Annotated in this window: 46 protein-coding genes, 1 tRNA gene and 2 pseudogenes (1 of these 49 running past the window's edge); 20 read left to right on the top strand and 29 right to left on the bottom strand. The window is 39.7% G+C overall.

Annotated elements, in window-relative coordinates; genetic code table 11:
• Positions 1-910: the 5' portion of a dehypoxanthine futalosine cyclase gene (locus CVS86_RS07250; protein ID WP_107791446.1), read on the bottom strand. The gene continues 137 nt to the left of window position 1, outside the view; only the first 910 of its 1,047 coding nucleotides appear in the window; it begins with the start codon at positions 908-910; its stop codon lies off the left edge, out of view.
• 132 nt (positions 911-1,042) lie between these two features.
• Here CVS86_RS07250 and CVS86_RS07255 point away from each other — a divergent pair, with 132 nt between their 5' ends.
• Entirely contained in the window at positions 1,043-1,255 is a 213-nt protein-coding gene (locus CVS86_RS07255) for a hypothetical protein (RefSeq protein ID WP_103585611.1), read from the top strand.
• A gap of 20 nt (positions 1,256-1,275) precedes the next feature.
• Here CVS86_RS07255 and CVS86_RS07260 read toward each other — a convergent pair whose 3' ends face one another.
• Positions 1,276-1,668: an NfeD family protein gene (locus CVS86_RS07260; protein ID WP_107791447.1), complete on the bottom strand. Its 393-nt coding sequence runs from the start codon at positions 1,666-1,668 to the stop codon at positions 1,276-1,278.
• Positions 1,665-2,579 (bottom strand): SPFH domain-containing protein, encoded by a 915-nt coding sequence (locus CVS86_RS07265; protein ID WP_021089647.1) that lies wholly within the window; start codon positions 2,577-2,579, stop codon positions 1,665-1,667. The genes CVS86_RS07260 and CVS86_RS07265 overlap by 4 nt, the downstream gene beginning before the upstream one ends.
• An 80-nt stretch (positions 2,580-2,659) precedes the next feature.
• On the opposite strand from CVS86_RS07265, the gene CVS86_RS07270 reads away from it, so the two are divergent.
• From CVS86_RS07270 to CVS86_RS07280, 3 genes are read left to right on the top strand one after another with little or no spacing between them, the layout of a single operon-like run.
• Positions 2,660-3,088, top strand: coding sequence for a copper resistance protein NlpE (locus CVS86_RS07270; RefSeq protein WP_087582655.1), 429 nt, complete (start codon positions 2,660-2,662; stop codon positions 3,086-3,088).
• Between the two features lie 48 nt (positions 3,089-3,136).
• Positions 3,137-4,342, top strand: a complete 1,206-nt coding sequence (locus CVS86_RS07275; protein WP_107791448.1) for a copper resistance protein NlpE — start codon at positions 3,137-3,139, stop codon at positions 4,340-4,342.
• A gap of 1 nt (position 4,343) precedes the next feature.
• Positions 4,344-5,540: an MFS transporter gene (locus CVS86_RS07280; protein WP_107791449.1), complete on the top strand. Its 1,197-nt coding sequence runs from the start codon at positions 4,344-4,346 to the stop codon at positions 5,538-5,540.
• A gap of 40 nt (positions 5,541-5,580) precedes the next feature.
• Here the strand turns inward: CVS86_RS07280 and CVS86_RS10270 are convergent, their stop codons facing one another.
• The 3 genes and pseudogenes from CVS86_RS10270 to argH form a co-directional block, all read right to left on the bottom strand.
• Positions 5,581-5,889, bottom strand: coding sequence for a CZB domain-containing protein (locus CVS86_RS10270; RefSeq protein WP_411160897.1), 309 nt, complete (start codon positions 5,887-5,889; stop codon positions 5,581-5,583).
• A 57-nt stretch (positions 5,890-5,946) separates the two neighbouring features.
• Positions 5,947-6,252: pseudogene (locus tag CVS86_RS10275) on the bottom strand (methyl-accepting chemotaxis protein); the annotation flags it as partial.
• A gap of 457 nt (positions 6,253-6,709) precedes the next feature.
• Positions 6,710-8,110 (bottom strand): argininosuccinate lyase, encoded by a 1,401-nt coding sequence (argH, locus tag CVS86_RS07290; RefSeq protein WP_107791451.1) that lies wholly within the window; start codon positions 8,108-8,110, stop codon positions 6,710-6,712.
• Positions 8,111-8,379: 269 nt separating this feature from the next.
• Between argH and CVS86_RS07295 the strand changes: the two genes are divergently transcribed.
• Positions 8,380-8,769, top strand: coding sequence for a hypothetical protein (locus CVS86_RS07295; protein WP_107791452.1), 390 nt, complete (start codon positions 8,380-8,382; stop codon positions 8,767-8,769).
• 2 nt (positions 8,770-8,771) lie between these two features.
• Here CVS86_RS07295 and CVS86_RS07300 read toward each other — a convergent pair whose 3' ends face one another.
• Genes CVS86_RS07300 through CVS86_RS07315 form a run of 4 tightly spaced genes read right to left on the bottom strand, consistent with a single transcriptional unit; the run spans position 8,772 to position 12,247 of the window.
• Positions 8,772-9,311, bottom strand: coding sequence for an oxidoreductase (locus CVS86_RS07300; protein WP_107791453.1), 540 nt, complete (start codon positions 9,309-9,311; stop codon positions 8,772-8,774).
• 2 nt (positions 9,312-9,313) lie between these two features.
• A complete protein-coding gene (locus tag CVS86_RS07305) occupies positions 9,314-11,491 on the bottom strand; it encodes a heavy metal translocating P-type ATPase (protein ID WP_107791454.1) in 2,178 nt (725 codons plus the stop codon).
• Between the two features lies 1 nt (position 11,492).
• Positions 11,493-11,696: a heavy-metal-associated domain-containing protein gene (locus CVS86_RS07310; protein WP_009294304.1), complete on the bottom strand. Its 204-nt coding sequence runs from the start codon at positions 11,694-11,696 to the stop codon at positions 11,493-11,495.
• A complete protein-coding gene (locus tag CVS86_RS07315) occupies positions 11,693-12,247 on the bottom strand; it encodes a GNAT family N-acetyltransferase (RefSeq protein ID WP_107791455.1) in 555 nt (184 codons plus the stop codon). Before CVS86_RS07315 ends, CVS86_RS07310 begins: the two co-directional genes overlap by 4 nt.
• Positions 12,248-12,397: 150 nt before the next feature.
• On the opposite strand from CVS86_RS07315, the gene CVS86_RS07320 reads away from it, so the two are divergent.
• The 4 genes from CVS86_RS07320 to CVS86_RS07335 all read left to right on the top strand — a co-directional run bounded on the left by CVS86_RS07320 (position 12,398) and on the right by CVS86_RS07335 (position 15,836).
• The gene (locus tag CVS86_RS07320; RefSeq protein ID WP_021093135.1) at positions 12,398-13,105 is read left to right on the top strand and encodes a YebC/PmpR family DNA-binding transcriptional regulator; all 708 of its coding nucleotides are present in this window, start codon (positions 12,398-12,400) and stop codon (positions 13,103-13,105) included.
• Between the two features lie 11 nt (positions 13,106-13,116).
• Positions 13,117-13,611, top strand: a complete 495-nt coding sequence (locus tag CVS86_RS07325; protein ID WP_103558829.1) for a peptidylprolyl isomerase — start codon at positions 13,117-13,119, stop codon at positions 13,609-13,611.
• An 11-nt stretch (positions 13,612-13,622) separates the two neighbouring features.
• Positions 13,623-14,978 (top strand): cation:dicarboxylate symporter family transporter, encoded by a 1,356-nt coding sequence (locus CVS86_RS07330; RefSeq protein ID WP_021084182.1) that lies wholly within the window; start codon positions 13,623-13,625, stop codon positions 14,976-14,978.
• 165 nt (positions 14,979-15,143) lie between these two features.
• On the top strand, positions 15,144-15,836 hold the full coding sequence (locus CVS86_RS07335) for an aspartate/glutamate racemase family protein (RefSeq protein ID WP_107791456.1): 693 nt from the start codon (positions 15,144-15,146) through the stop codon (positions 15,834-15,836).
• Positions 15,837-16,372: 536 nt separating this feature from the next.
• Here the strand turns inward: CVS86_RS07335 and pckA are convergent.
• From pckA to CVS86_RS07370, 7 genes are all read right to left on the bottom strand, one after another.
• Positions 16,373-17,947, bottom strand: coding sequence for a phosphoenolpyruvate carboxykinase (ATP) (gene pckA / locus CVS86_RS07340; protein ID WP_199906531.1), 1,575 nt, complete (start codon positions 17,945-17,947; stop codon positions 16,373-16,375).
• Positions 17,948-18,053: 106 nt separating this feature from the next.
• Positions 18,054-19,856, bottom strand: coding sequence for a biotin/lipoyl-containing protein (locus CVS86_RS07345; RefSeq protein WP_107791458.1), 1,803 nt, complete (start codon positions 19,854-19,856; stop codon positions 18,054-18,056).
• A gap of 122 nt (positions 19,857-19,978) precedes the next feature.
• A complete protein-coding gene (locus CVS86_RS07350) occupies positions 19,979-21,367 on the bottom strand; it encodes a TRAP transporter large permease (RefSeq protein ID WP_107791459.1) in 1,389 nt (462 codons plus the stop codon).
• Positions 21,355-21,876 (bottom strand): TRAP transporter small permease subunit, encoded by a 522-nt coding sequence (locus tag CVS86_RS07355; RefSeq protein ID WP_107791460.1) that lies wholly within the window; start codon positions 21,874-21,876, stop codon positions 21,355-21,357. The genes CVS86_RS07350 and CVS86_RS07355 overlap by 13 nt, the downstream gene beginning before the upstream one ends.
• Complete coding sequence (locus CVS86_RS07360) at positions 21,869-23,221, bottom strand: sodium-dependent transporter (RefSeq protein WP_107791461.1); 1,353 nt, start codon at positions 23,219-23,221, stop codon at positions 21,869-21,871. Before CVS86_RS07360 ends, CVS86_RS07355 begins: the two co-directional genes overlap by 8 nt.
• Position 23,222: 1 nt before the next feature.
• Positions 23,223-24,554 carry a sodium-dependent transporter gene (locus CVS86_RS07365; protein WP_107791462.1) on the bottom strand — a complete coding sequence of 444 codons (1,332 nt, stop codon included), beginning with the start codon at positions 24,552-24,554 and terminating at the stop codon, positions 23,223-23,225.
• A complete protein-coding gene (locus CVS86_RS07370) occupies positions 24,554-25,900 on the bottom strand; it encodes a sodium-dependent transporter (protein ID WP_107791463.1) in 1,347 nt (448 codons plus the stop codon). The genes CVS86_RS07365 and CVS86_RS07370 overlap by 1 nt, the downstream gene beginning before the upstream one ends.
• Before the next feature lie 206 nt (positions 25,901-26,106).
• Here CVS86_RS07370 and CVS86_RS07375 point away from each other — a divergent pair, with 206 nt between their 5' ends.
• The 3 genes from CVS86_RS07375 (at position 26,107) to CVS86_RS07385 (ending at position 27,466) form a co-directional block, all read left to right on the top strand.
• Positions 26,107-26,409, top strand: a complete 303-nt coding sequence (locus tag CVS86_RS07375) for a F0F1 ATP synthase subunit C (protein ID WP_004317263.1) — start codon at positions 26,107-26,109, stop codon at positions 26,407-26,409.
• A gap of 48 nt (positions 26,410-26,457) precedes the next feature.
• Positions 26,458-26,542: transfer RNA gene (locus CVS86_RS07380), tRNA-Leu, on the top strand.
• Positions 26,543-26,602: 60 nt separating this feature from the next.
• Positions 26,603-27,466 (top strand): VIT1/CCC1 transporter family protein, encoded by an 864-nt coding sequence (locus tag CVS86_RS07385; RefSeq protein ID WP_107791464.1) that lies wholly within the window; start codon positions 26,603-26,605, stop codon positions 27,464-27,466.
• 1 nt (position 27,467) lies between these two features.
• Here the strand turns inward: CVS86_RS07385 and ribD are convergent, their stop codons facing one another.
• From ribD to CVS86_RS07440, 10 genes are all read right to left on the bottom strand, one after another.
• Positions 27,468-28,523, bottom strand: coding sequence for a bifunctional diaminohydroxyphosphoribosylaminopyrimidine deaminase/5-amino-6-(5-phosphoribosylamino)uracil reductase RibD (gene ribD / locus CVS86_RS07390; RefSeq protein ID WP_107791465.1), 1,056 nt, complete (start codon positions 28,521-28,523; stop codon positions 27,468-27,470).
• Between the two features lie 51 nt (positions 28,524-28,574).
• Complete coding sequence (locus tag CVS86_RS07395; RefSeq protein WP_107791466.1) at positions 28,575-30,224, bottom strand: formate--tetrahydrofolate ligase; 1,650 nt, start codon at positions 30,222-30,224, stop codon at positions 28,575-28,577.
• A 1-nt stretch (position 30,225) separates the two neighbouring features.
• Positions 30,226-30,642 carry a ribosome maturation factor RimP gene (gene rimP / locus CVS86_RS07400; RefSeq protein WP_103636474.1) on the bottom strand — a complete coding sequence of 139 codons (417 nt, stop codon included), beginning with the start codon at positions 30,640-30,642 and terminating at the stop codon, positions 30,226-30,228.
• The gene (gene rbfA, locus CVS86_RS07405) at positions 30,635-31,000 is read right to left on the bottom strand and encodes a 30S ribosome-binding factor RbfA (protein ID WP_004317240.1); all 366 of its coding nucleotides are present in this window, start codon (positions 30,998-31,000) and stop codon (positions 30,635-30,637) included. The genes rimP and rbfA overlap by 8 nt, the downstream gene beginning before the upstream one ends.
• Positions 30,997-33,654 (bottom strand): translation initiation factor IF-2, encoded by a 2,658-nt coding sequence (infB, locus tag CVS86_RS07410; RefSeq protein WP_107791467.1) that lies wholly within the window; start codon positions 33,652-33,654, stop codon positions 30,997-30,999. Before infB ends, rbfA begins: the two co-directional genes overlap by 4 nt.
• Positions 33,655-33,916: 262 nt before the next feature.
• Positions 33,917-34,801, bottom strand: a complete 885-nt coding sequence (thrB, locus tag CVS86_RS07420) for a homoserine kinase (protein ID WP_103598956.1) — start codon at positions 34,799-34,801, stop codon at positions 33,917-33,919.
• An 8-nt stretch (positions 34,802-34,809) separates the two neighbouring features.
• Positions 34,810-35,172 carry a glycoprotease gene (locus tag CVS86_RS07425; RefSeq protein ID WP_107791468.1) on the bottom strand — a complete coding sequence of 121 codons (363 nt, stop codon included), beginning with the start codon at positions 35,170-35,172 and terminating at the stop codon, positions 34,810-34,812.
• Between the two features lie 80 nt (positions 35,173-35,252).
• On the bottom strand, positions 35,253-36,137 hold the full coding sequence (lpxC, locus tag CVS86_RS07430; protein WP_004317248.1) for a UDP-3-O-acyl-N-acetylglucosamine deacetylase: 885 nt from the start codon (positions 36,135-36,137) through the stop codon (positions 35,253-35,255).
• A 60-nt stretch (positions 36,138-36,197) separates the two neighbouring features.
• Positions 36,198-37,568: a M23 family metallopeptidase gene (locus CVS86_RS07435; protein WP_107791469.1), complete on the bottom strand. Its 1,371-nt coding sequence runs from the start codon at positions 37,566-37,568 to the stop codon at positions 36,198-36,200.
• A 61-nt stretch (positions 37,569-37,629) separates the two neighbouring features.
• On the bottom strand, positions 37,630-38,460 hold the full coding sequence (locus tag CVS86_RS07440; protein WP_107714276.1) for a prephenate dehydrogenase: 831 nt from the start codon (positions 38,458-38,460) through the stop codon (positions 37,630-37,632).
• An 89-nt stretch (positions 38,461-38,549) separates the two neighbouring features.
• Here CVS86_RS07440 and bamA point away from each other — a divergent pair, with 89 nt between their 5' ends.
• The 7 genes from bamA (at position 38,550) to recO (ending at position 45,221) form a co-directional block, all read left to right on the top strand.
• The gene (bamA, locus tag CVS86_RS07445) at positions 38,550-40,805 is read left to right on the top strand and encodes an outer membrane protein assembly factor BamA (RefSeq protein ID WP_103636470.1); all 2,256 of its coding nucleotides are present in this window, start codon (positions 38,550-38,552) and stop codon (positions 40,803-40,805) included.
• Between the two features lie 129 nt (positions 40,806-40,934).
• Positions 40,935-41,852, top strand: coding sequence for an acetyl-CoA carboxylase, carboxyltransferase subunit beta (gene accD / locus CVS86_RS07450; protein WP_107791470.1), 918 nt, complete (start codon positions 40,935-40,937; stop codon positions 41,850-41,852).
• Between the two features lie 2 nt (positions 41,853-41,854).
• Positions 41,855-42,310, top strand: coding sequence for a 23S rRNA (pseudouridine(1915)-N(3))-methyltransferase RlmH (locus tag CVS86_RS07455; protein ID WP_009294328.1), 456 nt, complete (start codon positions 41,855-41,857; stop codon positions 42,308-42,310).
• An 11-nt stretch (positions 42,311-42,321) separates the two neighbouring features.
• A complete protein-coding gene (dksA, locus tag CVS86_RS07460; protein ID WP_009294329.1) occupies positions 42,322-42,678 on the top strand; it encodes an RNA polymerase-binding protein DksA in 357 nt (118 codons plus the stop codon).
• 9 nt (positions 42,679-42,687) lie between these two features.
• On the top strand, positions 42,688-43,686 hold the full coding sequence (locus tag CVS86_RS07465; protein ID WP_107791471.1) for a uroporphyrinogen III synthase HEM4: 999 nt from the start codon (positions 42,688-42,690) through the stop codon (positions 43,684-43,686).
• A complete protein-coding gene (locus tag CVS86_RS07470; protein ID WP_107791472.1) occupies positions 43,683-44,606 on the top strand; it encodes a tRNA dihydrouridine synthase in 924 nt (307 codons plus the stop codon). Before CVS86_RS07465 ends, CVS86_RS07470 begins: the two co-directional genes overlap by 4 nt.
• Positions 44,607-45,221 (top strand): recombination protein RecO, encoded by a 615-nt coding sequence (gene recO, locus CVS86_RS07475; protein ID WP_107791473.1) that lies wholly within the window; start codon positions 44,607-44,609, stop codon positions 45,219-45,221.
• On the opposite strand, the gene CVS86_RS07480 is transcribed toward recO, so the two are convergent.
• Positions 45,218-46,366, bottom strand: coding sequence for a Cj0814 family flagellar-dependent secreted protein (locus CVS86_RS07480; RefSeq protein WP_107791474.1), 1,149 nt, complete (start codon positions 46,364-46,366; stop codon positions 45,218-45,220). The genes recO and CVS86_RS07480 overlap by 4 nt on opposite strands.
• Before the next feature lie 199 nt (positions 46,367-46,565).
• On the opposite strand from CVS86_RS07480, the gene CVS86_RS07485 reads away from it, so the two are divergent.
• Positions 46,566-47,399 (top strand): polyribonucleotide nucleotidyltransferase, encoded by an 834-nt coding sequence (locus tag CVS86_RS07485; protein WP_107791475.1) that lies wholly within the window; start codon positions 46,566-46,568, stop codon positions 47,397-47,399.
• Between the two features lie 80 nt (positions 47,400-47,479).
• On the opposite strand, the pseudogene CVS86_RS07490 reads toward CVS86_RS07485, so the two are convergent.
• Positions 47,480-47,608, bottom strand: a pseudogene (locus CVS86_RS07490) (cell surface protein); the annotation flags it as partial.

A 47,608-nucleotide genomic window follows, 5' to 3' on the forward strand; every position in this document is an offset into this window, starting at 1 on the left:
TCGTGCTACCAAGATCGTTTGCACCAAAAAGAAGCGCTAGCTGGCCTACGTAGCTGCCCTGCGTGACCCAGCTGCTTTGGATATTTTTAAAGTTATCCAAAAAGAGCCTTGAGACTGCAAGAAGCCTTAGATAGACGTTTGAGCTTTGCTTTTTGATCTCTGGAAATTCTTGCATGAGCTTTGTATTTAGCCCTTGAAAGCTCCAAAGTATAAATGCCCTAAATCCAGCCGTTTCATCTTGTAAATTTCTGATATGCTCCCAGTGCTCCACGATCTCGCGAGTGCTCTCAACCGTGCCAAACATCATCGTAGCAGTCGTTTTTATACCAAGCTCGTGCGCCTCTTTGTGTATGCGAAGCCAGTCTGCGGTGTCACACTTTTTAGGGGCGATGATGTCACGCACTCTGTCGCTTAAAATCTCCGCTCCAGCTCCCGGCATCGAGTATAAGCCCTTTTGGTTTAGACGCCTTAAGACCTCTTTTGTAGAAATTTTTGAAACTCTTGCTATGTAGTCGATCTCAACGGCTGAGAAGCCATGTATCGTGATGCTTGGATAGTGCTTGCTGATGTAGCCCACAAGCTCCTCGTACCACTCGATCTTTAGCTTTGGATGAACACCACCTTGAAATAAAATTTGAGTGCCGCCGATGGCGATTAGCTCCTCGATCTTCTTGCCGATCTCCTCAAAACTTAGCACATAAGCGTCTTCTTCTTTTGCGTGGCGGTAAAATGCACAGAATTTACAATCCACCCAGCAGACATTTGTATAGTTGATGTTGCGATCTACGATGAAGGTTGTTATACCCTCTGGATGAAGCTCTTTTTTTCTAGCTAACGCCATCTTGCCAAGCTCGTAAAGCGGTGCATTTTCTATAAGATCGATGGCTTCATTTACACTAAGTCTTTTCAAATTTAACCTTTTATTTTGCTTATTTTTGGGCGAGAGTTTAGCCAAAAATGCTTTTAAATATGATAAATCAGGCGTTATGAAAAATTAATTTTTAAAGGCTAAAATGTGAGAAATTCTTTAAAGGAGAGAGTTATGAAAAAGGTTATATTTGCCGTTATCTGCGGATTATTTTTAGTTGGTTGTGCTAAAAACGAGCCAAAGCCAGCCAAGCCACAAGGTGCAAGCTGCGGATGTGCTCATCATCAAAAAATGATGCAAGAAAATATGCCAAGCTGCCCTCATCACGGCATGCAAGGGGCGATGCATGGGCAAATGCCAGCAGGCTGCCCAGCCCACGCAAAATAGATAAAGTGCCAATTGGCACTTTATTTTAATATAACTTTGTCGCCTTTAGTGCCTAAAACCTGCACTTTTTCGCCATTTTTTAGCGCTCCGTCATACTTCCAAAGAGTGCCTTTAAAATAGACCATATTTTCTCTGATCTCGCCAACGCCAGCTTCGTCTAAAAATTCCTCATTAAAGCTCTCTTTTTTAGCCATAAATTTACTCTTTAACGGCGCCTTTAAGAGCGCAAGCAAAATAATGGCAAGTGCTGCAACACCTAAAATTTGATATGGCCACTCAAAATTAAAGCCAAAATTTACCGCCCCAACGATGATAAAAGCGACGCCAAAAAATAGCAGATAAAATGAAAATAGCATAAGCTCAGCCACGCACAAGAGCGCGCCTATGGCTAACATTATATAAGGGCTGATCACGCCTTATCCTTAGCTAAGAAATTCTTTAAAACGCTAAGCGAGCCGATGAGCTCAGCCGCCTCATAAGGGACTAAAATTTTATCTTTTGAGCTATTTTTAGCTAGCTCGCTAAATGCCCCGACCCTGTCACGAGCGAGCAGAAATTCAGCCGCATTTGCGTTTTTGCTCATGCTATCGTTTATCATATCCATAGCCTCTTTTTGAGCCGTTGCGATGGCGATTTGCTCATATTTTTTCGCATCAGCCATACGCTCTATCGCCTCTGCTTGAAGCACTTTTTCTTGTTTTAGCGCCTCTGCGTTTCGGATGAGTGCCTCTTTTTCAGCCAAGGCTTTTAGCTCGATCGCACGTTTTTCACGCTCAGCCTTCATCTGCATATTCATCGCCTCTTCGATGCCAAGCGGGACAGAAATTTCAGAAATTTCCACACGCATGATCTTTACGCCCCAGTTGCCAGCAGCGTCGCCAAGAGCCACTTGAAGTGCGGCATTTAGGCGGTCACGTGAGCTTAGTGTATCATCAAGGTTCATCGCTCCTATCTCGCCACGAAGCGTAGTCATGGCTAAATTTGCAATGGCACGTTTGTAGTTATCTACGTTATAAACCGCCATTTTTGCGTCAAATACCTTTAAAAAGACGATGCCATCGACGCTAATATTAACGTTATCTTTTGTGATGACTTGCTGTTTTGTGATATCAACAAGCTGCTCTTTTATAGTTATGATCGCCCTTATCTGATCGACAAATGGGATGATGATGTGAAATCCCCCGTCAAGCACCTTGTGAAATTTACCAAGTCGCTCGATCAGCAAGTTATCTGCTTGCGATACGATCTTGATGCCAGCTTTTAAAAACAAAAATGCAAAAATGACTAAAACAACGACCAAAACGCCAAATGTCTCAACTTGCATCTTCTCTCCTTTAATTTATAATTTGTTATTTTCTTAAGTATTATAATACATTTTAAATTTTATTTTCAAAAAGGATCAGCATGAAAAATTTTATCTTTGCACTAAGTGCGGCTCTACTTTTAGCAGGTTGCGCTACGTCAAACCAAAGCGCGAGCGTCCCACAAGGCAAATGTGAAGTAAAAGGTAGCTGCATGGCTCCAGTAAGCAGCATCGAAGGCACTTACAAGGCGTTTTTACCTTGCGCTAGCTGCATGGGCATAGACTCAACACTTACACTAAAAAAAGACGGCACATTTGAAAGTGTGATGAACTACAAGTCAAAAGACAACTACAAAGCCGTTAGCAAGGGCAAATACTCAGTAAAAAACGGCGTTATCACAACCGTTGATGAGTATAAAGAGAAGAGCTTTTATAAGATCGAGGGAGAGAGCCTAAAGATGCTTGACATGGATCAAAAAGAGGTCACTGGCGAGCTAAAAGATAAATACATCTTTAAACGCGTAAAATAAATTTTAAAGGCAAAATGATATAATTTTGCAATTTTTAAGGAGTTGCAAATGAAATATCTTTTTGCCATACTTATCTCATTTTTCATCATCGGCTGCGCGAAAAATGAAAATTTAAAGCCACAAAATCAAGAGCAAACACAAAAATCAAAAGAAGAAAAGCCCCTAGTTAGAGACGAAAAACCCAAAAAACCAGAAAAACTAATACTTTCAAACTCTATCTACACGAGCTACTATACGACCTTGCCATGCTCAAACTGCGAGGGCGTAAAGACCATCCTAACTCTAAATAAAGACAAAACCTATACAAAAACTATGCTTACGATGGATAAGGCTGCTACTTTGGTAGAAAAAGGTGGCACATTTGATGTCGATGAGAGCGCTATCGTGCTAAAAGATGAAAGCGGCGCACTTAGCTACTTTGTGCCAAACAAAAACTCACTTCTTCAGCTTGATGATAAGAAAAATAAGCGAGTTGGCGTGCTAGCTCAAATTTATAATTACGAGCCGGTAAATAAGGCATATAAAGAGAGTTTTTTTGCTAGATTTTCTAAATTTAAAGACAAAAATGGCTTTTTAGAGCTTGTGCTCGTGCCTAGCAAAAATGGCGCAAAGATAAGCTTTTACTCATCGCTAAAAGATGGCTCACCACTTTGTAAATTTAACTCAGAGCTGCTTTATGACAAGGGCATTTTTTACCTTTTGGATGAAAAAGGCGTGGCTTTAAGCGTGCATAAAACCGCTAACGACATCTTCATAATCGCAAATGATAAAATTTGCAAAAATGCTCACATAAGCGGACACTACAAGAGAGAAAAAGGCAGATCTAGCCTCTTTGGCAAGGGCTTTTTTGCAAAACTTACAAACGAGTCAGCAAATGCTGATGTGATGAAATTTTATGGCGCAAAAAATATAAAAAGGGACAATACTAAAAAAGAAAATAGCTACATCGTCACAAATAAAAATGAGAGAATTTTTGAATACACCTTGCTAAATGGCATCATCACAAGCATTGAAATTTACTCAAACGAGTTTAAAACTCCTGAAAATATCAGCCTAAAATCAAATTTCAAAGATATAAAAAACGCCCTTGTCATCTCTAAATTTCAAAGCGACGCAAACAATATCTATCTAAAAATAGATAGCCACGACATGCTCATAAAGCTTAAAAATCCGCTCGCACAAGAGATAACAAGCTTAAGCCAGATCCCAGACGAGGCGCAGATAGAGCAGATAACTCTGATGTGGAACCAGTAGCTTGAAAGAGTATCTTAAGCTTTTAAAGGACGAGAGAAATTTCCGCCTTTTAAGCACCGTCCAGCTCATGTGCTACTTTGGTGTGTGGTTCTCGCACACTGGCATCTTTACGCTACTTATCTCGCTTGATGCTCCTGTTTGGGCGCTTACACTAAGTGCGGCGATGGCGTTTATCCCAGGTGTTGTCATCGCTCCATTTAGTGGCATTTTGGTTGATAAATTTAGCCCAAAACCTATGCTTGTGATCATGATGGCGGTTGAGACCATAAGCGTTTTTATGCTGCTTTTTATAAATTCGCTTGATTATTTATGGCTACTTTTGCTTATCATTTTTATCAGAAACGGTGTTGGCGGGATGTATTTTCAAGTAGAGATGAGCGTGCTGCCAAAAATTTTAAGCAAAGAGAGCCTAAAGCTTGCAAACGAGATCCACTCGATCATCTGGGCGGTCTCATACACCGCTGGCATGGGGCTTGCAGGCGTTTATATACACTTTTTTGGCATCAAAAGCGCCTTTTTACTCGACGGAGCTCTTTATCTTTGCAGTTTTGGCTTTTTATATCTTTTAAAGCTAGACGAGCTAAAGCCAGAATTTATAGAAAAGCCTCTAAAAATGCTCAAAAATGGGCTTAAATATCTAAAAGAAAATAGGCTCATCGTGCATCTTATATTTTTGCATGCCTTTGTTGGCATTACCGCTTATGACGCATTGATCGCGCTTCTAGCCGATTATAAATACGCAAATTTGCTCTCAACTTCGCTGGTTATTGGCCTACTAAACGCCTCAAGGTCGATCTCGCTTATGTTTGCACCGGCCATACTTAGTAAATTTATGAATAAAAAAACTCTCATCTACATCTATATCGGTCAAGGGCTTGGCATCATCATCTGGGCGCTATCTTTGCGAAATTTTTATCTCTCACTCATTGGCATCATCTTTGCTGGCTTTTGCACGTCAAGCCTTTGGAGCTACACCTACACACTGCTTCAGCAAAACTGTCAAAAAGAGTTTTACGGCAGAGTGATCGCGTATAATGATATGGTTTTTCTTGGATTTAGTGCGCTTATCTCATTTGCGATCGGCTTTTTATACGAGCTTGGACTAAGCGTGGAGATGATCGCAGCATTCATGGGAAGCCTCTTTTTCATTGGAGCCTTTTACTACCACGTAGTTTCAAAAAAGTATGAGATAAGGTAGTTGCGTCTAAATGGCTAGAAATCCAGCCATTTATATTTGCTTACTTTCTAGCAGCTTTTACCGCTTCAAGTAGCTCTTCAAAGCCTGCTTTACTTGAGTGCTCGACGTCTTTTAGTATCTCGACACCTGCTAAATGCCCTTTATCTTTGTCAGCAAAAATAGCCATAGCCTTATCTAGTCCGTGATGGACATTTTCGTGGTGTGCAGCTATGCTTGAGAGGGTTCTTGGATCTTTGATGATGGTATTTTTCACATCCTTTTCATACCACTTGCCAAATCTACACTCATGCACACTTTGAATTTTATTTATATCGCCAAGCAAGACGCCTCGGTAGCCATTTAGCTTCATGTTGATGTGATCTATCTTGCCGTTGCTTACATTGACCTCGTTTGTTACGTTTAGGGCTTGATTTAGGATGTTTTGCGTGTTGGCATTTACGCTTGAGATGTTGCCCTCAAAACCGCCTAAAATTTGCATCGCATTTGCTGAAATTTTAGAAAAACTCTCGCTCATTTCGATCATCGTATTTGCACTTTGCTTAAGGCCATTTATATTTACTTCAACCTCAAGTGTAGCCTTTTGCGTGCGCTCAGCAAGCTTTCTAACCTCATCTGCAACGACTGCAAAGCCGCGTCCATGTTCGCCCGCACGAGCCGCCTCGATAGCAGCATTTAGCGCTAGCAAATTTGTCTGATCTGAGATGTCTTTTATGAGATTTATGATCTCAACGATAGAATTTACGCTTCCATCAAGCGAAGAGGCATCGTTTGAGAGATCGCCACTCATCTGGCTTACTTGCTCGATCGAGCTTAAAATTTCAGCCGTTTGAGACTTGAGCTCGCCTGTTTCTTTGAAGGTTTTTTCATTTAAATGGTTTATATTTTCAAGCATTTTTAGGTTTTCTTCGATGGTTGATTGTAAGAAATTCATACCATCTTGATAGCTAGTAAGCAGCAAATTTACAGCCTCTTGCTTATCCTTAGCTTGCTCTTTTGGCTCGCAAGTTTTGGCATTTTTTAACTCATTTTTAAGTGCTAAAATCTCAGCCTTTAAAGCTTCATTTTCTCTTTCTAAAGCTTCATTTTTACTACCAAGCTCTTTACTTTTGCTGTCAAAAAACATTTTTCATCCTTTAAAATTTGTAAATTTTGCGTAATTATAACTCTTTTTACTTAAGCCAGTCGTCTAAAATTTGAATTTGCTCTTCAACACTTTTATTTGCCGTGCCACCTTTTGAAGTACGGGCCTCTTTTGAAGCGTGCAGATCTAGAAATTTGATGGCATTTTCATCTAAATTTTCATCGACACTTTTTAACTGCTCTTTGTTTAGCTCGCTTAGATCAAGCCCCAAGCTTTCGGCCTTTGCGACAGCCTTGCCGGTGATAAAGTGCGCCGTTCTAAATGGGATATTTTTCTCACGCACTAGATAGTCCGCTAGATCAGTAGCACTTAGATGCCCTGTTTTTGTCGCTTTTAACATATTTTTTTCATTAAATTTAGCCGTTTTTATCATCTCATTTAGGATACTAGCTGAGCTTAAAATGGTCGAAACACTATCAAAAACGCCCTCTTTATCTTCTTGCATATCTTTGTTGTAAGCAAGTGTCAGGCCCTTCATCGTAGTTAGTAGCGCTACTAAATTTCCATTTACACGCCCAGTTTTGCCGCGTATGAGCTCAGCAACGTCTGGATTTTTCTTTTGAGGCATGATGGAGCTGCCTGTGCTATAAGCGTCACTAATGCTTACAAAGCCAAATTCCTGCGAGCTCCAGAGTATAAGCTCCTCACAAAGCCTAGAAGCGTGCGTCATAAAAACGCTAATGTTAAATAAAATTTCAAGCGCAAAGTCGCGGTCACTCACGCTATCCATCGCATTTTGCGTGCAACCTGCAAAGCCAAGCTCGCTTGCAACGATGCTTCTATCTATCTTATGAGGCGTGCCTGCAAGGGCTGCTGAGCCAAGCGGACTTAGGTTGTTTCGCTCATACGAGCTGACAAATCGCTCAAAATCCCTCTTAAACATAAAAGCGTAGGCTAGTAAATGGTAGCTAAGGCTTACTGGCTGGGCATGCTGAAGGTGCGTGTAGCCTGGCATTAACGTATCTTTGTGGTTTTTGGCTAAATTTACAAGCGTGGCGATGAGCTCTTTAATGAGAGATGAAATTTCTAAATTTTTCTTCAAAACGTAAAATTTAAAATCAAGCGCAACTTGGTCATTTCTGCTTCTAGCTGTGTGAAGTCTGCCGCCAAGCTCAGCTCCGATGATCTCGCTAAGGCGCTTTTCAACCGCCATGTGGATATCCTCATCCTCTATCTTAAAAGCAAATTTACCAGCTCTTATCTCAGCCAAAACCTCATCAAGCCCCTTTATGATCGCCTCTGACTCGTCTTTTTTTAAAATTCCGCAAATTCCTAGCATTTTAGCGTGCGCCTTACTGCCAGCGATATCCTCTTCAAAAAGATTTTTATCAAAATTTATAGAAGCGTTAAATTCCTCAAGCAACTTCGAGCTAGCCTCGCTAAATCTGCCCTCCCACATCTTTTTATGTGCGTTTTCATCTTTTTTCATAGCTTTGCCTTTGATTAATTTTGCGTGATTTTAACAAAATGGTGCTTAACTAGGCTTTTACAAGCATTTTAAAAATAATTTTTTTGGTCAAAAAAGTGAAATGTAATATAAAAATTATGTTAGAGTAGTAAAAAAGTTATATATATAATTTACATTTAAGGTTATTAAAATATAATTCGCCCAGCAACTTTTTAAAAACTATTTCAAGTTTTTTGATTTATTGCCGATATAGTTTTAAATGAAGAAATAAACTAAAAAGGAAGGACGATATGCAAATAGATGCAAATATGAACTCAAATGTTTTCTATCATAGCGGCTACACATCTATATCATCAAGTAGCGCAAAAACCAGCATATTAGTATCTTCTGGCTATGGTACAAAAGATATCGTTAGAAGTAATGATGTGCATGTCGAACAAAGAGAAGAGGTTAGACAAAAACCTACAATTATTAGAAAAGAAGATGTCACAGAGTTACAAAAAAATTTAGAAAAATTACAAGATCAAAGAAGTGATATAGCTGATCAAATTTCAAGCATCCAACACCTGAAAGATCGTGATTCTATGCAGATGCTTCATCATCTAAATTTAGAACAATCAAGCATTCAGAATAACATTTTAAGTATTAAAACTCAGATGACAGAAATGGTACAGGCTTAAGACTAAGCCTTACCGATAATAGTTTTTAAAACCAAACAAAAATCCTCTAAAAAGTATCCCATTGACTTATAGAAGTTACTGCTAGCATTTTGTTCAAGCTCTTTTGCGAGTTGCTCGGCATAAGGCAAGAAAAAAGAGAGACTAAAAGCAGCAAGAAGCTGCATAGACTCTTTTGTCGCCTCTTTTTTTAAGATATTTGCTATCAAAATGAGCTGATTTGAGATGCTATCAACTTCACCCATTTTTGGCTCAAAATTTATAGCCTTGTAAAATTGTGCCAAATCATCTTTTGCGCTTGAAAAATAGTAGCTTGCTTCAAATTTTGTCTTCAAAATGACAAAATCATCACACAAGGCCGCACTACTCTCATCTTTGATAAATTTAGCGTAAAGCTCATTTCCTTTTACATTCGCATCGCTCTTTGTCTGCGTTATCCACGCATTTGTCTTTTTGATACGCATAAAAGATGAGACACCCAAGATGCCATTAAAATTTGTAGCAAGTGCAGCCGCTACGACGCTATAAAGCTCTCCAAGTCTCAAATTTAATCCTTAAGCTTCAAATATCTAAGTCTAAGCGCATTTAGCACGACAGTAACCGAGCTTAAGCACATCGCCATCGAGCCATAAACTGGACTTAGAAGTAGCCCAAATACCGGATAGAGCACGCCAGCAGCCACTGGTATGCAAATGGCGTTATACATAAATGCCCAAAACAAATTCTCTTTTATGTTAGCAATAGTCGCATTTGCAAGTTTTACAAGCCCGCTCACGCCACGCAAGTCATTTTTTACAAGCACGATATCGCCAGCGCCTTTAGCGATGTCTGATCCTGAGTTCATAGCGATGCCAACGCTTGCTTCTTTGAGCGATGGCGAGTCGTTTATGCCATCTCCCACAAAGATCACGCCACCTCGGCTCATTAGCTCTTTTACCTTGTTAAATTTATCCTCAGGTAGCATATTTGCGTAGTATTCGCTCACGTTTAGTTTGCTAGCGATATTTGCCACTACTTTTTTATCGTCGCCTGAGAGGATCACGCTTTGTAAATTTAGCCTTGTAAGCTCGTTTATAACGCTATTTGCTTCATTTTTTAGCTCATCGCTTAGCGTTAAAAAGCCGCTAAATTTTTGATTGACCGCGCAAAGTATGACGCCGCTTCCATCATTTGTGGCCTCTTTTATCGCTTCACTATCTGCTTCATTTAGCAAGATATCGTTTGCTGCGAGCAGCTTTTCGTTACCTATTATTATCTTGTTACTCTCGTCTTCATAGACGATGCCTTGACCAACTACGTTTTGAAATTTGCCATTTAGCTTTTGTAAATTTATGTAATTTTGTTTTGCGTATCTTACGATCGCTTTTGAGATCGGATGCTCGCTTAAATTTTCAGCAGATGCCACTAGCTCTAACTCTTTTTCGCTCAAATTTGAGCTTTTGACGCTGATTAGCCCCTTACTTAGCGTCCCTGTTTTATCAAATGCTACAAATTTAGCATCTTTTATCAGCTCTAAAACTTCTGGGTTTTTAACCAAAATTCCAGCTTTTGCGCCGCGTGCAAGGGAGCTTACTATTGCTATTGGAGTGGCAAGACCAAGCGCGCATGGGCATGAGATGATAAGCACGCAGATCGCGCTAGAGATCGCATAGGCGAAATTTCCACTAAAAATTATCCATATCAAAAATGTAAGAACTGAGATCGCCACGACGCTTGGCACAAAGATATTTGCTATCTTGTCAGCCAGCCGTCCGATAGGCATCTTTTTAGAGCTAGCGTCGCTTAGAAGGCTTAAAATTTGAGATAGTAAGCTCTCGTAAGAGCTCTTTGTTACCTTGATGCTTATGTAGCCATTTGTGTTTAGAGTGCCGGCAAATACGCTATCGCCTACCTCTTTATAAACTGGCAAGCTCTCTCCTGTAAGCATAGAAGCATCGATCTCGGCGCCACCTTGAACTATCACGCCATCGCTTGGGATGTTGTAGCCATTTTTTACGATGACGATGTCGCCTACTTTTAGCTCATTTACATTTACCTCTTTGCTCTGTCCATCTGGCATGACCAAAAAGGCGGTCTTTGGTGAAATTTTAAGTAGCGTCTTTAGGTAGTCGCCTGCCTTTGCCTTTGAGCGCTCTTCAAGGTACTTGCCAAGCAAAACAAAGGCTATGATCATCGCTGCGCCCGAGATATAGACATTTTTTAGATCATCTGGGATGAAATCTGAAAAGATCACAACAAAAAGCGAGTATAAAAACGCACTGCCACTTCCAAGCGCGACAAGCACGTTCATATCGTAGTTTTTGTTTTTGACAGCCTCTATGGCGTGAGCAAAGAAGTCTTTGCCGCTAAAAGCTAGCACCAAAAATGCTAAAACTAGCATCAGTAAATTTACTAGCATATTGTGAGGTGCGAACATCTCAAGCGCCATTATCACGATGCTTGCGATAAATGCAAATATAAATTTGTTTCTTATCGAGGTTATATGCTCGTCTCTTTTGGCTTCAAATTCATCGATATTTGTCGCCACAAAGTAGCCAAGCTTCTTTATCTTTTGCTCTAAAACTTCACGCACACTGGCGTCTTTTAGGACAAACTCACCGCTTGCGTTTGCAAAATTTACATTTGCTTCAAGCACGCCATCTATCTTTTTAGAAACCTTCTCAATAGCGTTTGAGCAATTTACGCAGCTCATTCCCGCTATATTTAGCTTGACTTTTAAAGGCATATCAAAGCTCCTTTATAACGTCAAATCCCAGATCAGCCATTTCTGATTTAAATTTCTCTACATCGCCATCTTTTATATCGACGCTTACTTGTCTTGGCTCTTTGCTAAGATCGACTTTTATCTCGCCAAAGTCATCCTCAAGTGCGTTTTTTATAGTGTTTGCGCAGTTTTGGCAATGCACATTATTTACCTCAAATGTTTTCATATTATCTCCTTTATCATGTGGTCGTATTCGTGTAAATTTATGATCTTTTTGGTGTTAAATTTAAAGCCAAGGCTCTCGTAAAATTTACGAACTTTTGGCTTATTTATATCAACTATCAGCGAGACCTTTTTATGTCCTAGCTCTTTTGCTCTTGCAAATGAGTGCAAGATGAGCTCTTTTGCAAGCCCTTGACCTCTAAATTTCTCATCTACAGCGATGCTATCTATATAAAACTCATCATCAAAGCACTCTTTTTCTATCTGGGCATCTTTGCCAAGAGCCTTTAAATGCTGTGAAATTTCTCTATCAAGCTGCCATGCGTCGCCGCCAAAGTAAGCACACATCGCAGCGATGATCACGTCGTCACGCTTATAGACATAGACATTTTTATAGCTAAGTCTGTTTGTCTCGCTTTTAAAAAATTTCTCTAAAATTTCGTCGCTTTTTACAGGATCGTCGTAGCCACTTAGCTTGTAGGCGATATCCTCCATCGCTAAATTTAGTAGTTTTATGCAGATTTTTGCATCTTGTTTTTGAGCATTTTTTATCATGGCATGATTATATGCCTTTAGCTTAAATTTTTACCAAATATTATTTTCAAATTTACAAATTAGGCGCTTTAGCAGGCAAACTAAAAATGTTTTAAAAAAGTATAAAATTTTTTTAGTTATAATCCGTAAAAAATTTATTTAAGGATATTTATGGGACGAGCATTTGAGTACCGAAGAGCGGCAAAAGAAGCTAGATGGGATAAGATGAGCAAGGTATTTCCAAAACTTGCAAAGGCTATAACAGTAGCGGCAAAAGATGGCGGATGTGATCCAGATATGAACCCAAAACTTCGTGCAGCCATCGCAGCAGCAAAAGCTGAAAATATGCCAAAAGATAACATCGATGCGGCTATAAAAAGAGCAAATGGCAAAGATAGCGCTGATATCAAGACTATCTTTTATGACGGCAAAGCAGCTCACGGCGTGCAAATCATCGTTGAGTGCGCTACTGACAACCCAACAAGAACAGTTGCAAATGTAAAAGCGATATTTAGCAAAAATGGCGGAGAAATTTTGCCAAGTGGCAGCCTTAGCTTTATGTTTACAAGAAAGAGCGTTTTTGAGCTTGAAAAACCAAGTGCAGATATCGAAGAGATCGAGCTTGAACTGATTGATTACGGACTAAGCGACATCGAAGAAGATGAAAACGCACTATTTGTTTATGGTGATTACGCAAATTTTGGCACACTTCATGAAGGCATAGAGAAGCTAAATTTAGTAGTTAAAAAAGCTTCACTTCAGTACTTGCCAAATCAAACCGTGAGCCTAGATGAAGAGCAAATGCTTGAGGTTGAGAGGCTTCTTGACAAGCTAGAAGACGACGATGACGTCCAAGCAGTTTATACAAATATCGAGTAAAAAGGAGCAACATGCGTTTTGATGAATTAAAAGTTTATGATATAAATTTAGACGAGCTAAAAAAAGATAAATTTGCAGTTTTAAAGACAGAAAAAGGCGATATCAAACTTGAGCTTTTTGCCGAGGACGCACCGCAAGCTGTTGCAAATTTTGTCCATTTGATAAAAACAGGCTTTTATAATGGCCTAAATTTTCACAGAGTTATACCAAATTTCGTCATCCAAGGCGGCTGCCCAAATGGCACAGGCACAGGTGGTCCTGGCTGGAGGATAAAATGCGAATGCGACAACCAAAAGGTAAAACACGAGCGCGGCAGCCTTAGCATGGCTCATGCAGGCCGTGACACTGGCGGATCGCAGTTTTTCATCTGCCACAGCAAGCAACCTCATCTTGACGGCGTGCATACAGTCTTTGGAAAGTGCGCTGATGACGAGAGCTTAAAGGTGCTTGATGCTATTAGACAAGGCGACAAGATCCTCTCAGCAGAGATCAAGCAGAGCCTATAAAAGGGGAATTTATGGAGAGTGCAAAAACGCAAAAAAGTCTCTTTGTGAGACTATTTACCAATCTCGCCATTTGGGTTGTGATAGGTATAGTTGGCGGTGTTATCGTCGGTATGGTCGCACCTGAGCTTGGCATAGCGAGCAAGCCAGGCATTGATTATTTTATAAAAGCCCTTAAAATTTTAATCGGCCCTATCATCTTTTTAACAATCGTCTCAGGCATCGTCGGACTTGAGAGCTTAAAAGATCTTGGCACCATCGGACTTAAGGCGTTTATCTACTTTGAGATAGTTAGCACGCTTGCTCTTGCTGTTGGTATCATCTTTGGTGAGACGCTTCGCCCAGGGCATGGCATGAACCTCGACTATACTCAGCTTGACGCCTCAAGTGTGGCTAAATTTACATCTCAAGCTGGAAATATGGATGCAAATAGTGGCTTTTTAGCGCACACGCTTCATCTTTTAAGAGGTGCTGTGCCAGTAGATGACATCTTCCCTTACGTGCATATACTTGATCCATTTATAAAATCAAACACACTTCAAGTGCTTTTCATGGCGATAGTCGTTGCCATCGTGCTTTCGCTACTTGCTCATGATAAAAAGCAAGCTTGTCTAAAACCGCTAGAATTTATCCAGCACTACGTCTTAAAGCTTCTTACTTGGCTTATGCTATTTAGCCCAGTGGCTGCCTTTTCAGCGATGGCTTACTTGATCGGTAAATTTGGCATCGGAACGCTTCTTGGCATGATGGAGCTTCTTGTCGTTATGGCGCTTGCAAGCTGCTTTTTCATCTTTGTCGTGCTTGGCGTCATTTGCTACTTTGCCAAAGTCAATGTCTTTAAATTTATGCGCTTTATCTCAAAAGAGGTCTTGGTCGTTTTTGCGACAAGCTCGAGCGAGACAGCTCTTGCACCACTTATGCAAAAGCTAGAAGCAGCTGGTATAAATAGAGGCGCAGTTGGCCTTATCATCCCGACTGGCTACTCATTTAACCTTGACTGCACCAACATCTATCTAAGCTTAAGCGTTATCTTCTTAGCTCAAGCCTTCAACATCCCGCTAAGTTTTGAGCACCTAATAAGCATACTAATCGTGCTAATGATCACAAGTAAAGGCGCGGTTGGCGTTACAGGATCGGGCTTTGTCGTCCTTGCTGGCACACTAAGCGCACTTCCAAGCACTGGCATACCAGTCGTCACCGTGGCTGTGCTACTTGGCGTTGATAAATTTATGTCAGAGATGCGTGCTGTTGGCAACCTTTGCGGTAATGCCGTTGGCTGCATGATCGTATCTATCTGGGATAAAAAGGTCGATATGGAGAAATTTAGATACGCACTAGATCATCCAGACGAATTTCACTTCCACTCATAATAGAATTTTTTAAGGGGCAAATCGCCCCTTTTTATCTTAAAATTTACTTCAAAACTTAAAGTGCTTACTCCCTATTTTTACAATACCAAATGAAAATTTAGAAATTTTATTTTTAAATATAGAAACTAATATTATAATTATTGAAAATTTTAATTTGGAGGAGTTATGAAGACATTAGGCATCATAGGCGGCATGGGACCACTTGCCACGGCTGATTTATACAAGAAGATCATCGATATAACCCCAGCAACTTGCGATCAAGAGCACCTACACATCGTTATCGACTCATACGCTCAGATAGAAGATAGGACAAAATTTATCATGGGCGAGGGAGAAAGTCCGCTTCCAAAGCTAATTCAAAGTGCCAAACTTTTAAAAAATGCAGGATGCGAGGCGATGCTAATGGCTTGTAACACAGCTCACTACTTTGCTCCAAGTATCGAAAAAGAGGCTGGAGTGAAAATTTTGCACATTGCAAAAGTTACAGTAGATGCCTTGCAAAAGAAATATCCACACGCTAAAAATATCGCTGTCATCGCAACAAGTGGCACAAAAAAGGCTGGCGTTTATGATCAAATTTTAAAAGAGCGCGGGCTAAAAAGTGTGGATTTTAGCAAAGAGACGCAAGATGTCATCATGGAATGCATCTACAAAGGCGTCAAAGCTGGCAAGCTAGAAGAGTATGTGCCAGTGTTTTACGAAGTGCTTTCAAACATTGAAGCTGACGTTTATATCGCAGGCTGCACCGAGATACCGATCTTTTTACCGTTTATCAGCAGCGAGTATAAATTTATAGATGCGACATTTGAGCTAGCAAAAGCTGGCGTAGAATTTGGACTAGAAAAGAGAGTATTTTGATTAAATTTAGCCAGATACCTGGCTAAATTTTTGTTTTAACTACAACTTACACTAAATACAACAGCGACTTTTATAGTAGAAATTTGAGATCAAAATTAGCTGGAGTGTTCTGACTAAATTTTAGCTCTAACTGCAAAGATCGTTTGTATTAATTTTTTTGATATTTGATGGGTGATTTTTAGAGCTTAATAAGTGTGGTTTTATAGCGAGAAGCTTTAGAAACTCTAGTGAAATAGATTCTTTTGCTTTAAATTTAGCTGGAGTGTTTTAACTAAATTTTAATTTTAACTGCAAAGACCACTTGTATTAAAATTTCTGATGTCAGGCGATTAAATTTTTCAGGCTTATAAAGAGTAATTTTTTTGGTGAGAAAAATTTAAAAAGTCTCGTTAAATTTGACCGAGCTGTTTCGCAAAATGTTTTAAATTTTATATTAGAAATTTGAAAAAGAGCTATATTTCACAGCTCTAAAATTTTTACTATTTGATAGTTTAAATTTAAAAAGCCTTGTAGGAATTTACCCACAAGGCTATAAATTAAGCTTTTGGACCAGCTTTGGCGTACTCAACGCCCTCTTTTACATCTTCATAGCGTTTGAAATTTTCAACAAACATTTTAGCAAGCTTGTCGCGTGAAATATTGTACTCAGCTGGGTGCGTCCATGTGTTTATAGGATTTAGCAGTTTTGTCTCGACACCATCGAGCTCTTTTGGGATAGCGAAGTTAAATTTATCAAAATTTTCAAATTCGCATTTTGTAATACTACCGTCTAAGATTGCATTTATGCAAGCACGTGTCGCTTTTATGCTCATACGCTTGCCAACGCCGTAAGCACCGCCACTCCAGCCTGTATTTACTAGATAGACATTAACGCCGTGTTTATCGATCTTCTCACCAAGCAGTTTTGCATAGACGGTTGGGTGAAGAGGCATAAATGGCTCGCCAAAGCAAGCACTAAAAGTAGCAACTGGCTCGGTGATACCGCGCTCTGTGCCAGCAACTTTTGCTGTGTAGCCACTTAGGAAATAATACATCGCCTGCTCTTTTGTCAGCTTTGCAACTGGAGGAAGCACGCCAAAAGCGTCAGCACTTAAAAAGATGATATTTTTTGGGTGTCCTGCGCTTGAGCTTGGCTCGTAGTTGTCGATGTGATAGATCGGATAGCTCACGCGTGTGTTTTCAGTCTTTGAGCCATCTTTATAATCAACCACGCCGTTTTCGTCAGCCACGACGTTTTCAAGTAGCGCGTCACGCCTGATCGCTGCGTAAATTTCTGGCTCGCTGCTTGGATCAAGGTTGATACATTTTGCATAGCAGCCACCCTCAAAGTTAAACACGCCATCATCGTCCCAGCCATGCTCGTCATCGCCTATTAGTTTGCGTTTTGGATCGGTTGAAAGTGTCGTTTTGCCAGTGCCAGATAGGCCAAAAAATAGCGCCGTATCGCCCTTTTCGCCTACGTTTGCAGAGCAGTGCATGCTTAGCTTGCCCTCAAGTGGCAACCAGTAGTTCATCATAGAAAAAATGCCTTTTTTCATCTCGCCGCCATACCATGTGCCACCGATCACCGCGACATTTTTCTCGACGTTAAAGACAACAAAAACATCTGAGTGCAGCCCATCAGCCTTGTAGTCCTCATTTTTTGTCTTGCAAGCGTTATATACTACAAAATCAGGCTCAAATTTGGCTAGCTCCGCTTCACTTGGACGGATAAACATATTTTTTACAAAGTGCGCTTGCCACGCTACTTCGGTGACAAAACGGACTGATTTTTGGCTCTTTTTGCTAGCTCCACAAAATGCATCTTGGATAAAAATTTCTTTACCACTTAGCTGCTCTTTTGCTTTTTTAAGAAGCTTGTCAAAAAGCTCTTTTGTGATAGGCTGGTTTATCTTGCCCCAAGCGATGTATTTTTGGCTTGGATCTTGCTTGACAAAGTACTTATCTTTTGGGCTTCTGCCTGTAAAAATTCCAGTATCAACCATAAATGTGCCATTACTTGAGACTCTGCCCTCGTTGTTTGCCTTTTCAAGCTCAAAAAGCTCGTCGTAGCTTAGATTATGATTTATCTTTTTGATCTCTTTTAGACCTAGCTCGTCTAGTTTATTTATCATGTTGTTTCCTTTTAAATTTTCGTTTCTTTATAAATTCTGACCTAAAAGTCATCAAAATGTTAATCAAATTTCGCTTAACACTATCTTTTTAAAAGTGGCAAATTTATTTAAATCTAGCCACCACTTGATTGTTTGCAACGCTTTGACCTTTGCTAACCTCGATAGAGCCTATGATGCCATCTTTTGGGGCTTTAACCTCTATCTCCATCTTCATCGCTTCAAGCACGACTATGGCCTGACCTTTTTTGACATGATCTCCTGCGCTTACTAAAATTTTATGCACAGCGCCTGGTAAGCTTGCGACGATGTCATTTTCTGTTATGCCTGCTGCTGCACTTTTGGCATTTTTTACGCTCTTGCCTTCAACTTCAGTGATTGATTTTACTTGGATGCTGTCGTTAAAGCCTTCGCTTACTTCGACATTGTAGCGGCTACCATTTACGACGACGCTATATCTGCCGCTTTGAGTTTGTCTGCCCTCATTTGCTTTAGCATTTGGATCGATTTTTCTTACATTTACTTTGGCTTCGCCTTTTAAGAACGCGATGCCCTTTTCTTTACAAGCCGCTGCTATAAAGACGTTTTCTTCAGTAACTTTGATCTTATTTTGTTTTAAAATTTCTTTTACATGTGCAAGTGACTTGCTCTCATCTTTATCAGCTATATCAACAGCGTGTTTTGTAGTTGGTTTTAGCCCTAGTTGCTCGCTAGCAAGCTTAATGATCTCTTTATCAGGCGTAACTGGGGTCTTGCCAAAGTAGCCAAGCACCATTTTGCCGTATCCCTCAGCGATCTTTTTCCACTTGCCAAACATCACGTTGTTAAAGGCTTGTTGGAAGTAAAACTGGCTAACAGGGGTCACTGAAGTGCCGTATCCGCCCTTTTGCACCACTTCGCGCATAGCAAGGATGACCTCTGGGAATTTATCTAAGATGTTGTTATCTCTCATCATCTGGGTATTTGCAGTGAGCGCGCCACCAGGCATCGGTGAAAATGGTATGAGTGGGCTTACTTGCACAGCTTCAGGCGGTAAAAAATACTCTTTTAAACAATCATTCAAAACGCTTTCATATTTTAAAATTTTCTCCACGTCAAGTCCGCCAAGATCGTAGTTTTTGCCTTTTACTGCGTGAAGCATGGTTAAGATATCTGGCTGACTTGTACCGCCACTTACTGGGCTTGCTGCTAGATCTATGCCATCAACGCCAGCTTCAAGCGCTGCGAGGTAGCAAGCAACACTTACGCCTGCAGTTTCGTGTGTGTGAAGTCTGATATGAGTTTTTTCTGGGAGTAATTTTCTAGCCATTTTTATGGTTTCATAGACCTTTTGTGGGCTACTTGTGCCGCTTGCATCTTTAAAGCAAACGCTGTGATAAGGGATATTTGCATCTAAAATTTCTCTTAAAATTTTCTCATAAAATTTAACATCATGTGCTCCCACACAGCCACTAGGCAGATCCATCATAGTAACGACGACTTCGTGTTTTAGTCCGTGATGAGCGATCCTTTCGCCTGAATATTTTAAATTTTCAACATCATTTAGTGCGTCAAAATTTCTAATAGTAGTAGTTCCGTGTTTTTTGAAAAGTTTTGCGTGAAGGTCGATCAGCTCGCGGCTACCGGTGTCAAGTGTGACGGTATTTACGCCCCTGCTTAGGGTTTGAAGGTTAGCTTTTGGTCCTACGATGCTTCTAAATTTATCCATCATCGCAAAAGCGTCTTCATTTAGGTAAAAATAAAGGCTTTGAAATCTCGCTCCGCCACCAAATTCAAAATGCTCTATGCCAGCCTCTTTGGCTGCTTCAAGCGCGGGCAAAAAGTCGTTCATAAGCACTCTAGCGCCATAAACTGACTGAAAGCCATCTCTAAAGGTCGTATCCATAACATCGATAAATTTCTTTGCCATATTTCACCTCATTAAATTTATAAATTTACTAAAAAGCGGTCATAAAAAATGGCTAAATTTGATAAAAACTCAAATTAGCCATTTTGCTTGCTTTTGGTATTTTACAACCAAAAACTTTTATATCATTTAAAAAGTGAGAGTAAGAAGTTAAATAATCCGCCGTGGCTCGCATCTAGCACCGGCTTTATCTCCATCAAAAAGACGCAGAAAAAGACTAAAACTGCCACTTGGATGATGATGTAAGGCACCACGCCTTTATAAATAGCAGCTGTTTTTATCTCAGCAGGTGCGACTGATCTTAAGAAAAATAGACTAAATCCAAATGGCGGTGTCAAGAATGAAGTTTGTAAATTCATAGCAACTAAGATCGCTAGATAGACTGGGTTTATGCCTAGCTTTGCGGCGATTGGCACCAAGATAGGAAGCACGATATATGAAATTTCAACAAAATCTATAAAAAAGCCAAGCACAAAGATAACAGCCATACTAAAGATGATAAAGCCCCACTTCTCGCCTGGTAAATTTGTCATGAAATTTTCAACTATCTCATCGCCTCCAGTGTAGCTAAAGACCATAGAAAAGGCAGTCGCACCAACAAGTATAGCAAAGACTAGAGCTGTAGTTTTTACGCTCTCAGCCAAAGCCTCTTTCATCATAGAAAATGAAAATGTCCTATAAAATATTGCTAAGATGATAGCGCCAACGCAGCCAAATGCTGAGCTTTCAGTCGGTGTAGCGATACCTGCAAAAATGGATCCTAGCACACAAATAACTAGTAAAAGTGGCGGGAAGATCGCAATTAGCGCTCTAATGATCTGCTTAAATTTACTAACGCCGCTCTCATCTTTTACGATAGGAGCAACTTCTGGCTTAAGATAAGCAACTATCAAAATATAAACTATATAAACTCCAACTAGCGTGAGTCCTGGCACAATAGCTTGGTGAAAAAGCTCACCAACTGGCACTGAAAAGATATCGCCCAAGATGATAAGCACGATAGAAGGTGGGATGATCTGACCAAGCGTACCAGCAGCGCATATAGTGCCACATCCTAGGGATTGGTCGTATTTATACTTTAGCATTACAGGCAAGCTTATAACGCCCATAGCAACAACGCTAGCACCTACAACGCCAGTTGATGCAGCAAGAAGCGCTCCAACTAAGATAGTGCTTATCGCGATACCGCCTCTGATTTCTCCAAAGAGCATACCCATACTCTCAAGTAGTCTCTCGGCTAGCTTTGACTTTTGAAGCACGACACCCATAAAGACAAAGAGTGGAACTGCTATAAAAATTCTACTCTCCATGATAGAGAAAATCCTATAAGGCATGAAGTTAAACATATCTTTAAATACTTCTATACTACCAAGTAGCCCATCGCCATCGCTAAGGCTCTCTACGACGCTGCCAACCATGCCAAATATCATCGCAACCGCACCAAAGGTAAATGCCACTGGAAAGCCAATGCCAAGCATCAATAGCGCGGCTATAAACATTATTAATCCCGCCATATTTTCTCCTTACTAGCTTTCTTATAGCGATTTAAATTTTTTATAAAAAAGCCGATCGCAAAAAACATAAGCACATAAAATGAAAAAGGGATCATCGCTTTTATGATCCATCTATGGGTAAGACCGCCTGGATCTGCGCTGGCCTCTGCCGAGCTGTAAGCATCTCCTACAAATCCAAATGATAAATTTGAAACCAAAAGCGCAAATGGTATGATAAAAAATACAGTGCCAAGCATATTTACAAGGGCTTTATTTCTTTCTGAAAATTTAGCATAAAAGATATCAACTCTAACATGTGCGTCCTCTTTTAGAGCATAGCTCATGCCAAATAGAAATATCACAGCAAAAAAGTGCCACTCAAGCTCCTGAAATGCAACGTTGCCGTAAGAGAAAAAGTATCTTGCCACAACGTTAAAAAATACGTCTATTATCATCAAAGCCATAATAAACATACAAATGTAGCCGACTATATCACCGGCTTTGTCAAAAAATCTCTCAATCTTATCCATTAAAAACCTTTAATAGTTCATTTACCATGATGATAAGCACACAAACTGGTGCTACATATCTTAGTAAAAAATACCATGTATTAAATACAAAATCACTCATATATGGGCTAAATAGCACGTATAAAGCATCTTTTTTCATAAAATATCCTACAAATATCGCTCCACCGATACCGCTAATTGGTAGCAAGATATTTGAAGCAGTAAAGTCAAGGAAGTCAAAGAAATTTTTACCAAATATCATAAATTTATCGCCAACATTTTCTATATTTGATAAAAGACATAAAAATCCCACTATGAAAATTCCGGCTCCAACTATGCAAAGCGCTTTTTTCCTACTCATGCCATACTCTCTGATCAAGAAAAATACAAATGGCTCAACGATGGAGATGGCTGAAGTGATACCAGCAAAGATAAGTGCAGCAAAAAATGCTACAGCCAAAATTTGACCGATCGCGCCAAGCTTAGCAAATAGCGTTGGTAGCGAGATAAAGACAAGACCTGGTCCTTGAGACGGAGTAGCACCAAATTCAAATATAAAGGTAAAAATAACAAGACCTATCATAATAGCAAGCGCGATATTTATGAAGACGATACTAAGCGTTGAAGTGGCTAAATTTGTATCATCGCTTAGGCTAGCTGAATAAGTAATGATCGCTGCCATACCAAGAGATAGCGTCCAAAATGCAAGTCCAAGAGCAAGCAAGAGTGAGTTAAATGAAATTTTGCTAAAGTCTGGGATCAGCAAAAATTCAGCCGATTTTACAAAGCCATCCATCGTCACAGAGTAAAAAAGCATGATCAAAACCATGATAAATAGGCTTGGCATCATCCAAACATTTAGCTTCTCTATGCCGCTTTTTACGCCTTTTGATAGGATGAAAAAGCAGGCTGCAAATGCTATAACAAAGTAAAGTGTCTGCTCGCCAAGGCCATGTGTGAGTAGCTCGTTAAATATCGCCTTTGAGCTATCTATATCGCTTGGGAGGCCAGTAAATGATAGCGTGAAATACTTAAAGACCCAGCCGATGATCACGATGTAGTATGATGAGATGATAGCTGCTGTGACCATGGCTAAAATTCCAACCAGCTGCCATAAATTTTTATTTTTAGCTGCTAGCTTTCTAAAAGCATTTACACTGTCACTCTCGCTAAGCTTGCCGATACTAAGCTCTGCCATAAAGATAGGCACGCCGACTAGAAAAGTTATCAAAAGATATAGGACAATAAACGCCGAACCGCCGTTTTCACCAACCATGTATGGAAATTTCCATGCATTGCCAAGTCCGACAGCCGATCCAGCTACTGCTAGGACATAGCCTATTTTAGAAAATTGTTCTTTTGCCATATTATGAGATCTCCCTTATTAACACCACCAGAACTAAAAGTGGAGCCACAAATCTAATTAAAAAATACCAAATTTTAAATACAACCTTGCCCATATAAGGCACAAATAGCTCTTTTAAAAGCTCAAATTTCATAAAGTAGCCAACAAAGATAGCAAACAAGATGCCACCAAGTGGGAGCATGATATTTGAGCTGAGATAATCAAGCAGGTCAAAAAAGCTCTTACCAAAAAATGTAAGCGCATCTTTAAATTCGCTTGTGCCACTTAATGCGCATAAAATTCCTAAAACATAAACCACGCAAGCAACGATAAAGATCGATTTGTTTCTACTAAATTTTAGGCTTTTGCTTAAGAAAAATATAAATGGCTCAACCATCGAGATAACCGAGGTGATGCCAGCAAAAAAAAGTGATATAAAAAATGTAAATGCCAAGAAATTTCCAAGCAAGCCAAGCTTTGCAAATAGCGTTGGTAGCGAGATGAAAGCAAGCCCTGCGCCTTTTGATGGCTCTGAGCCAAACTCAAATGTAAATGTAAAGACGATAAGGCCGATGATGACGCTTATTATGATGTTCGCAAAAACGACATAGAGCGAAGAGGTAAATAAATTTGTATCATCGCTTAGACTTGATGAGTAAGTAAGTATGCAGCCGATACCAACGCACATCGTAAAAAAAGCAAGTCCAAGAGCGTTTAAAACGGCTGCTTGATCTATCTTTGAAAAGTCAGGCACTAGTAGAAATTTAGCCGCTTTATCAAAGCCCTCCATGCCAAAAGAGTAGCCAAGCATAAGCAAAAGCAAGATAAAAAGAGCTGGTATGAGATAGACATTTATGCGCTCGATGCCGCTCTTTACGCCTTTTGTAAGGATGAAAAAGTAGGCAAAAAATGCGATACTAAAGTATAAAATTTGCTCACCTATGCCATTTGAAGTGAAATTTACAAAAAGCGTCTCTGAGCTTGCCATATCTTTAGGTAGCTCGCCAAAGCTTAAAATGACGTATTTTAAAACCCAGCCAATGATGAGTGTGTAAAAAGAGGCGATAAATAGCCCAGTCACCATGATAACACCGGCAAATTTCCAAGAATTTGCCCCTTTTGTAGCTAGGCTTTTAAACGCTCCAACCGTATCAAGGCGTGAAATTTTACCCATCGCCATCTCAGCAAAAAATATGCTAAGACCAACAGCAAAGGCAAAAAATAGATATATAAGGATAAATGCCGAACCGCCGTTACTGCCGACCATGTATGGAAATTTCCACGCATTACCAAGGCCGATAGCTGCTCCGATGATCGAAAGGACAAAGCCTATCTTGCTAAATCTATCTCCCATCACTTGCCCGCTATCTGGTAGATCATTATGGCGCAAATGGCGATTGGCACGATATATCTTAGAGCGAAGTACCAAATTTCAAAAAATGCTCTTCCCATAAATTCGCCAAAGAGCAGATATAAACTCTCTTTTTTAAGCTTATAGCCAACAAAAAAGCTAAATACGATAGCGCCTATTGGCATCATGATATTTGATGTGAGAAAGTCAAGCGCGTCAAAAAATGGCTTACCGCAAACGCTAAAAGCACTTGAAGTGTCTGAATAATATGAAAGTATGCAAAAGATACCCAAGATATAGACAAAGGCACCTATGTAAAGAAGCGCCATCTTTCTTGAAATTTCAAATTTTCTAACCAAATAATAGGCAAAAGGCTCGATCATCGAAACTGCGCTCGTGATACCAGCAAACAATAACGATACGAAAAATGCGACCGCCATGACGTTGCCAACTATGCCAAGCTTTGCAAAAAGCGTGACAAGCGAGATAAAGATAAGGCCTGGGCCACTTGCCGTGCTATCAGCCCCATAAGCAAATATAAAGGTAAATACGACAAGTCCCATCATAATGCCTATTAAGATGTTTATAAAGATGATAGAAAGCGTTGATTTTATTAAATTTGTCTTCTCTGGTAAATTTGCAGCATATGTTGGTATGACGCCAACGCCCATAGATAGCGAGAAAAACGCAAGTCCAAGAGCCTGTAAGACAACATCTGGCGTGATCGCACTAAAATTTGGTACAAATAAAAATTTAGCCGCCTTCACAAAGCCATCACCCATGCTAAGCGCGTAAAAAAGCATGCAAACTAGCAAGACAAAAAGGCTTGGCATCATCCATATATTTAGCTTTTCTATACCGCTTTTTACGCCTTTTGAAACGGCAAAAAAGACCATCAAAAAGACTAGGCTAAAGCAAAGCACGGCACTGCTTAGATCATTTGATAAAAGCGTGTTAAACTGCTCGCCTGCAGCTTTTGTATCAGATAAAAGTGGCGAAAAACTAAGATAGATATACTTTAAAATCCAACCAATAACAACCATATAAAATGAAGCTATAAGTATCGCGCCGATCATGAAAAAGCCAGAGAGCGACCAAGCTTTTTTATTTTTTGGAGCAAGTTTGTAAAGTGAGCTTACGATGTCGCTTTCGCCAAGTTTACCGATGCTAAGCTCCGCTAAAAACGCGACAAATGCGATAGCAAATGTAAGAAGCAAATATAAAATTATAAATGCCGAACCGCCGTTATTTCCCACCATCGTAGGAAATTTCCAAGCATTGCCAAGACCCACAGCAGAACCAGCCATAGCAAGGACAAAGCCTATCTTTGAAAATTTCTCGTTTATCATTGAAAACCTAAGATTAAGAATAAATTAAATTCTTTCAAAGATAGCATAAAAAAACTTTCATTTTTCTAAGCCAAGAATTTTTTATAGGCAATTTAAATTTTTAGTGTTTTTATTTGAAACAAAGTTTTGTTTTTGTAATATTACGGCTCATGAAGTTCAAGTAGGGGACAGATCCGAAAGAGCTTTAAAATTTTAAAGGAGCAACGATGAAAAAGATCGTGTTTTTAATTCTTGGTCTTGCTGCATTTGCATTTGGCGCTGACGGCGAGATGATCAGATCATATTCAGTTATCGCTGGCGGTATCGGCCTTGGCCTTGCAGCTCTTGGCGGTGCTATAGGTATGGGTAACACAGCTGCTGCAACTATCAGCGGAACAGCTAGAAACCCAGGTGTAGGCAGCAAACTTATGACTACAATGTTTATCGCTCTTGCGATGATCGAAGCACAAGTTATCTACGCACTTGTTATTACACTTATCGTTCTTTACGCAAACCCAATGCTTGGCTAAGCGTAAAGCTTAAAATTTAGCCCCTTTTTTGGGGCTTTTGTTCTTTTTGCGATCATGGTGGAATTGGTAGACACGCTATCTTGAGGGGGTAGTGCCGCTAGGTGTGCGAGTTCGAGTCTCGCTGATCGCACCATCTTATCTCTCTTTCTAAATCAAAATCTTAAATTTCTAAGCTATAAAAAAGGAAAATTTTATGTTAGACAAAAAACGTGCCTTAAAACAATTACAAAATGAAGCAGACGATGTTGCTATATACTCACTTCTAGAAGCTAGCGAAAAAGACGATGAGAATAAAAAAATACTTCGCAAATTAATCACCGAAGAGAGGCGTCACTATGCTTTTTGTCAAAAGATAACTGGCGAAAGCAGAAGTGCAAATTTATTCAAAGTCATTTTCTATACGATACTTGTTAAAATTTTTGGCACCTCTTTTACTCTGAAATTTATGGAGTCACGCGAAGAAAATGCAGAGAAATTTTATCTTGACATTGTAGATGAGTATCCTGAGGCTCGTGATATTTACGAAGAGGAGATGAACCACGAAAATAGTCTAATCTCCATGTTAAAAGACACAAAGCTCGTAAATGCTGGTGGCATCGTACTTGGCATGAATGATGCGCTAGTTGAGCTAACAGGCACACTTAGCGGCATCGCGCTTGCCTTTTCAAATACAAAATCAGTTGGCGCAACAGGCCTTATCATGGGTGTGGCAGCTGCACTCTCTATGGCTGGCTCAGCATATCTCGAGTCAAAAGAAAATCCAAGCGACGAGATCAAACCGCTTACCTACTCACTCTACACAGGCGGTTCATACATTATAACAACGGCATTTTTGATACTTCCATTTTTTATTTTTTCAAGCAGTCTTTACGCCGTCTTGTCGATGTTTTTCTTTGCTTTAGTTGCCATCATCACTTACAACTTTTATATAAGTGTGGCAAAGGAGCTTAAATTTTTACCAAGAGTGATTGAGATGTGCGTGATAACTTTTGGTGTTGCGATCATATCTTTTGGCATCGGCTTTTTAGTCAAACACTATTTTGGACTTGATGTCTAACCTAAATTTCATACCAAGTGTAACTATCGTCCCCAAAATTCCCACTAAAAAGTGGTTTTAAATTTAGATCAAGCCTTAAATTTTCACCAATTTTGAAATTTGAGCTTTGATAGATAAGTAGCCATTTTACATTTGCTAGCTTGCCCTCTTTTGCAAGTTTTAAAAACTCGCCAGCTCCTTCAAACATGCAAAGTCCTTTTAGATCAAGCTCTTTTTGAATGCTAACTTTGCGATCTGGCACGCTAAAAAGTGGCAATGTTTCATCAAATTTATCGCTTCTTGAGTAGATTATGACATCTGGGTTTTTGCCATTTTTTATAAGTCTGGTATCGAGCCTTGGTCGGTCTGTCCGCACTGTGTTACCACCGATCACCAACGTATCTATGACGCTTCTTAGTTTATGCACATGCGTGCGGCTAAGCTCATTTGTGATGATGCCACCGCTTGCCACGCCATTTTTACTAAGAGCGATTTTTAAAAAGCTAAATCCACCATTTTGATATGCCAAAAATGGCTCAAGCAGCTTATCACAGCGCTCTTTTAAAATGCCAAATTTAACTTTCACTCCAGCACTTTGAAGTAAAATAGCGCCGCCACTTGCTATTTTATTTTCATCGTGGCTACCAATTATCACCTCGCTAAAGCCAAGCTCTTTTAGCAAATTTGCACAAGGTGGCGTTTTGCCATGATGCGAGCAAGGCTCAAGAGTGACATAAGCTTTTGCATTTTTTAATAAATTTGAGTGGTTGTTTAGTATAAATTCATAGATAAATTTTGGCTCTAAGAGGCCAAATCCACCCTCTTTTATCTTAGAGCTAAATTTAGCACTATATGCTTTTATAAAATCATCTTTAAATTTTTCACTTTTTTTGCAAAGCGCAAAGAGTATCGCTGTCGGCTCAGCGTGTAAATATCCAGCCTTTTCATGAGCCTTGCAAGATAAAATTTCTCCATTTTCATCAAGAACAAGGCATCCAACGGCTGGATTTGGATAGGTCAGGATCTGAAATTTCCAAGCCTCGCTTAAAGCAAGATCCATGTAAAATTCGTCGTTCATCCATGCCTCTTTAAAAAACACACCAGCATTTGCCAGTGTGTTTTCATAAATTTACGACAAGCCGTCGATCTTGCCGTCTGCGTCTATCCTCATATTGACCGCAGCTGGCACTTTTGGAAGTCCTGGCATCAGCATGATCTTACCGCAAACCGCGACGATAAAGCCGGCTCCCGTTCTAATGTCAAGGTCTTTTACGCTAAATGTAAAGCCCTTTGCTCTACCCAAAAGCTTCGCATCGTCACTAAATGAGTACTGAGTTTTTGCGATACAAACCGGTAAATGGCTCAAATTTAGCTCTTTTATCATCTCAAGCTTTTTAAGAGCGGCCTCTTCAAAGACCACCTCGCCAGCTCCATAAATTTCCTTAGCGACCTTTTCTATTTTGGTTTTCGTATCGTCACTCATCTCGTAGGTGAAATTTATCTTGTTTGGCTTATCGCACGCTTTTAAAACTAGCTCGGCAAGCTCAAGCGCACCTTTGCCACCTTTTAAGAAATTCTCGCAAACTGCCACTTCTACGCCAAGCTCACGGCAATACTCTTTTACGAAATTTATCTCTTCATCGGTGTCAAAGCCAAATTTATTAAGCGCCACAACCACGTTTTGACCAAATTTACCTTTTAAATTTTCGATGTGTCCGCCAAGGTTTTCGATGCCTTTTTTAAGTGCGTTCATATCTGGTTTTGTGATCTCGTCTTTATTTGCTTCGCCGTTATATTTTAGCGATCTGATCGTGCTTACAAGCACCACAGCGCTTGGTTTGATCTCAGCAACCCTGCACTTTATATCTAAAAATTTCTCCGCGCCAAGCTCCGAGCCAAAGCCAGCTTCAGTGATGACGTAGTCGGCTAAATTTAGAGCTGTCTTTGTTGCGATGACTGAGTTGCAGCCGTGTGCGATGTTTGCAAATGGGCCACCATGCACGAGCGTAGGTGTGTGCTCTAGTGTTTGAAATAAATTTGGTTTGATCGCATCTTTTAATAGTATGCAAACAGCGTCTTGGCAGCCTAGATCACGCACGTAGATAGGCTTTTTATCGCTATCGTAAGCAACCATGATGTTTGCCACGCGCTCTTTTAGATCTGATAAGCTTGTTGCTAGACAAAGCACAGCCATGATCTCGCTTGCGGCGGTGATATTAAAGCCATCTTCTCTTGGCACGCCGTCCGTTTTGCCACCCTGACCCACAGTGATAAATCTAAGCGCGCGGTCGTTCATATCCATACAGCGCTTCCATAAAATTTTCTCTATTTTTAGTGGATTTTCTTGATAGAGGCTGTTATCTATCATGGCAGAAATTAGGTTATTTGCCGATGTTATCGCGTGAAAATCGCCAGTGAAGTGTAAATTTAGATCCTCCATAGGTGCAAGCTGCGAGTAGCCGCCACCTGCTGCTCCACCCTTTATGCCAAAAACTGGTCCCAAAGATGGTTCACGAAGTGCTAGGCAAACCTTTTTATTAAGTGAATTTAGTGCGTCAGCTAGACCGATCGACATGGTCGTTTTGCCCTCGCCGTATGGGGTTGGGTTAGTCGCGGTGACTAAGATGAGCTTTGAGTTTGATGGCTCAAGTCTAGGGGAAATTTTAGCCTTAAATTTGCCGTAAAGCTCAAGCTCGTCTTCGTTTAAGCCTAATTTTGCGGCAACTTTACTGATGTGTTCAAGTTTCGTTTGGTGAGTTATCTCGATGTCGCTTAGCATTTTACCACTCCAAATATGTTTTTGCTTTTTTTATCTCACTGATGTTGATCTCAAAAATTCCCTCTTCGTTTTCTACTGCGACGCTCTCTTCGTCTGCTTTTACAAGCCTTCCTGCAAATTTCTCAGCCTCGGTTTGAACTTTAACTAGCTCGCCAACACTCGCTTTAAAATGCGAAGGCTTACTAAGCTTTCTCTCAAGGCCAGGCGAGCTAACCTCAAGGTTATAATCCCCGCTAACTGGCGGTGTCACGTCAAAGATAGGCGAGAGCAGACGGCTCACTTTTTCGCAGTCATCAAGACTCACTCCGCCATTTTTTGTGATATAAACTCTAAAAATAGCCCTGCCATTTTCATTTGCGATCTCGCTGTCGTAAAGCTCTACGCCGCATTCGCGTACTAGTTTGTCTAAATTATCCATTTTTGTTTAAATCCTTTGAAATTTTATCAAACAACTTATCCATATGGTTTTGATACTCTAATCTATCGTCAAATTTAAAGTGAAAATTTGGACACCTATACCAGCCCTCGGCCGCCATGCAGTGGTTTTGCAAATGCCTACAAACGCGCTTTAGATGCCCCAAAATATACTCTTGCTCGCGCTCATCAAACATCATCTTGTCAAGATAGACAAAGGCGTCGTATCTGCCCTTTTTGCACTCGACGTCAGTGACGCAAAGTCCCTTTAAAATGCTATCTTCAAGAGTGGCTAGAGCCTCTGGTATGAGCTCTTTTAGCACACTCTCTGTTCTCATACGCTTTATTTCGTTAGCGTTCATAGAGTAGCTTTCTCCTTGACTTCTTTGAAGCTTTCGATGTAGTCATTTTCTCTAATGTCGTTGAAATTCTCGATGCCAACGCCACACTCGTAGCCTTTTGCAACCTCTTTGACGTCATCTTTGAAGCGTTTTAATGAGCTAACTAAGCCCTCATAAACGACCACACCCTCTCTAATAAGGCGAATTTTTGCCCCTCTGTTTATCGTGCCTTCAGTGACGATACATCCAGCGATAGTGCCGACTTTTGGTACGTGGATCACTTGGCGAACCTGAGCTTGACCAAGCTGCTCTTCTCTGATGATCGGTGACATTAGTCCGCCCAAAATCGCCTTCACGTCGTCGATTAAGTTATAAATAACATTGTAAGTTTTTATCTCGACGCCGCTCTCTTTTGCCTTCTCTTTTATCTCGCCAGTTGGCCTTATGTTAAAGCCAAGGATGATGCAGTCGTTACTTGCGCTTGCAAGTGCAACGTCGCTTTGCGTGATGCCGCCAACTCCTGAGTGGATCACATTTACTCTGATCTCGTCGTTTGCTAGTTTTTCTAGGCTTGCTTTTAACGCTTCAAGTGAGCCACCAACGTCAGCTTTGATGATGACTGGAAGTGTTTTTAGCTCGCCCTCAGCGATCTTAGCGCTAAGCTCATCGATACTAACCTTTGTGCTCTTACTAAGCTCTTTTTGGCGGATATATTCGGCCTTTTTCTGTGCGTATTCACGAGCCTCTTTATCAGTTTTTACGCCTATTAGGGTCTCGCCAGCCTCTGCTATCTCGCTAAGACCCACTATCACGCCACATTCGCCTGGTTTTATCTCTTTTAATAGCCTACCCTGATCATCAAGCAAGCTTCTTATCTTACCGTATGCAACGCCTGCTACGACTGTATCTCCGACATGAAGCGTGCCGTTTTCAACGATGATGGTAGCTACTGGACCACGGCCTTTTTGAAGTGAGCTCTCGATAACAGTAGCTTTTGCGTTTGCCTTTGGATTTGCCTTTAGCTCCAAAAGATCAGCTTGTAAAAGCACAATCTCAAGTAGATCATCTATGCCCATGCCTGTTTTTGCAGAGATCGGCACAAATTCATACTTGCCACCCCACTCTGTTGGCATGATATCAAGCTCAGCAAGACCGGTTTTTACTAGATCAGGATTTGCTGACTCTTTATCCATTTTGTTTATTGCGATGATTATTGGCACACCAGCGGCTTTTGCGTGACTAACTGCCTCTTTTGTCTGTGGCTTTACGCCGTCATCTGCTGCAACGACGATAATAACTATATCAGTTACACCAGCGCCCCTTGCACGCATAGCTGTAAATGCCTCGTGGCCTGGAGTGTCGATAAATGTGATGTTTCTGCCATTTTTATTTACCATATAAGCGCCCACGTGCTGCGTGATACCGCCGGCCTCACCTGCTGCTACGCGAGACTTTCTTATGTAGTCAAGTAGCGAGGTTTTACCGTGGTCTACGTGACCCATGATGGTTATAACTGGCGCTCTTGGCTGGAGATTTTCATCATCTTTTATCTCCTCTTCATAGGCTGCTACGTAGTCAAATTCTTTTTGATCATCGATGATATTTACCTCTACGTTAAACTCATCAGCCAAAATTTCTATCGCATCTTCATCCAAAAAGTCGTTTTTAGTTGTCATCATGCCAAGCATAAATAGCTTACCTATGACCTCGCTTGGCTGCTTATTTAGTTTCTCAGCAAATTCATAAACACGAATTTCTTTTGGGATATTTATCGAAGTTACAGCTTCGCTATTTTGTTTATTTTCAGGCTTTTTGTGCTTTTTTCTAGCTCTTCTTTGTATGCCACCCTCGCCAAACGAATTTATCGTGTTATTGACGGTTGTCTTCATCGCACTTGGCTGTTTTGTCCTTTGCATCGGAGCTGGAGCTGGGGTTTTAAAGCTAAAATCAGGCAACACCACCACATCCTCATCTTCAAGCACGATGTCACCAAAGTCGCTTCCGCCAAGCAAGTCCATCTTCTCAGCGCTATCTTTTTTGCTTACAACTGTTACTTTTTTCTCTTTTTTCTTTTTTCTAGCCAAATTTTCATCGCTAGCAGAGAACATACTCTTAAAATCGCTAATGTTAGTCACAGCCGCCTCAGCCTTTTTCTCCTCTTTTACAGGAGCTGGCGCCTCGTAATCTTTTTTCTTTTTAACTATCACAAGGCCGCGTCTTTTTTGAGTTACATCAGCCAAGCTCTCTTTTGGTTTTGGTGCTTCTGCTGGCTTTTGCTCAACCTTTACAGGCTCTTCTTTTTTAGGCTCAGCTTTAGGTTTATCCTCTAAAATTTGTACCTCTTTTTTAGGCTCAGTCTTTGCCTTTTCGGGTTTTGGCACAGACTTAGCAACTGCCTTTTTAGGCTCGGCTTTAGGTTTTTCTTCTTTTTTAGCTGGCTCTTTTTCTGCCTCTTTTTTAGACTCTTTTTTTGCCTTTGGCTCGCTCTTTTTCTTTTTAAATTTATCTGGTATTACGCCAGTTTGAACGTATTCATATATTGCTTCAGCCTCTTCAAGGCTCACAGCATTTGAGTGAGTTTTGACCTTTAGGCCTAGTTCTTGAGCTTTTTCGACTATCTCTTTACTTGGGTAGCCAAGCTCATTTGCGATCTCTGAAATCCTAACATTGCTCATTTAAGAGTATCTCCTTTAACTTCGGTGCGTCAAGTCCGAGGGCACCTTTAGTTTGTTTATCAATTATTTTTTTTAAAATTTTGTCGTCTTTTTGCAAACAGCCATCACACAGATAGAAACTGCGACCATTTCCTTTGCCGCACTCCAAATTCTTGCCTACCAAGCGGTATCTTTTTAGCAAGTTTTGAGAAAATTTGACTTTGCAAGCGACGCATGTCCTTACTGGATTATTTTTATTCATTATACCTTTTTAAACTTGTTTCTAGCTTTGCGTGATTTCGTATCCATCGTTATCAAATGAAAAAATTTCCACTCTAAAATCACCAAATTTACTCTTTAAAACATCTTGTAAATTTTTAGCATCATCTTTGTAAGCGATGTTTAAAAAGCTTGAGCCTGAGCCTGAAAGTGTGCTCATTAGCGCGCCGTTTTCATAAGCTACTTTTCGCACTTCAAAAAGCTCTTTTAAAGCGCTCATTCTGCGCTCTTCGTGCATCATATCTTCACTTGCTATCCTCAAAAGATCATACCTTTTTTCATAAAAACAAGATGTCAAAAATGCAGCGTGAGAGAGGTTATTTACACACTCTTTCATGGTGTAGTTTTTTGGCAAAATTTGCCTTGATGATGCCGTGCTCATCGGCTTATTTGGGATGACGACGACTGCTTTTATGTCATCGCTTAAATTTATTTTATTTGCATAAACATTGCCGTTTTTTACGATAGCACTGATAAATCCACCATGAACTGCTGGCGAGATATTATCTGGATGGGTTTCATAGATGATCGCTTTATTTAAAACGACGCTTTTGCTAGCCTTAAATCCAGCCATCTCGTAAGCTGAAGCTATGGCTCCGACGATCACTGCGGAGCTGCTGCCAAGTCCTCTTGAAAATGGGATATTGTTTTCAAAAACGACTCTAAAATTTTCATTTTTCCCAGTTAGCTCTAAAAAAATTTCATTAAAAATGCTTAGAAAAATGTTGTTTCTCTTTAAATTTGTGCTATCACTTCCCTCGCCATTTATCGAAACTGAGCTAAATTTAGATGGTTCGATCTTTACGCTATTAAAAAGCTTTAAACTAAGTCCTAAAGCGTCAAAACCAGGTCCTAAATTTGCACTCGTAGCAGGGATTAAGATATTCAAATTTTCTCCTAAACAGCTTGGATGATATAATTTGGAAGTGTATCTGAATTTAGTTTTAATTCATCTAAATTTAAAGGCAACACAAATCTTACTGGCTCAACTTTTTCAAGTGAAATTTCGCCCTCTTTTAGCACAAAGCTTAAATTTTTATTTGCTCTGATCGCTTGGCTGCCATTTAGACTAAAGCCACTAACTGAGTAAAATTCACAGCCCTTTGCCAAAGAAAAAGTTTTTAAGATGACGTAGGCCACCTTTAGCCCCATGAAGCTACCTGGTGTGTTTGCGTAGATGATCTTTGTGATGTTAAATTTAGAGGATAAATTTTCTAGGATTTTTATCAGAGCTTCGCTGACATGCTCGTCAGTTGCGATCTCATCAAATTTTACGCCATCTTTATAGACTCCAACTAAAAGCGGAGTCGATAAAGAGACTACTAAAATTTCAATATTTTTTATGCAAATACCTTTTGATACTCTTTTAAAAGCTCGCCACTAAGTGTTGCGATCTCATAATTTTTCTCATCTGCCATTAAAGCAAGTGTTAGTTTGTGGTTTAGATCGTGGCTGCCCGCAAATGCCGTGTAGTCACCTAGCAAAGGTGCTCCAAGCAAGCTCAAATCGCCAACTGCGTCTAAAATTTTATGCCTTACAAACTCATTTTCAAATCTCAAACCCTCTGGGTTTAAAATATGCGTATCATCGATAGCCACGGCATTATCAAGCGATGCACCAAGTGCTAAATTTTGAGCTTGCAGGCGTTGTAAATCTTTTAAAAAGCCAAAAGTTCTAGCACGAGCGATATTTTTCACAAATGAGCTCTTGCTAAATTCAAAAACATATCTTTGCTCGCCGATAACTGGGTGGTCAAATTTGATCGTATAGTCAAATTTTGGATTTCTTGACGGCGAAGTTCGCACAAATTTTGACCCCTCAACCACCTCGACCTCACGGCGGACAAGGATGACTTTTTTACCAGCGTCAAGATGTCTTATACCAGCTTCATCAAGCAACATACAAAAGCTTATCGCACTGCCGTCCATGACAGGAATTTCATTTGCATCAACCGAAATTCTAATATTATCAATGCCGTATCCATTTACAGCTGCCATTAGGTGCTCTATCGTGCTGATAAAGCCCTTTTCGTTGCCAACGACGGTTGCCATTTGCGTATTTATAACGTTTTTAGGCTCAGCTTTAAAACTAATACCAAGATCTTCGCGGTGCAAAATAATACCTGAATTTGCATCAAGAGGTTCTAGTATAAGTCTTATCGGCTCACCCTTATGAAGCCCTATACCAACGGTCTCAACGCGTCTTGCGATAGTAGTTTGTTTCAAAAATTTTCCTTATATTTTTTTGTTCGCTTATGATAGCACTAAAAAATCAAATTTGCAAATTTAATTCTTATCTATCATTGCCTTTGCGGCATCTAAGACACTTGTCACATTGTCTTTTATCCACTTTTTATCCATCCATTGTTGAGGTCTTACCTCTTCACCTTGGACCAAAATTCCAAAGTGAAGGTGATCTCCAAGCGCAAGACCGCTCGTTCCAGTTGTGCCTATTTGATCGCCAGCAGCAACCATGTCGCCCTCTTTTACCTTTGCACTTGAGCAGTGTCCGTAAAGTGAGTAAAGTCCAAAACCATGGTCTATCACGATATTTAAACCATAAATTCCATTTTCAGAGGCAAGCACGACGCGACCAGCGTTACTAGCTATTATCGGAGCTGCTGCAACACTAGCAAAATCTATTCCCATATGCCATGACTCACTTACTTGCTCGTTATTATATGTATAGAAGCGGTGATCGGCAAAATCAGCTACTTTCTTGCCATTTCTAAGCGGGTAAAATGGGATGATATTAAAGCCGTTTGTAATGTCAGTATCGACATTTGAAGTAAGTGCTGTTATCTTCTCTTCATTTGAATTTCTTAGTGTTTCATTGACAAATTTCATCTTCTCAAGCCTTGAAAGAGCGTTTGGATCTTTGGCGTATTGATCTGTTAGATCAACGATCTTTCCATCTAAAAATCTATCATTTAAAGCAATAGTTGAAGTTTTGTATTTTACATTTTCATAAAAATATCTCACGTGAGATTTACTCTCATTACCCGCAAAGTCTCTTGCGATGACCTCAGCGCTAAAGTTTTCAACCTGCACTGGCCAAGCAACAAGTGCTGCGTAAAAGCCCTCTTTGTAAAATGGCACAGCCTTAAATTTCTTACCAAAATTTGTCTGGACATAGACCTCTTTTAGCTGATTATCAGTCGCTCTAAAGACGACAACTGCGCTACCGCCTTTTGAGATAGAGTAAGACTGTGAAAGCACGTAAAGATCAGGCTTTGAGATGTCGAGCACAACCTCAACTTTTTTGCTTGCTTTATTGCCAGTAAAAAAGCCCCATTTGCTAGTATCGACCGCTTCTATGCTCATCTCATAAGTATCTTTTTGAGCGAAAAAGCCAGTCTTTGGGAAGGTTAAATTTACATCAAGCTCAGTGCTTGGATTTTGTATGATTTGATTTAGTAAATTTAGGTCATTTTTGCCGTCATTTATGCTAATGCGCACAAATTTTATGCCGCTGTCATCTTTAAATTTGATATTCATAGGTGAGCGAAGGTTCCAATAAACCTTATCAGCAACGCCGATAATTGGCTCATTTCGCTCAAAGTCTTTCGACATCAAAGCATATCCAAAGCCACCTGCTAATATCAAAACAAGTAAAACTACAACAATACTAAAACCGCCTATTCCACGTCTATACATATATTATTACCTTAAATTTTATTTGCGAAATTTTACATTTAATCAATAAATTTTTAGTTAATTACAAAATTTCTCTAACAGCTCTAGCTTCGCTCATCCAGTCAAAAAGCTCGTCCCAGCGCTCATCTTTTATGAGATCTTTGCATAAATTTAGCTCTTTTTCAAACATATTTATCGCTTCAACGACGTTATTTTTATTTTGCTTAAAGATATCACTCCACATAAATGGCGAACTCTTTGCGACACGTATCATGCCCTTAAATGTCGGTCCTCCAAGTGCGACGATGTGCCTTTTATCCTCTTCTTTTAGTATCCCACTTGCAAGCGAAAATGCGATAGCGTGAGGCAGATGAGAGATGAGACCCACGTGATGATCGTGCTCTTTTGCACTCATGAAAATGATCTTCATACCAAGGTGAGAAAATAGCTCAACGCTTCTTTTTACATGTTTTTCTGCACTCTCAGCAAAGTCGCAAACTATGACAGTTGCCCCTGTATAAAGCGACTTAAAGGCAGCCTCAGGACCAGAGTACTCAGTACCTGCCATCGGGTGAGCTGGGATGAAATTTTTACGAATTTTTTCTGGCACGGCTTCTATTATCTTTTGCTTTGTCGAGCCAAAGTCGATGATCGTCGTATCTTCGCTAATGTCAGTTAAATTTTGCACGATGCTTACGATAGCCTCAACTGGAACAGCCAAAAAGATGATGTCACACTTCTTTTTCATCTCATCAATGCTTAAAATTTCATGCACCAAGCCAAGTTCTAGCGCTTTTTTGCTGTGATTTTCATCTTTATCATATCCGCTAACACATGAGATCAATTTTTCATCTTTTAGTGCAAGACCAAGCGAGCCGCCCATAAGACCAAGTCCGATGATACCTATTTTCATAAAAAACCTTTAAAATTATAAAATTTAAATTTTTTAAAAATAAAATATGATATTATACGCACTTATACTAAAACTCTAGGTTAAATTTAATGAAAAAGAAATTATTTTTACTAGCACTAGCTTTAAGCGGTCTAAATGCGCAAACGATTCAGTCAATAAATTTCAAAGGTCTAATCCACCTTTCACCTGATGTAGCCACTCAGATAATGGGGCTAAAAGTCGGTCAAGAGCTAACTCCAAAGCTTAGCGATAAGGCCATCACAAATTTATACAAGCAAAATTATTTTGATGATATCTACATAGAGGATACAGGTAGTGGCAATCTTTTAGTAAAAGTAAAAGAGAAGCCAAGTGTGGCTAGAGTCGATCTAAAGGGTGTTGTGACAAATGACAAAACTGCGATCGAATCGCTAATCAACATCAAACCTGGCAATATGTATGATGAGCTAACTATCGAAAAAACAAAAGAGAGAATTCGCCAGTACTACGAGTCAAAAGGCTATTTTGACACAGTTGTTGATGTAGAAAAACAGCCAGTTGCAGACAACGACAGCTCGCTTTTCATCACTCTAAACATCAACCGCGGCGAAAATATGATAATCAAAAAGGTAAATTTAGTCGGGGCAAAAGAATTTGACTATGATGATATCGAGCCAGTAGTTGCAAACAAAAGTAGAGAATTTATGGGCTGGCTTTGGGGCAGAAACGACGGTAAAGTTAAACTTTTCGAGCTTGAAAACGACCCAGCAAGGATTCAAGATAAATATTTTCAAAAAGGTTATCTAGACGCGACAGTTTCGTCACCTTACCTAAATGCGTCATTTGATAACTACACAGCTGATCTTACCTACTACATCCACGAGGGCGAGCCTTATAAGGTTTCAAATGTAAGCATCACAGCACCTGAAGAGCTAGGACTTGATACTAAAAAGATCATAGATGACTTTAGACTTGAGGCTGGCGATACGATGAACTCGGCAAGACTTCGCCAAGATATGAAAAAGCTTGACGATATGGTCGCTGACAAGGGCTATGCATTTGTTAAGGTCTATCCAAAGACTGATAAATTTGATGAAAATAAAACAGTTGATATCGACTACGAAGTAGATCCTGGCGAAAAAGTATATATAAGAAATGTTCAAATTTCAGGAAACGACAGAACAGTTGATCGCGTCGTAAGACGTGAGCTATATCTAACTGAGGGAAATTTATATAGTAGAACCGACCTTCAAGACTCAAAAGATGCTCTAAAAAGAACAAGCTACTTTGACGATGTCGAGATAGAAGAAGATCCAGTTGATAAAAACACAGTCGATCTAAAAGTAAAAGTAAAAGAGGCATCAACTGGCTCAATAAGCGGTGGTATCGGATACGGAAGTAGCGATGGCTTGCTACTAAACGCTGCTCTTTCTGACACAAACATCTTTGGCTCTGGCCTTCAAGGACAAGTAAGCGTTGATAAGAGCGATAGAGAGCTTTCTGGTCAGATAAGTCTTACAAATCCAAGAATTTTTGACTCAGAGTATAGCCTTGGCGGAACGCTCTATGCAAACGACTATGACTGGAGAACATATAAAGAGAGAAGTTACGGCTTTAGCACAACACTTGGTAGAAAATTAACTAGAAATTTAAGTGCATCACTTACTTATAATATCGAGCAAAGTAAAGTTACTTTAAAAGATGATGAACTAAGAGATATAAATAGATACACAGGTAAAGAAATTTATAGAGAAGGTAAGGCTATAAAAAGCGCTATAACTCCAGCTTTAACATATAACAGCACTGATGACTACTACTTGCCAAGACGCGGTATCATAGCTAGTACATCATTTGAGATAGCAGGACTTGGTGGTGATATGGATTTTGTTAAAAACCGCACAAATTTCAACTACTATCTAGGCCTTAGAGAGTACATCGACTACGATCTTATCCTAAGATATAAAGCAAGCTTTGGCAAAATTTGGGAGAGAGGCTATACTCCGATCAACGAAAGGCTTTACCTTGGTGGTATAAGAAGCTTGCGTGGCTATGAGAGCAGAACAGTATCTCCAAAGGTAAAATACAATGGCGACTACTATGAATACGGCGGCGAAACATCATTTAACAACTCAGTTGAGATGAGCTTCCCTATAATAGAGCGTGTCAAAATGCGTGGCGTTGTATTTTACGACTATGGTATGATCGGCGAAAATAGCCTAAATGAGATAAAAAGATCATCAGTTGGTACAGGTATCGAGTGGATAACACCTATCGGACCACTTCAACTAATCTTCGCAAAAGCTCTTAAACCTAAAGAGGGCGATGATACAAATACATTTGAATTTACTATCGGAAGACGCTTCTAATAAGATACTTTTAAGGGGCTAGTTTGCCCCTTAAATCCCCCACAAACAAACAAACTTTAAGTCATATAAGAAAAAGCAAGGCTAACATTAGATATAATCCCACAATTTTTAATATAAGTGGGTAAAAAGATGAATTTCTCAGACATTTTTTCAAAGATAAGAAAAGCTCAACCTCGTCCAGAAGAAGCACCTACACACTGGGTAAAATGCGACAACTGTCACTCACTGATGTATTACAAAGAAGTTGAAGCTTGTTTTAATGTATGCCCAAAATGCGGCTACCACATGAGATTAAAAGCTGATGATCGCATAAATTTGATCTGCGATGAAGGTAGCTTTGTAGAATTTGACGCAAATTTAAAACCAGTAGATCCTTTAAATTTTGTCGATAAAAAATCATACAAAAAAAGAATCACAGAAAATAAAGAAAAAACAGGACGCACAAGCTCAGTGATATGTGGCGAAGGCAAATGCAACGGACAAGAGATCCAGCTGGTTGTTTTTGACTTTGGCTTCATGGGCGGCTCACTAGCTTCAGTTGAGGGCGAAAAGATCGTAAGAGCGATAAAACGCGCGATCGAAAAACGCCAAGCCTTAATCATCGTAAGCGCATCTGGCGGCGCTAGAATGCAAGAGAGCACATTTTCTTTGATGCAGATGTCAAAGACTTCAGCAGCCCTAAAACTTCTTGATGAAGCAAGGCTACCATACATTTCTATCCTTACTGATCCTACGATGGGTGGCGTTAGTGCATCATTTGCATGGCTTGGAGATCTAATAATCGCTGAACCTGGCGCGCTAATAGGCTTTGCAGGACAAAGGGTTATTAAACAAACCATAGGCGCTGATCTTCCAGAGGGCTTTCAAAGGGCTGAATTTTTGCTTGAACATGGTCTCATAGATGACATCGTGCCAAGAAGCGAGCATAAAAAATATATAAGCGATATGGTTAAATTTCTTATAAATAACAAAGCTATGATCTCTAAAAGCGAAGTGACTACTCCTAGCGAAGCTGGCTTTGAGCTAAAGCTAAAAACCAAAGGGTAAGTTTGGAAATTTCGGTTTTTAGCATTCAAAAATCATCGCGTGACAACTTTGAAAACGAGATACAAGAATATATAAAAATGAGTGCAAAATTTGCCAAGATAAACGACAAAATAATATTTAATGAAAAGATAGCAAAGGCTCAAAGCAGTGGCAGAAGCGATGCGCTAAGAGCTTATGATGAAATTTACGAGCCAAATTTAAAAGGCTTTTGCGTGATGCTTGATGAAAATGGCTCACAGCTTGACAGCCAAGAATTTGCTCAAATTTTAAACTCAAATTCACAAATCAATTTTTTTATAGGTGGAGCTTATGGGCTTAGCCAAAATCTAAAAAACAAGGCACAAAAAGTCGTAAGCTTAAGCAAGATGACTATGGCGCACAAAGTCGCCAAGCTCGTACTTTTTGAGCAAATTTTTAGAGGGCTTTGCATAAATGCAAACCACCCATATCACAAATAAAGGAATATAAAATGACTCAAAACGAGCTAAATTTTTTCAAAAAGCTACTTGAGGAGCGAAAATTACAAATCAAAAAAAATATTTATGACTCATCAGTTGAAGTAAGCGGTTTAAGAGATAGTGGCGTAAGCGATGAATTTGACATCGCCTCAGTAAATACCGACCAGCTTATAGAGCAGTCTATCTCAACCCAGCAAAGAGCCGAACTTCACGAGATCGACGAGGCGCTTGAAAAGATAGCAAACAAGACTTATGGAATTTGCGATATGTGCGAGGAGGAGATCGGCATCCCTCGCCTAAAAGTAAAACCGCATGCAAAATACTGCATAGCTTGTCGTGAGATAATAGAAAAAACAGCAAAAAACTAAGGAGAAAATATGAAAACCAGAAAATTTCTCGTCTACTGCATCATCTACACAGCAGTTGTTGCAGGACTTACCTATTCTCTTAATAGTTCAGACTTCACCTTTGAGCTCTTAGGTCAAGCCATAACTTTGCCAGTAGCTGTCTGGGTGGCACTTCCAGTAGCTCTTTTGGCGCTCCTTGCCCTACTTCACATCGCATATCATGGATACGCCTTTTATAGATATAAAAAATGGATAAAAAAAGATAGCCAGCTCTACAAAGACCTTGCAAAAGAGACGCTTCTTGGCTTTGAAAGCAACAAAGACTTTAAAACAGACACTTACAAGATCGCTTCACAGCTCACTCGCTCTATCTCACCAGTAGGCGAGCTTAAAGATGTTGGCGTTGATGACGGCGAGATAAACAACATCTTACAAACCATAAAAAGCATAAAAAACAAAGAGATCGTCGATCTAAAGAAATTTAGGCTAGCAAAAGATAGCAAGCTAAACATCCTAAACGAGCTAAACAAGATCGAGCAGCTGCCTACTTACTATCTTGACGTGCTTAAAAACCAAGAACAAAACGAGAGCCTTAAAAAGGCAGCCTTCGATAAGCTCATAAAAACAGCCTCTTTTAGTGAGATCAAAAAAATCGATCCAGAGCTAGCAAGCGAAGATATAATGACCATTATCACGCGTTTTGTAAATGATGAGATCGACCTAAGTAGCGATGAAATTTTTGATCTTTTAAACAACGCAAAAGTGACAAAAGCACAATACGACAAAGCCGCCATAATGCTTAAAAATAAACTAAAACCAGATGCGTTTATCGGTATCTTTGAAAAGCTAAAAAGCATCCATGCTGACGCTGACGAGGCCTACGTATATGCGCTATTTGAGCTTCAGATGCTTGATAAAGTAAGAGAGGCTATCGAGGGTAGCGACCCTGATGAGTTTAAAGAGATAAAGGTTTTACTATTTTTACGAGATAACGGCAAAATGGTGCCTAGCTCGCTATTTTTTAAATGATAGACTTTAGTAAAAAGCCACTTTTCTTAGCGCCACTTGCTGGCTTTTCTGACCTGCCACTAAGGAGCGTCGTCAAGAAATTTGGCTGCGATGTCACTGTTAGCGAGATGATCAGTGCAAATGCCCTGGTTTATGAGAGCAGCGACAAAACTCTTGAAATGCTTAAAAAATCCCCAAACGAAGAGCCCTACGTCGTCCAGATAGCTGGCAGTGATATAGAAAATTTAAAAAAAGCCGTGCAGATAATCAATAAATTTGATGGAATTTACGGGCTCGATCTAAACTGCGGCTGCCCCGTGCCAAAGGTCGTTAGACAAGGCGCGGGATCAGCTTTACTAAATGATCTTGACAAACTTCAAAGCATAATCGAAGCCATAAAAAGCGTCTCAAACAAGAAGAGCCTAAGCGTTAAATTTAGACTTGGCTTTAACGACAAAAACGAAGAAAGGATAGCAAAAGCCTGCGAAGAAGCCGGCGCAAACTACATCGCAGTGCATGGGCGCACCAGAGCTGGCGGATACAGCGCAAAGGTTGATTACGAAGCGATCGCTAGAGTAAAAGCGAGCGTGAAAATCCCAGTCGTTGCAAATGGTGATATAAACGCGCAAAATGCAGATGAAATTTTAAATTTCACAAAATGTGACGCCCTAATGATCGGCAGAGCAAGCATCGGCAACCCTTGGATATTTCACGAGATAAAGACCAAAACTAGCGTGGATAAGACGCTAAAACAAAAGATCATACTAGCTCATTTTGATGCGATGATCGAGCACTACGGCGAGCACGGACTTTGCATATTTAGAAAGCATCTGCACCAATACAGTAAGGGCATAGACGGTGCAACAACCTTTAGAAATGATGTAAATTTTATCAAAGATGCCCGCGTAATGAGAGAGCGCATAAGGGAGTTTTTTGCCTAGATGCAAGGCTACATCCTGCGCGTGCAAAAGGTCAGAGACGAGGACCTTTTAGTCTTTGTGCTAACGCCAAATTTGCTCGTAAAGTCATATAGATTTTTTGGCGCACGCCACTCAAACATCATGACTGGCTACAAGATCGACTTTGAGCTCGAGCAAGAGGCGAAATTTCTACCAAAGCTTAGAAGCATACTTCATCTTGGCTTTAAATGGCTGCTAGAGCGCGACAAACTCATCATTTGGCAGCAGTTCATGCGCCTACTTTATGATCATCTAAAAGAGGTCGAGCAACTCGATGAAATTTACTTTAACGAGCTTGATCGCTGTGCCAAACAGATGCAGCTGCAAAATCCAAAACGCCTCATCATCGAAAGCTACGTCAAAATTTTAGAGTATGAAGGCAGACTTCACAGCGAGCTTGAGTGCTTTATCTGCGACGAGGAGATAGAAAGCGAGCTTTGCCTAACTCGTGGCTTTTTGCCCTCTCACAAGCACTGCCTTGATAGGAGCGAATTTGACGCTAACAAGATCAAAAATTTCTTTGATACAAAAAGCACGATCGAGCTAAACGACGATGAGATAAACCGCCTTTATAAAATTTTACTTGATGGGCTTTAGGCTTTTACCTTCGTCCTCTCATCAAATTCTTTTAAAACGTCCATTATTTTATTTGCTAGCCCCTCGAGCGTTTGATCTTTTTTAAGCTCTAAATTTCTAAGCTTTAAAATCCTAGCTAGTATATCTTTTAGATCTTTCTTGCCAGATAGTATCTCATCATAATAAGCCTTTGGTATGCCTATCTCGCTTCTATCTTGTTTTGTAAGTATTAATGAACTTTTATACACACTAAGAGCCTCGTCAGTTATCCTTGTTGTGCCACCTTGCAACACAAGACCTTGCTCATTTTTTAAAAATGCGACAAAGATTTGCTCCTTTGTATAGCCTTGTTCGTTATCATATACGGACATATCAGGCTTAAAGTCATATCCAGCACTACTAACCCACATATAAGGGATAGTATGCTCAGTTGTCATCACTTCTGGAGAGAAGTCAAGAAAATTTCCATTGACCCTTATATTTATATCTTTTAGATCATTCATTAACTTACGTGCATCGTCTGCATCTTGTGCTGTCCTGAAGACATGAGTTATCTTTTCATTGCTCCTATCAGTTAGCCCATCTATCTCATCGCTAGTCATCCTACCCATTAGATATTCGAAATGATCCATTTTTTTATCTTTTGAAAAGTAGCCCTTTGGCATCTTTGCTAGATCTTCATTTGAGTAAAATTCTTTACCCTTACTAATAACTCCAGCTGAAATTTGATCAAAAATTTTATAGTATTGCTTTATTGTGTCTGCTAGATCGATATTTGCAAAACTATCCTCTCCAAAGAGTTGGTTATCTTTTTTTGTTTCCATTAAAGAATTTGTATAGTTTGGATGTTTTTGATTGTGTAGCACTATCGCATCAAGTGTGCTTTTGTGGATTTTAAAGTCTTGCGGCAAGCCTGCAGCCTTGTTAAAATCAGCTCCCATAAATCCTTTAGCATCTACACTATATCCATAGCCCTCTTGTGAAGTAAATTTAGCCTGATAAAGAGAGTCAATACTACTAGATGAGACAAAGTCATTCTTAGGAATAGTGGTTTGGCTGATCAAATTTATATTTGGAGTGCTAGGCAAGAAGTTTGCAAAGCCTTCGCTTTTTGTCTGTTTTTGGTAGTGCTGTTTTGTTAAGATGGAGTTATAAGAGACTTTCATAGCTTACTCCTTGAAATTTAGCTTCAAAGAGTAAGCAAAAGTTGTGCCGTAAATTTTTATCAACAGGGGAGCATTTTGTGTAGAGAGAAGTCATATATAAACTAAATTGTTGAAAGGTCGATTTACAAACTAAGAAATTTTCACTCAAACAAATTTTGAAAAATAGTTGAGTAGTTTAAAACTTACTAAGGATAGTAAAATGCAAATTTCTAGCTCGCCTTATCCTTATCTGTCTAGAGAGCATATAGCTAGTGAGATGGGGTTTAAATTTAACGATATAAACGAGATCCTTGATAACAATATGGGATATGGTATGAGCTTTCCTAAATATGCAAGGCTTGATAGAAAAGCTCAAGCTGCGGCTTATAATAGGCACATATATCCGCTATCTGGCTTTACAAAAGGTGATGAAGCAAAAGTCACTATCATAGGAAAGCTTAGAGGCTATGATCCTGATTTTACAAGCGAGCAGTTATCAGATCTTAAAAATTTCATAAATGAAAGCAAAGGTTTATTTGTAGAATACATACAAGGTCAGCAAGCAAAACCAGACAATGATAAGCCAAAAATTTTAAGAGATACCCCATACACTGTAAATGAATTTTTAAATGAATATCGTGGCAATCGTCAGCTACTATTTATGCAAAACTCAAGGACTGTTGATCTGCTTGATAGTGATATGAGCGTTGATGAGTTTAAAGAGGAGTGGGCTAAATATGCACTAAAAGAGCGGTTTAATATAACTCTATCTGGCGAAGATGCTAAAAATGCTGTCAATATACTAAAAGAGATGAATGAAAAGGGCATTCAAGATATAGAGAGCGTTGAAGAAGAAGACGACACCAAAGAGAAAAAATTTACTCCTATCCAAGCTGAAAGCAAAAACACTGAAACTTATGACATTACTAAGGATGAGAAATTTTCATATTTACTTAAGCTTCAAGAACTTGAGAGAGAACGAGGTATCGATGTGCTTCGTATTATGCAAAAACTTGAAGAAAATGGTAAAAAAGTTGTCGATAAAAAGGTTTAAATTATCTTTATATCTAGCGCAAGCTGCTGCTATGTTATCCCATAACAAGAAAGAGGATGATCCTCGTTCTGCTTTATTTATCAAACCATCTTATTTAAAATTTGCTTCTTATCTATCTTTTGCATAAACTCTAAGACGTCTATGCCTCTTTTTTCTTTAAATTTTAAAAGCTCTCTTGCAAAGAGAAATTTCTGATCCTTGTTTATATC

It is taken from the genome of Campylobacter concisus, from assembly GCF_003048605.1.
In the GTDB taxonomy this organism is placed as follows: Bacteria; Campylobacterota; Campylobacteria; order Campylobacterales; family Campylobacteraceae; genus Campylobacter_A; species Campylobacter_A concisus_BM.

Bases quoted from the DNA above. Each gene is read 5' to 3' on its own strand.
- CVS86_RS07265 (WP_021089647.1), bottom strand. From the start codon at position 2,579: ATGCAAGTTGAGACATTTGGCGTTTTGGTCGTTGTTTTAGTCATTTTT.
- CVS86_RS07370 (WP_107791463.1), bottom strand. From the start codon at position 25,900: ATGATAAACGAGAAATTTTCAAAGATAGGCTTTGTCCTTGCTATGGCT.
- CVS86_RS07485 (WP_107791475.1), top strand. From the start codon at position 46,566: ATGCAAATTTCTAGCTCGCCTTATCCTTATCTGTCTAGAGAGCATATA.
- CVS86_RS07355 (WP_107791460.1), bottom strand. From the start codon at position 21,876: ATGGATAAGATTGAGAGATTTTTTGACAAAGCCGGTGATATAGTCGGC.
- CVS86_RS07325 (WP_103558829.1), top strand. From the start codon at position 13,117: ATGCGTTTTGATGAATTAAAAGTTTATGATATAAATTTAGACGAGCTA.
- CVS86_RS07270 (WP_087582655.1), top strand. From the start codon at position 2,660: ATGAAAAATTTTATCTTTGCACTAAGTGCGGCTCTACTTTTAGCAGGT.
- CVS86_RS07470 (WP_107791472.1), top strand. From the start codon at position 43,683: ATGATAGACTTTAGTAAAAAGCCACTTTTCTTAGCGCCACTTGCTGGC.
- dksA (WP_009294329.1), top strand. From the start codon at position 42,322: ATGACTCAAAACGAGCTAAATTTTTTCAAAAAGCTACTTGAGGAGCGA.
- CVS86_RS07440 (WP_107714276.1), bottom strand. From the start codon at position 38,460: ATGAAAATAGGTATCATCGGACTTGGTCTTATGGGCGGCTCGCTTGGT.
- CVS86_RS07335 (WP_107791456.1), top strand. From the start codon at position 15,144: ATGAAGACATTAGGCATCATAGGCGGCATGGGACCACTTGCCACGGCT.
- CVS86_RS07330 (WP_021084182.1), top strand. From the start codon at position 13,623: ATGGAGAGTGCAAAAACGCAAAAAAGTCTCTTTGTGAGACTATTTACC.
- CVS86_RS07350 (WP_107791459.1), bottom strand. From the start codon at position 21,367: ATGGCGGGATTAATAATGTTTATAGCCGCGCTATTGATGCTTGGCATT.
- recO (WP_107791473.1), top strand. From the start codon at position 44,607: ATGCAAGGCTACATCCTGCGCGTGCAAAAGGTCAGAGACGAGGACCTT.
- ribD (WP_107791465.1), bottom strand. From the start codon at position 28,523: ATGAACGACGAATTTTACATGGATCTTGCTTTAAGCGAGGCTTGGAAA.
- CVS86_RS07305 (WP_107791454.1), bottom strand. From the start codon at position 11,491: ATGCCTTTAAAAGTCAAGCTAAATATAGCGGGAATGAGCTGCGTAAAT.
- CVS86_RS07395 (WP_107791466.1), bottom strand. From the start codon at position 30,224: ATGCTAAGCGACATCGAGATAACTCACCAAACGAAACTTGAACACATC.
- CVS86_RS07320 (WP_021093135.1), top strand. From the start codon at position 12,398: ATGGGACGAGCATTTGAGTACCGAAGAGCGGCAAAAGAAGCTAGATGG.
- CVS86_RS07315 (WP_107791455.1), bottom strand. From the start codon at position 12,247: ATGATAAAAAATGCTCAAAAACAAGATGCAAAAATCTGCATAAAACTA.
- CVS86_RS07255 (WP_103585611.1), top strand. From the start codon at position 1,043: ATGAAAAAGGTTATATTTGCCGTTATCTGCGGATTATTTTTAGTTGGT.
- CVS86_RS07365 (WP_107791462.1), bottom strand. From the start codon at position 24,554: ATGGGAGATAGATTTAGCAAGATAGGCTTTGTCCTTTCGATCATCGGA.
- CVS86_RS07465 (WP_107791471.1), top strand. From the start codon at position 42,688: ATGAAAACCAGAAAATTTCTCGTCTACTGCATCATCTACACAGCAGTT.
- argH (WP_107791451.1), bottom strand. From the start codon at position 8,110: ATGAAAAAAGATGAAAACGCACATAAAAAGATGTGGGAGGGCAGATTT.
- accD (WP_107791470.1), top strand. From the start codon at position 40,935: ATGAATTTCTCAGACATTTTTTCAAAGATAAGAAAAGCTCAACCTCGT.
- CVS86_RS07345 (WP_107791458.1), bottom strand. From the start codon at position 19,856: ATGGCAAAGAAATTTATCGATGTTATGGATACGACCTTTAGAGATGGC.
- CVS86_RS07310 (WP_009294304.1), bottom strand. From the start codon at position 11,696: ATGAAAACATTTGAGGTAAATAATGTGCATTGCCAAAACTGCGCAAAC.
- rbfA (WP_004317240.1), bottom strand. From the start codon at position 31,000: ATGAACGCTAACGAAATAAAGCGTATGAGAACAGAGAGTGTGCTAAAA.
- CVS86_RS07275 (WP_107791448.1), top strand. From the start codon at position 3,137: ATGAAATATCTTTTTGCCATACTTATCTCATTTTTCATCATCGGCTGC.
- CVS86_RS07360 (WP_107791461.1), bottom strand. From the start codon at position 23,221: ATGGCAAAAGAACAATTTTCTAAAATAGGCTATGTCCTAGCAGTAGCT.
- CVS86_RS10270 (WP_411160897.1), bottom strand. From the start codon at position 5,889: ATGAAGCTAAATGGCTACCGAGGCGTCTTGCTTGGCGATATAAATAAA.
- CVS86_RS07435 (WP_107791469.1), bottom strand. From the start codon at position 37,568: ATGTATAGACGTGGAATAGGCGGTTTTAGTATTGTTGTAGTTTTACTT.
- CVS86_RS07385 (WP_107791464.1), top strand. From the start codon at position 26,603: ATGTTAGACAAAAAACGTGCCTTAAAACAATTACAAAATGAAGCAGAC.
- CVS86_RS07295 (WP_107791452.1), top strand. From the start codon at position 8,380: ATGCAAATAGATGCAAATATGAACTCAAATGTTTTCTATCATAGCGGC.
- CVS86_RS07375 (WP_004317263.1), top strand. From the start codon at position 26,107: ATGAAAAAGATCGTGTTTTTAATTCTTGGTCTTGCTGCATTTGCATTT.
- rimP (WP_103636474.1), bottom strand. From the start codon at position 30,642: ATGGATAATTTAGACAAACTAGTACGCGAATGCGGCGTAGAGCTTTAC.
- infB (WP_107791467.1), bottom strand. From the start codon at position 33,654: ATGAGCAATGTTAGGATTTCAGAGATCGCAAATGAGCTTGGCTACCCA.
- bamA (WP_103636470.1), top strand. From the start codon at position 38,550: ATGAAAAAGAAATTATTTTTACTAGCACTAGCTTTAAGCGGTCTAAAT.
- CVS86_RS07480 (WP_107791474.1), bottom strand. From the start codon at position 46,366: ATGAAAGTCTCTTATAACTCCATCTTAACAAAACAGCACTACCAAAAA.